This is a genomic window from Chryseobacterium soldanellicola (assembly GCF_900100115.1).
Classification (GTDB): domain Bacteria; phylum Bacteroidota; class Bacteroidia; order Flavobacteriales; family Weeksellaceae; genus Chryseobacterium; species Chryseobacterium soldanellicola.
On sequence record NZ_FNKL01000004.1, the window covers coordinates 57,672 to 115,342 of the forward strand.

The window sequence follows — 57,671 nt, forward strand, 5'->3', positions numbered from 1 at the left end:
TAATGAGGAATCTGCTCTGTGATCGGATTTACCAAATTATGGATGTTTTTCGTATCGCCAACCGGAACTTCGAACTGATTTTGCTCTAAAGCCAAAAACAACTCATCTGCAACTTCAGAAGCAGGAATTCCATTAGCACCACCAATTTCTGCTGAAAATTCTGTATTGACCAATGGCGGATAAACTTCATAAACATTCAATTTGTCATTGTCTGCAAAAGTATCCCGCAATCCTTGGGTGTAACTGTGGAGCGCGGCTTTGCTGGCAGAGTAGGTGGGCAAAAATTTGTTTGATCTGAACACCGCAATCGAAGAAATGTTGACGATTGCCGAATCTTCTTGTTCTAATAATTGTGGCAAAACCAACGAAGTGAAATGAATCACGCTGATGTAATTGGTGTTGATTTCCTCATATGCTTTTTCAGCAGCGTTGTTTTCGCTGTTGCTGAGGTCATTCATAAATGCAGAACCGGCATTGTTGATGATGATATTCAGATTCGGATGATTTGTCTTGAGTTCCTCTGCGATTCGGATTCGGTCTGCTTCCAAAGATAGATCACCTGCGATAGCAACGGCATTATCCAATTCTTTTAAGGCATTTTGAAGACGCGCTTCATTTCTTCCATTAATGATGATTTGATTGCCTGTATCACTTAGTTTTTTGGCAATTGCCAATCCAATTCCGGCACTTCCGCCACTGATGAATATGGTATTTCCTGTCGTTTTCATTTTAATATTTAAAAATTTGGTTGAAAATTATTCTGATAAAAATGAATAATCTGTGTAGCCTTTTTCGCCAGGTGTGTAAAATGTGCTTTGGTCGGGAGCGTTGAGAGGAGCATTAGTTTTGAATCGCTCTACCAGATCCGGATTTGCCAGGAAAGGAACACCGAAAGATACAAGGTCGGCATCGCCGTCATTCAGTACTTTGGTAGCTGTTTCTTTGTTGAATCCTCTGTTGATGATGATGGTACCGTTGTAGATTTTGCGGAAATGTTTTGCAACTTCCTGTATCGCGTTTGGATTATTTGAAACATCCGTAAATGGCTCAATGAGGTGGATGTAGGCTAAACCATATTCGTTTAATTTAGTAACTACATAATTATAAAATTCAATGGTTTCGTCATCTACGGAGATTCCCATAATGCCATTTAAAGAAGGATTCAGGCGGATTCCTACACGGCTAAGATTTACTACATTTTTCAATTCATCCAAAATCTCGAATAGGATTCTTGCACGATTTTCTATCGAACCACCATATTCATCCTCACGCAGATTGCTGTTTTTGCTGAAGAATTGCTGTAGCAGATAGCCATTCGCACCGTGTAATTCCACACCATCAAAACCAGCTTCGAAAGCATTGATTGCACCTTGTTTGAAATCTGACACCGTTTGTTTGATGTCATCAATGCTCATCGCTCTTGAACTTTCACTTTTTTTGAATCCGGTAGGAGTGAAGACTTCCACATTCGGGTTGTACGCAGATGGTGCTAAAGGAGCGTTGCCATTGTGATGGTTGGGATGTGAATTGGCGCCCGTATGCCAAAGTTGAGCAAAGATTTTACCTCCTTTCTCGTGAACTGCTGAGGTGGTGAGTTTCCATCCTTCAATTTGTGCCTGGCTGTAAATGCCCGGAACGTTGATAACACCAACTGCTTCTTCACTGATGACAGTTCCTTCTGAAATAATAAGACCTGCTGATGCACGTTGGCTGTAATATTTTGCATTCAATTCTGTGGCGGTGTGTTCTGGATTGTCGGAACGGCTACGGGTCAGCGGCGCCATTACCATTCTGTTTTTTAGTTCTAAATCGTTGAGTTGAAAAGGCTCAAATAATGATGTTGTATGACTCATAATTTTGTTGTTTTTAAATTTTATTTATGATTAATTGTGATTAAAATATACTTTTTAGTTTATTTTTAATTAAAAAAAATTAAATCGCGTATTGTTCTAATTCTGCTTTTAGATTTTTGATGAGTGATTGCATCGGTTTCATCGTGTCCATCGTTCGGCACATTACAATACCGCCTTCTACAGATGCCACAAGTTTGAATGCAAAAACAACAGGGTCGAGTTTGGTAGAATATTCGCCGTTCGCAATGCCTTCTCGCAAAATAGAGCTAAGTCCTTCTTGCCCGACTCTGAACAATGTTGCAACCTTTTGCTTGATGACCGGGAAATTGTCATCTACTTCCACGGCTGTGTTGAAAATTGGACAACCTCCTGAAATGTAAGTGTTTATTGGGTCTTTGTAGAAATCCAAGAAGGCTGATATTTTCGCTTTGGTTGTTTTAGCATTTGAAACTGCCAAATGCATTTTGTCAGACACTTTCTTTAGCATCAATTCAATCACTTGCTCGGTAAGGTCATCTTTATTTTCGAAGTGACCGTAGAGACAACCTTTGGTCAGTTTTGTTTCATCCAACACATTGTCAATGTTCACGCCAGAGATACCCTTCTTGTTATACAGAGGCACAGCGGTTTCCAGAATAAATTGCTTTGTTTTTTCTGCTTTGGTCAACATTGGTTTTGAATTATAATGCAAATATACTAAAAAGTATATTATGCAGTCATTTTTTATTTTTCATTGTTGTATTTTTAATTGAATTTTTTGATAACCATAAAACTGAAATTAAAACCATTGACTTTGTTATCTATATAAAATAAAAATCTGTGGATTAAAATTGTAATAATGAGAAACTCAAACTAGTCTATGAACCATGCAAAGGTGCTTGAACTCATAAAATGCTAACTGCAATTAATAAATTTATAATATAAACATCTGCACCAGATCAAATCTGCAATGATCACTCAAAAAGTTTCAAAAGCCACTATTTTGATCTGTGAGCTAATCAGTATCTCAAAATTAATTAGTTCGTTGAAGCGGATTTTTTCACTCCGCATGAAATATTAGCATACCCATCATTCTATGACTTACTATAATTTGCCAAAACTACCAATGCAGATCAATATCAATATTTTCTATAGCTTTTACTAAAGCATGTCTTTTCGAAGTATGCTTTCAATATACTTGGAATATTCCAGTCGTTCATAGGCGCTTCATTATTCATTATATGGCAAAATATCTCATTAATCTCGTAAAATGGCACTCAGATATCAAATAATGCCGAAAAACGATAGTTTACTCGGCATTATTTTTTTAGATAGCAACAGATGTTCAGAATAACGACCTCTAAGTTTTATCATCGTATCAGTTCCAGGTGATCATTGCCTTGCTTTGAGGAAGTAGTTTATATAATATTAAATATATTCCTAACCTCAGTCACATCAGAATATGATGCGGTTGTCTGATAAAAGGATAGTCTGTACCTTCAAAGGCAACCAAATGGCCGTTGTCATAGAACCTCAGTTTGTAATTTTCAATAGGCTCCATTTTTAATCTTTTAGCACACAAAATAGTTGTGTAGGTGTCCCATTGCTTGTGTGTTCCTTGACGCTCCAAAAATAAAGCCTTTGCATAATCTTCTCTTTTTGTAAGCGAAAATTTTTACTTGTCTTTAAAATTATTGTAATTATCGGTCCTCTGCATCCTGCGCCTTCGTGGGATGGAAATAATTACTTATCGTTATTTAACACATACTGTGCGAACAGAATGCATATCGAATATCTTTTCATTTGAATAAACTGCTGGTTTACTAAAATAAATCCATCACTTCCATTCTTCGGTCTCGAAAATTTTCAAACTCAACTTACAAATTTAATTTTCCACTCATCAATTAACAGTTTCAGCTATTCTGCTTCAGAGTTTAAAGTTTAAGGGGTGATGTCATTATAATCTGGAAGAAGCTCACTGTCAATCTCTTCTTCAATGCCGCCAAATACTTAATCACAGTTTTAAAGTGTATGTTTTTATTCTCGGAAACACTGTAAACTGAAGTTTATACTCTATTAAATATTTAGATTCAATTTTCTGTCTATCATTTCATTAATACTGTTAATATGATTATGTTATTGTTTAATTTATTGATTTTATCGGTACTTTAGTAGTATATAAAGATAATTTGTGGAAGAAGATGACATAAGAATGCGGAAAATAGTTGAAATAATCCTCCTTCTGATGTGAGATGAAATCCCTCCGGCCGTAATGTACTGTACGGTCCGAGATGCCAATTATATCCAGATCTTATTTGATTGGACGGTTAATATAGTACCCAAAGAATTTACAAATAGAATAATAATTAGATTTTGAAAATTATAATTATTCTGGAACGGTCTTTGTAAAATAATTGGAATCAATCAATAAATAACAAATTATGAGCCACAATGCATGTATCGAGGCTATGAATGACCTCATTAAGATCAACAACGACAGAATCGAAGGCTATGAAAAAGCCATTGAAGAATTGCAAGACGGCGAAAATAGCGATCTGAAATCACTGTTCTCCGAAATGATAAGTGAGAGCAGGACATACAAATCTGAGCTTGAAAGGAAAATAATATCCTATGGAGGATCTACTGACGGTGGAACAACTACTTCGGGGAAATTGTACCGTGCGTGGATGGATGTAAGAGCTGCTTTTTCCGGCGGCAATCGGATTTCTGTTCTCAGTAATTGCGAGGCAGGGGAAGATGCTGCTCAAAAAGCTTACAAGTCTGCCATTGAAGATGCAGATGTGATGGAAGAAACTAAAGTGCTTCTCCGAGACCAACAGCAGTCACTTCGTTCCTCCCATGATAAGATCAAAGCCCTTCGTGATAATGCGAAACAGCAATAAAAATTATAAAAGGCCGTCCATATCAATGTGAGACGGCTTTTTTGTCTTTCAGATCCCATGCATTGGCAATCTGTGTTTTTGCTAAAACACAGATTGGTTATAGAAAATTTCGCAAATGGAGTCTTAGACTACATTTACTATACGGCTCTTCGTCTGCTCCTGTGGAGAACAAGGGAAGGGAGATTTTAAAGCACTTTCAGCAGGTCAAATCCACTCACCACTCAATGAAAAGACTATTTCATTAGGTTATAGAGCAAATGACGTTTTGGCTACGACGGTTTGATTTAGGTGCGATTCAGACTTTTCAAAAGAAAGCCAAAACAATCGCCTTGGAATTTATTTCAATTGAGGTAGAAGCCGAAAAAAGAACTAAGGCGACACGGCCATCCTCTGGTCCAAAATAACCATTTTTCTTCGATCATCTTTAGCGTTGTAGCCAGAGATCAAACGCAGCTGTTTCCCCTCGTACCTTTCATATACCGACTGGGAATTGATAAAAGAAATTCTTTCTATTGAATAAATTTCCTTTGGAATATTGCCTCCAAACCACACTTCATCAGGTTTCTGCTTCCAGGTTACTTCGTTTAAGATAGCATTTTCAGGATAATGAGAATCCGAATGATGTTGGGCATAATCAAAAGCAATATCATTGCCGTAAAGCGTTGACATAGTGCTATCTTTAGGTTGTATGGAAGTTGTGATAGGCTTCATCAGAAGAGGATTTTCCTTTAATTCGTCGTTTTCCTGAATTGATGCCGAAAAGTTCAGTGTATTTTTATGATGTTCTTCGCATGAAACTATCATTAAAAAACAAAACAAGGCTTTACTGATATTTTTCATTTCTGGATCTTTTTAAGTTGGGAAATTAAATAAATAGGCGAGGTGAATACGTGGTCCTGCTGCTCCATGGGTTTGTGACATTCTATGCATTCTTTATCAAAATCCGGAGAATTTCCATAGGGCTTCAAATCATTTCCTTTCCATCGTCCCCAGCCCCATCCTTTAGAGCTGGCGTATTTTTTTATATCTTTTACCATAAATTCTACCTGAATGAATTCTCCTGTCCTGATGTTGCCATCTTTCTGTATCTGCTGTTTCCACGCTGTTTTTGCAAAAACAGTTCCGTCGGGCCAGGGGTTTGTTTGTTTTTCCCGAATGGCTTTCACGGCCATCTCGTTACCGAATATGATACGCATGGTGCCATTGTCAAAGCGGTCGGTCGTACTAATTGCTTTCCAGTTTCTGTAATCCGGAATATACTGCAATCCGTTGGGTGACGGCTTTACTGACGAATGTTTTAGTTGTCCGTTCATCCATTCATTATATTGTCTCTCAGCTGAACTGATCTGTGAACTGTCAGTAATTTTTCTTTGGGACAGTGTTAGAGCATAATTCGTTAAAATATTAATCTCGCTTTGATTCAGCTTTGCATAAGAATGAACTGCAGCATAACTAGGAATCGGCATTTCGTCAGATAAAATCTTATTAATGGAATAGAAGATCGTAGCACTTTGTTGAGCTTTTGGCAAGGAAGCCCATTTTGAGAAATCCAAAGCTTTCCGTCCTTCTTTTATGTGAGAGGCAACCAGAAAATTGGCCGGCGTCAGTTGATCATACCATCGTAGATTAACTTCTGACGAATGGCAGTCGAAGCAGGATGATCTTAAAATAGAAGTGACCTGCTTGGGAACATTCACAAGATCCGGACTTTTTGTTCCGTGATCGATTCCTTTCGGGCGGAAAAATTGCAGTCCGATAAAGATCGCTAACAGAATCAGCAATAGTTTATTTTTGTTTTTCATCAGAAAAAGATTATATATTAAATATAAACCAAAGTTATGTGTAATCAGAACATTACATCCGGAATATATGGGTGAAAGGGAATAAAATCACTACGAAAAGGAATATCAGCCTGTAAATAAATCATTACTTTTGAAATATATAAGAGTTTAATGATCATACGATGAAGAAATTCAAACTTTACACTATTACTTTTTTGGCGGTCGGCTTTGTTATTTTGCTTATTAGTTTTCTTTCTTTTCAATATCTATACAAGTCTTCCAGGCAGGAACTTTTCAACGGTAAATTGGAAGCAGGAAAAAGAGAATCGAGGGAGATTGGGAAATTGTTGGAACTGCAGCTCAAAAGTGGTCTTTCGAAACAAAAGGTCATTCAGAACCTTCAGAACAGCATTGTTAATACAGATACCGAGAGTGGTTTTATCTGTATGTATGATCAGACAGGTATTGAGCTCTGCCATCCAGATCCTGCGCTGGTAGGACAGGTTATTAATAAAAGTAATTCAGATTTTATTTCCGGTGAGACCACTTCAGATTTTATTGATGTTCTGAATTCGGGAAAAGAAAATACAGGTATCCGTAATTTCAGTAAGACTTCCAATCGTTCTTCCGAGATTGTAAGCGTCTCTCCGGTAGCGGGAAGTGACTGGATGCTTGCTTCCCATATCAATACCAGAGTGATTGGGCAGGAGATATCCGATCTATATCTTCGATTTCTGCTTATTTTTTTATTGGCGACATTAATTATATTAGGAAGTAGCTTCTTCTTGATCCGGATGATCTATAAAAAATATGAAAGCTATAAAGAGCGCCAAGTTAATGATCTTAATAATGAAGTTAATGCGCTTACAGCGATGAATAACCAACTGAATCGAATCCATAGCAACTCGAATGCTGACAAAGATACTGCTGACGAAGCTGCAGAAAATCTTAAGAAAAGGCTCATCACCTATCATAAAGATGAACTGATCTCTCTTGAGGCCACCGAAATCGCATATTTCTTTCTTGAAAATAATATCGTTTATATTAAAACACATTCAGGAAACCAATTTTCTATCAATTCAAGCCTGGACGAATTGGCAAGAATGTTAGATCAATTTAAATTTTACAGAGCAAACCGCCAATACATTGTTAACATCAGTGCTATAAGCAAAATCCTTATTTATGGGAAAAACCAACTTAAAATTATTGTTACTCCAAAAAGTGAAGACGATATTCTGATCAGCAAAAATAGAGTGGCAGAATTCAAAAAATGGCTGGATCAGTGATAGACCTGGAATTTTAGCTCCTCATTTGCGCCTTGTGAGCAATATGTGTAAGCAGAGGTCCGTCGATTTTCTGAATCCAAACATTTCTGAATTGTGAAGATATATTAAGACTGCCAGAACCTTTAATGTACCAGATGTTCCCTCCTGGCTTGCTAAACCAATCGTTGTGGGAGTCCTTTTAAAAAATAGTGCCTTTCAAAGCTCTTGTTACAAGGGTTTACTATCTTTTAATTATCTGATTTCGCAATCTTCCGAAGCCTGAATAATGTTTTTTGAAGGTATTTGAGTAAGGAAACTCTTATAGTTAGCCTAAAAATCATTTTTCTTTGCAAATTTATAAGTTATATTATCCGTCATCTTTGACATAATAACGCATCATTTCTTTTTCCAAAAATCTGACGTGTTTGGAATCTGGCCTCAGTCAGAATAAATCATCTTTTGATGATTGTGGCGTAAAGCGTTTTGATATGGTCGCAGTTTCGCTCGAATCGCGATCGATAACAGGTTGTATAAATAGAATTAATGCCTCTATCGTTAATTTATAGCTGTAAATTAATCGTTTTTAAATAAATATTCCAATATTTTAGAGTTTTTTTGTATTTGTATAACTTCTTCATAATCAGATCTTATCTTATCATGTTTCTCTTCTTAACAGGTATGTTTGCTTCCGTTGAAGCAGATATGATAATAGTTTTGGCTATTATTTCATAATACTAGGGAATCTTGGCACTATATATTTCCTTAATTCTTCAATAACTTCACTTGCTGCTCGCTGACTGTATTTTAAACTAAGAATCACATGGTTTACACCAATGCTTTCTAACAATTCAAGCAATTTTAAAAGCTCATTTCTTCCCATCTTATAACCAAGATGAATAGGTTGTACCGGAGCATCTGGCTGAGTCGATAAGTCAATATATAATGATTGTGAAAATGGTTTGAATTGAGTTCCACAATTTCTTTGAACAGCAGAGCGATATTCTTGTATTATATTTTTCTGTTGTTCTGGGGATCTTGGATAGCTGACCCAACCATGTCCGTTTGTTGCAATCCAATCTAATAATTGTTGACTATGACCGGTAATTAGCAGTGGGACTTCCTGTGTAACTGGTTTTGGAACCATATCTGCTCTGGAGAGTAATCCACCGCTCCACTCAATAGTTTCAAAACTGGTTTTTTGAAATTTCCGGAGCACTTCAAAATACTCACGGAAAATTTCACCCCTCTCATTCATATCGACTCCAAAGGCTGGAAACTCGACTGGTCTGTCTCCTGAAGCCAATCCAAGCAATAGCCTGCCTCCACTTAATTGGTCAATGCTGGTAGCAGCTTTCGCAAGGTGTAATGGATTTCGAATAGGTAAAACAATCGCTCCAGTTGCAAGTGCAATATTTTTTGTTTTGGCAGCAAGAAACCCCAAATAAACAAACGGATCATAAATTTGTCCCAGATCACCAAAATTGGGATCCCTAAGTGGCACATCTCTTATCCACAATGCAGCAAAACCAGCATCTTCAGCTTGTTGTGCTATTTCAATATGGTTTTCCATTGTTGGGGCTTCTCCCTGATAAGCCTCAATAGGGTAAAATAATCCCAGAGTTAATTTATTGGGTTGATAGGTCCTTTTAAATCCAGGTTGTTCAGTAAAAGGCTGTTTTGATAATGACAACATCTATAAGTTGGTTTATTAATTGTTAATTAAAAATTGAGGTGATTGCCCCAATGTGGATGTGCATTTATGCGACGGTCGATATCTTTTAACATTTTAAGCGAACGTTCCAATTTATTGTATACATCACCACCTTCATCCCAACCCGTATAGCCTATATATCCAGTATAACCCATCCGTTTCAATAGCGCGACTACTGCAAAATTATCTAACTCTCCCATGTCTAATGGTTCAATTGTAGCTACTTTAAAAAAACCAAGAGGACTACGTCTTGCTCCTGCTAGGTTGACTTGTTTGATATAAGGCATCCCTTTTTTTAGCAATTGTGATAAATTGTTTCCTTCTCCCATATACCAATTACCACTACTGAAAATCATTCCTAAATTCGGATGATTCATTTTCTCACAAACACGAAGTGCATCACTGTGTTTATCAATCCAATGTTGAATATGAGTGTACAACAAAATTCTAATTCCACGGCGTTCCGCAATCAGAAGTGCCTTTTTTAGCCAAGCCATTACAGGAACATCTCCAGTTTCCTCAGAAGGTCTAATTCCTCGACCCGCTGACTGTATTGCCAACTCAACAGTAGAACCTTCTGGCATAATTTCTAACATCTTCAAAATACCGCTATTTCGAATGTCATGCTCTCCGAGGGACAAGTCTAGAACAATATAAACCCCAGCGACTTCAAGGTCAAATTTTTCTTTTACCGTACCTAAACGCAAAGCTTCCTCCCAATTTCTACCGTCCCAAGCCACCCAATGCATAGCATCATAGCCAACTTCTTTAATAATTTCACAACGGTCTTGAAAGCTATATAGTCCCATGCTGTTATAAAAAGCAAAATCCATTGCATAAAATTTTTGCGGGATGATTGTCATTTTTGTATCCATATTATTAATTATTTTATTTGTGTTACTAAATATTCTGAGATTAATGGTCGTTCGCTGACTGTGTTCCAGACCAATTGCCAACTTTCTTTCAGGAAAATATCGATATTATTATCTTTAGTTTGAGCAACATATCTTACGTTGAAAGTGATTTCAAAAAAGTTCTTTGAAGTTTCTATAATTTCAATATTAGAAAGATGGTGAGCCGTCAATCCGATAAAATTGGTCTTAGCTTCATTATACCATTTATTAAATCCATCGTGTCCGATAAATTCATTATGGTCAGGAATTTGCATTTTCAAATCGCTCGATAAGTATTGTAAGAAAAAACCATTTTCATCTAATTGATCAAAATGCTCAAACCATTTTTTCATAAAGGTTTCTATTTTGTGAGTATTCCCTTTTCGTAATGTTTCAATAAAATCAGATATTTGATTTGCATGATTTTTTGCATTTACTCTAATCTCACTTTTAGAATTTAGCATCCCTTCTACATATACATTTCGGTTAGTATGAATGGATCCGTGATAAATCATTTCCGTCATATAGGCGGTTTGCTGAATTGGCTTTATAAATTCATCAAGAGTAAATTTATTATATCCTAAAGGGGTATACGATTCTGTTGGGCCCCCTAAAGTAACTGACAGAAGGAAGTTTTTTCCTTTCAGTTTGTTGCCACCAACTCCATAAGCAAAACCAAAAGTCAAGACTTTGTCAATCCATTGTTTTAGGGCTGCGGGGGAACTATACCAATAAAAGGGATATTGAAAAATAATAATATCTGCAGACAACAATGCATTCTGCTCTGCTTGTACGTCAATATTAAAGTCTGGATATAATTTTTCTAAATGCCTTATTTCAATATTTTTAACATCTTCCTGAAGATGTCTTATAATATTTTTATTCGCTACAGATTGCTCTAAATCAGGATGTGATAATACGATAAGTGTTTTCATTTTTTTAATTTGATTTAATTAATTGCTTGTACATACATATATCATGGTTTAAAAAAATACTAGAATTTTTTATTCGCTAAATTTATTTTTAATTTAAGGTCATTTACAGAAGCTTCTCCTAAAACAATAGTGTAATCAACACCAAGTTGTTCCCAACATGCATAAACTTTAGGAATAAAAGCCGTTAATTCATTTGTAGTGGTTAAATATATATTTCTACCTTCTTGCCTTCTATTAATAAGTTTTCGGCTTATTAATTTATCTGCTAAACGGGTTATTGTTGATGCATTTAGACCAATTATTTTAGCGGCATCTCCTGTTGCAACTTCCTTTTTATCATGAATAATCATCAACAAAAATGCATAAGATGGTGTCAGACCTAAAGGCGCAAAATTGATTTCTGCAAGCGTATTGATTTCCCTAAACAATTGCCCTGAAGAGAAATATAAACAGTTTTCTAAAAGTTCCTTAATGTCTTTCATGATGCAAAGATATTAAAAATGCGTGTACATACAAGTTATTTTATCGTTTTGTTTTATTCTTTATAATATATTAACTATATATTTCAACTTTGTGAAATAAATGATCACTTGTAGGCTTCAAATTTTTAGGGCAAAGTCTTTTCTTTGATGAGCATTTCTTTTTCATGTAATCCATCTCCTGAAATCAGATGTTCTTTTACGGCTAATTCTTTATTACGATTCATATGAGCATCTGCAGTTTCCTGCATTTCTTTGGGTGATAATTGACTCATTTTTTGCATTTCTTTGTGAAGTAGTAGTAACATTGTTTCGTTATAAATTTGTTTTAAAGCTTTGTTAAAGACATTTGAATAGTACAATTTTGGACATTTTTTGATTTTTTTAAGAACTTTTTTCAAAGCCTGTATTAAACAAATTAATATATTCATGCATAAAGCATTAGAATAAGAGCATTTTCAGTACTTTTATTACTTATTTTGAATAGTATTCTTTGTTAGGACACAGTCCATTAATAGATCTGATTCTTCTAAATAGAAGCATTTCAAAATATTTCTTAATTTTACAAGCAGCAAGCAGATCATATTTTAAAAACGATGAGTCCATATGACGCTGCCTGATTTTCTATAACAAATATATTCGGTGGTCACTGCTGAAAAAAATCTTTTTAGGTATCCGGGATCAGATTCTTTTTTCATAATTAGCTAAAGATATAGCTTTGATAGTCATTTATTATAAAAATAGTTAATGTTTTGATTTCAGTTTTGATTATTTATTTCGCATTTTTATTTTTGGGACCTACTTTTAAGGTCTGTTGGTAATTTTTTAATATAAAGCGGTGAATGACCATCTTGTCGAGAAATTTGAGAAAGTTTTGGAATTTTATTTTAACGATGATGAGGAATTGCAGAAGGGTTTGCCCACCGTACAGAACCTGGCCGATCAGTTACATATCTCGGCAAGCTACCTGAGTGATATGCTTCGTTCGTTAACAGGGCTTAACACACAACAGCATATTCATAACAGGTTTATTGAGACCGCAAAGGGAATTTTGTCCACCACTGATCTGTCGGTCTCTGAGATCGCCTATCACATGGGGTTTGATTATCCGCAGTCTTTTACCCGTTTATTCAAGAGCAAAACCAATCAGACTCCCCTGGAATTCAGACATTCATTCAATTAGATCATTTATAAAAAGTAATAATGAACCAATTTATCCTGGGTCTTCAGGCACGAAATCTAACGGTTGAGATCCATCACCACTCTGCATACCAGATCGTGCTGTCCAATGATTCTCGTTTTAATTCGACGATCAACGGCGTTTTGTATGAAGGGATTCACGGGTTTCTGATCAAACCGCATGTCAAACATTTTTGTGCGGCAGATAATGGGACCTTGAACGTTTTGAATATTGAGCCTTACTCTACAGTCGGTCTTGAATTATCAGGCAGTTTTAAAGGCAATGAAGACTACATCGTTTTCCATACGCCCGCTGAGACCAATCTGTTATTTAATATTCCTGAAAACAATCTTGATGTCAACATCATCATTGACGCACTGGTCTCTAAATTACCGGCTACCGGCTTTGATGAAAGGGTCACCAAGATTGTGGAGTATATCAAAAACCATTATTTCAGATCGGATATCACGCCACAGACCTTTGCGGATATCGTTTTTCTGTCTCCGTCACGTCTGGCCTCTCTTTTTAAGCAGCAGACCGGCAGCAGCCTTTCAAAATACCTTTTATGGACGAGACTGCGACAGGCAATCTACCTCACGCTAACCGATAAAGAGAGAAGTCTCACCGATATTGCTTATGATACCGGTTTCTATGACCTTCCCCAACTCAACAAATACATGTATGAGATGTTCGGAATGCCGCCCAAAGCTTTGAAATACAGCAGCGATCTCATACAGATTTACTGAAATTATAAATACATCCTCGTATAAGGGTATTGACAATAGTGTTGATACCCTTTTTTATTGCTGGAATTTATACGGCTCATTTGTTAAAACAGTGATTTGATACAAGTTTATGCATCTCATTCTCTGCAAATTTGTCTTATCAAAATGAACAAATAAAAATTGAAATCATGAAAGCAATAGCCTATCAACAATTCGGGACCACAGAAGTATTACAAATGCTGGAACAACCAAAACCTGCCATAACATCTGATCAGGTACTGGTTAAAATAAAAGCATTCTCCATCAACCCCATGGACTGGAAGATCAGAAAAGGGGAGATGAAGCTGATGTCAGGTTCCAGATTCCCCAAGAATACGGGAGCTGATTTTGCAGGGATCATTGAAAAGACAGGATCGTCTGCTACTGGTCATAGCGTCGGAGACAAAGTATTTGGTGTGGTGAAAAACCTCATGAAAGAAGGAGCATCAGCAGAATATGTTGCCGTTCCGGCATCTTTGATCTGGAAAAAGCCTGAAGCATTGAGCTTTGCACAGGCAGCTTCTCTTCCTGTTGTCGGGACGGCCGCCGTAACCGCTGTTGAAAAAATGGGAAAAGTAAATCCTGAGAGCAGGATTCTTATTAATGGTGCTACTGGTGGATTCGGAATGATCCTGCTTCAGTTGCTTAAGCAACGAGGAGCTCATATCACTGCGGTAACCAGTACTAAAGGAGCAGAATATGCGAAAAAATGGGAAGCCGCTGAAGTGATCGATTATACCAAAGGCCATATGCTTTCACAAAAAAATACCTACGATATTGTCGTTGACCTGTCTGGCAAAATGGGATATACCACTGCGAAAAAAATGATGAAGCCCAAATCCATATTTATTAACCCTACGCCGCAACCTGTGGAAATTCCTCTGGCGCTTTTAGCAAATCTTTTTACCTCAAAAAAGCATATAGTGCTTCTTTCAAATTCGGAATCCCGGTACACGGAAGTTTTGCTGGATGCAGTAAGCAAAGGCCTTGATATCGTGATCAATACAGTATTTCCTTTTACGCAGTTTCGTGAAGCCTATCAATATGCAGAACAAGGCGGATATGTGGGGAAAGTCGTTATGGAGATTAGCGATAATGCATAATCGACGTAATTAAATACACCAAAACAGTGATCTGATACAAGTTGTAAGATACTGATTATCGCAACTTTGTCATATCAATAATCAATTAAATTTTAAAACAATGAAAAAAAGAATCGTAATTCTGGGCGCAACAGGAACAGTTGGAAGTAAAGTAGCAGAGATCCTTCTAAACCAAGGTCATCAAGTAATCGTTTTTGCAAGAAGTATAGAAAAGCTTGGACAATTGCGCAGTTTGGGAGCAGAGATCGTTAAAGGCGATGTGAATGATGTTGATATGCTCACCGCTGCGTTCAAAAATGCAGACACAGCCTTCCTGATCTTACCTGATAATGTGAAAGCTGAAAATACAAGAGCATATCAAAGAAAGGTAACAGGGAATTTCATAGAGGCCATTAAAAGGTCAGGAATCAAATATATTGTCAATATGAGCAGCCTGGGTTCTCATATGCATGAAGGAAACGGGATGATGGGCGGCACCGGAGAGCAGGAGGTCAGACTGAATCAATTGGAAGATGTCAATGTGCTGCATATCCGCTCCGCTTATTTTATGGAAAACTTTTTGAGAACTATACAGCTTGTCAAAACTAAAGGGATCAACGGGACCGCTGCGGATGGGGATCATTCTATTCCGATGTTCGCTACAAAAGATGTAGCAAAGATTGCAGCACACCATCTCGCCAACCTTGACTTTACAGGCAAGAGCATCCACCCGGTAATGGGGCCCCGGAATTATACCATGAGAGAATTTACCTCGATCATCGGGAATGCCGTCGGAAATCCGGAGCTGCCATATGCTCAGATTCCTTTGGAGCAGGCAAAAGAGATATTTTTGGGCAACGGCTTTACAGAGGATTTTGTAGACAATTTGCTGGAAATGGCAACAGGCATCAAGGAAGGGATCTTCAACTATCAGAAAAGGGATAAAAATTCAACGACTTCCACCACCGCTGAAGAATTTGCCAAAGAAGTATATACTGAGGCTTATCATCAATAATCAACAACCATTAAATAACATAACAATGAAACTATTAGAAAATACCCAATTAAGAAATCTGACGTTAAAAAACAGAATGGCCATGTCTGCCATGACGAGAAGCCGTGCTGATCAAGACGGTATAGTAGGACAATCTACCGTTACATACTATACCCAGAGAGCCACTGCAGGTCTTATTTTCTCTGAAGCCATCCGGATCAGTGAAGATGCAACAGGAAGTCCCTTTACACCAGGAATTTTTAACGATGAGCAGATCAATGCATGGAGAAAGGTAACAAGTTCAGTCCACGATAATGGCGGAATTATCATTGCCCAGTTGTGGCATACCGGCCGTGCAGGACATTCTGTTGACAGGCATGGGAAAATACCGCTGGCTCCGTCTCCACTTCCTATTAAAGGGATGCAGCATTTTACCAGCGATGGAATGAAAGAATATGAAGTTCCTCAGGAAATGACGACAGAGGAGATCCGGCAGACCATAAAAGATTATGGACAGGCCTCTAAAAATGCCATTGAAGCTGGTTTCGATGGAGTAGAGCTGCATGCCGCAAACGGCTACCTTCCCAATCAGTTCCTGGCTGAAAGTGCCAACAAGAGAACAGATGACTATGGGGGAAGCCATGCCGGCAAAGCCCGGTTTATAGTAGAGGTGATGGAGGAGCTGATCAACGCTGTCGGCGGTGATCGGGTCGGTATTAAAATTTCCCCTTTTCATCCGTACGGAGATATGATTTTAGATAACCCCGTTCAAACTTATACTTATCTGATTGAACAGCTAAAGAGGTTGGATATCGCCTATGTCGAGCTTATGAGGAAGAGTCCTGATTTTCCTTCACCCGCACATTATCCTGAAATCAATGATATGGAATTTTTCAGCGCGATGATCAAACATCCGGTGATTGCCAATACAGGCTACGATAGGAAATCTGCAGAAGCTGAACTGATAAAAGGCAATGCAGAGATGATATCTTTTGGAACTTTATTTTTGGCCAATCCGGACCTTCCAAAAAGATTCGAAAAAAACACCTCGCTTAATGAGCCGGATCGTGCAACCATGTTCGGAGGAGATGATCGTGGCTATATCGATTATCCCTTTTTGGAAAAGCAGATCAAATCCAGAGATGATCAATAATACGGACCATCCAAAAAGCAGTCCTGAGAAATAAAATGGTTCTCAGGACTGTTAATTGATAGCATTTGTGATCTGCCTTAAAAATGTGGTGTATCCAGAATGGCAACCTTCATTTCAATTAATGTTACTTTATCTGACCGGATGAATTCGGCTTCTTCTGTAATAGAAATAATCTAATGAGAGCAAAACACCCCGGTATCATTGGCAAAACAGCTGTCCACATACCGGGAAAGTAGTATTTTCCAGTCGTTTTATAGTAGTAATTAGGCATATTTTCTATGACAGAACCTGCAATCGAGTCGGTGATGGGATGAGGATCATTCGCTAAAAGATCAGGTTTGAGCAAAGGAAAAATAAAGTGCGAAAATTCAGCGACACCAGGGCCGATGAAAATAAACCAGGCTACAAATCCGGCAATCGGAATTCTGTAATATAAACCCAAGGAGGTCAGCGTATAAACAGTAGGTCCTACCAGCGCAAATACCATCAGGAAACTTTTTTCACTCCATGGAATTCCGAATAGGCGGCTCATTGCGAGAGCGAAGCCCATCTGGTACTCCTCAATAATATGTATCTGCAATGCGGCTACCGTAAGAACAAAAAGCGGTAATATCACTGATGAACTGACAGGATTCTTTAAATAAGTCTTATACCAGCAAATGAATGCGATACATGCAGAGCCACCGACGATAATGACGGGTGGAAGCCCGATAGAAAAATACCCGGCTATTGGGGCAACAATGGTAATAACGAGTACTACAGCAACGCTGAGTTTTTGATTAAAGAACAATGGATGGATCATAGCGGTATGAATTTTTGGCCAAATTACATATCCGCTTAGAGCCTGCATTTATCAAATGATAAAATCTCTATTTCACCCTTCGAATCCTGCTCAAGGACACTTGGGTAATTCCCAGATAGGAAGCGAGGTCGGCCAGACTTATTCGCTGTAGGAGATGCCCCTGATCTTTTAAAAATCTGTTATATGCAACAACTCCCGTTTCCTCCAGCGAATGGCTCACCCGGCTCATCATTTCAATAACTGCCATAGAAAGGAGCTTGCGGTAAAATGTTTCGATCTGATGATACTCCTGACATAATGTTTGAAGATCATCATAGAGAATATAGCTTACCATAGAATCTTCGAGTGCTACAATATCATAAATGGAAGGTTTTTGTTGAATAAAACTATCCAACACTGAAAACACATTGCCTTCCGAAAAGAAGCGCATCGTAAATTCCCGGCTGTCAGTAGTCAATAGGGTTTTTACAAGCCCGGTATTTAAAAAGTATATTTTATTGCAGATCTTCCCTTCCTCTACAAGAATGTCCCCTTTTTTATACGCTTGTTCCCTTATTTTAGAATGTAATGAACTTCCGGATTTTTCATCCAAGCGGCAATGATGTTCTATGAATTGAAAAAAATCTGATGGTTTTGGATCGGTTGGACTTATCATTTTGACAGTTACTTTATATTTAAAAATAGCTAATTTAATTATACTGTTTAAAACGCTCTTACAATTTAGGAAATTGAATTGCCAAACAATATTACAGAATAGGTGTGACAATAATTTTGAACCCGGTCTTAATGGATAGTATTAATTGAAGCATATTATTTTGATTACGAATGCTGACGCACCAGACATCAGGTATCGGTATGGATTTTGGTTTGTGCTAGCAAAGCAGATCAGTTCCTTAATATTTGTGAACTCAGGATTTGATCACCACTAAACCAAAATATCATTATTATGAAAAAAGCATCATTGAAAACCATTGCAGAAAGAATGAAGAACCTTGATTTCTGTATGATGGTCACGCAGGACGAAAAACAGGTCTCCCATTCAAGGCCTATGAGCAACAACGGTAAAGTTGAGTATGACGGCGACTCCTGGTTCTTTTCCTATGAGGACAGCCATAAGGTCGACCAGATCATGAAAAATCATCATGTCAATCTTATATACCAGACTGATGATATGTTATTTATCGAATGTACCGGTACAGGTGAAATTATTAAGGATAAGGACACACTTAAAGAAAAATGGGTTGAAGACCTTGACCAATGGTTTCCGGAAGGCGTCGATACTCCAGGCATCTGCCTGATCAAAGTGCATGCAAGCAGGGTGCGATTCTGGCATAAAGAGGAAGAAGGTGAATACACCGCATAGTCTTATGTTATTATTCATGAACTAAAATGGAATAGAGAATCAACCTATTGAATAACACAAATCCCGACGAATGTCGGGATTTGTCATGAAATTAAAATTTTAGTATGCTTTATCTAATCACCTTTTTTATGGTGATGAGGTTTCAAAGCGGTTTTGTTTTTTGGAGTCTCCTTATTATCTCTCTGGCGTTGGTCTAATTTACCTGTTGACTCCGCCACTTTTTTTGGACCTGGCTTAATTCCCATTGTAAATAAATTTAAAGGTTAATATTGTAAATCATCCATATTTAATGCCAATCCTGTTTAGATTCCATATATTACTTCGATTACAGTATTAGAATATTACACTTCCATCGCCTGTGCTTTTTACTTTGATGTTCTAAAATTCAGCAAAATTACCGACAGTAGTAAAAGACCAATTCCGATTCCGATGAACGAACCTTGGGCTAAGTCTGGTAATTTTACAAAATGGGTGATGATTTGTGAAGTTGCGACTGTAAACGTTCCAACTATCATTAAAATGAGGCCATTTCTCTTTGGTGTTCTTTTCATTTTTTCATTTTTTAAACTTTGGATATAAGTCGTGAGTTATACTTTCCTGTTACAATTCTTAAATCGTTTTTTCTTTGCACCTATATGCATTTGTCTTCAATTCTATGGTTAAAATTCTTAATTAATTAAAAGAGTTTAGATCATATTTTATGTACTTGAATTTAAAATAAATACATTTCAACGTTCGACAATCCCTTTTTGGCTTCCTGATTTCCTAATATCATCCTTTGTCCCCTTGATGGAAATTCCGCAGTGGATTACAGTAAAGTAGTGCGAAACTTTGACAAAGAAAGATGTTGAGTCTTCTAATTTCACAGACTTTTGGTCTGTTGAACACAAACTTTCTGTTTCATTCTGACAAAAGGTAAGGAGCTTTTGGAGATTATTTGGAAATCTTTAATAAACCTGGACATTTATGGCATAAGATTTTTATAATCAGCGGAAGGTTTACAGAATCGAATTATTTTACTTCGTCTAGTAAAAGTTATAATTATAAATTTGATATTTCTTAGTTATTGTGGGGTGAAATGCAATAATACACAACAGAATATTTGCATCAAAATTAAGCAACTGAATACAAATAGTGCTAGTTATTAAAGAAAAATTTTATCTCCGCAGTTTATTGTTTCACGTTTGTGGAAGTATGCATAAAACAGAACATAAAGAAGGTATTAGGATTTCTTTACTGTGCAAATCAGCAATAAAATGTTCGGAATGTGTACAATTTATAAAACCTTCCTATTTTTTATTATACTTTCATATATACAATATCTTTCATATTTTACACTGATTTAAACCCTAACTAATTATTTTCAGAAAAATCTTACATGGAAAACAATGAAAATTTATCAATAGCAAAATCTAATGGCGATAAACTTATCAAGTTTATTGTTGCAAAGAAGTTTATTTTTTACAGACATCTTATTTGCGTAGTTGCAGTACTGACTTTTTTTGCGATTGGAAAGATTCCAGGAGAGTACGAAGGAATTTATGATCACCTCGAATGGTTAATGACAGCAGTATTAATTTTATTAATGCTTTATATCAATATGTATTTTTTAGTGCCTAAGATAATGTATAAAAAAAAGCTAACAAATTATCTTTTAGCATTACTAGGGTGTGTCTTTGTCTTCAGTTGGCTATTTTATATTGTACATTTATTTGTTTTTGAAAATCATAGGAACAAGACTTTGGAAAATAAAGATTTGGTTTTTATAAAAGCCCTTTTATTTTTCTACATTCTTCTTCCTGTTATAATGAGCACAACTGCAATAAAATTTTTGCAGCAATGGATGGGTGATTCGATAAAGATTTTTGAACTTGAAAAAAAATCAATGACGAATGAGCTCGCAGCGCTCAGAAATCAGATCCGTCCACATTTTGTATTTAATATGCTCAATACCATTAAGGTTATGACTAATCATAATCCAAAGGAAGCTTCTTTGGTCATTGACAAATTATCCGATTTTCTAAGATATCTTCTGTATGAAGATAATAGGATAGTAACCTATTTATCAAGGGAGATAAAATTTCTACAGGACTATTTGTCTCTGGAAAATTTAAGGAGAGATGATTTTGATTACAGTTTTAAATATTGTGAGGAAGATATAAAAGGAATTAAATTGCCAGTAAATATTTTATTGATATTAGTGGAAAATGCTGTTAAGCATAGTGCCAATGCTTTAGGGGATTCCTATATACATATTAACATTGAAAACCAAGATAATTATTTTCATTTTCAAATCACCAACTCTTTATCATCTCAAAATTTATCTAACGATATAGCGGGTGGTATCGGACTTGCCAACCTTCATAGAACACTTGAACTTTTATATGGAGATAAATTCTTTTTTGAGGCAAATAACGAAGAAAATGAATATCGAGTGTCATTAAAACTTCATTTATAATTGTTACAGTTTTTGGGGCAGATTACACAGCCATACTTTAAAATTTCATCACGTTATATAAACCATTACGTCCTGATCATTCTAAAAATTATAAGTACTAAACTGTATGTATTCCAGATATACTTTGTTAAACAAATCCATTATTTTCCAATATAAAAAAATCGTTATAAATTACTAGAGTATTTATTATTTAATCAGGTGAATAAAATTTGATATTTTGTTTCTTGCAGTTGAAATTATAATTCAATAGATAGTTGTCTTTCAATACTGTTCCTTTAGGAATAATGTATAGTAAAATCCAAATTACGTATAGTTTTTAATTGTTAATATGTTAATATATAGTGTGTTACCATTACCCTGTCTTTCAGTTTATTTATTTGTGTTTTTTAGAAGAGAAAATCTTAGTATTTTTTAAAAAAAAATATGAGATCTTATAAGGAATTTTATGAAGCATTTGATATTACAGAAATCAAAAAGACCTTCAACGGTGATTTTGATAATTTTATTAATGCCGGTATCGAATGCTGTGACCGTCACTGCAATGATCAAAAGATTGCCATTTATCATTATTCTGCAGCTGGATCAAAGTCTGTTATAACGTATAAAAAACTGATGGAAGAATCATCCAAAGTAGCTAATTTTCTATTGTCTCAGGGTATTGGAGCTGGGGATGTGATAGCATGTATGTTGCCTAGGATTCCCGAACTCGTTTTTATCATGGTTGGAGCATGGAAGGTGGGAGCCGTCTATCAGGCATTATTCGCTGCTTTCGGTCCGAAGGCAATACAGCATCGGATCGAAAGTAGTGACGCTAAAATGCTATTTACTGACAGTAACAATAGCACAAAATTAACAGATTTAGCATTGAAGACTAAAATCTGCGTAGTTACAAATGGAGATAATGACCAAATATTCTCTGGTTACCTAAATTACCGAGATGAGATCTCAAAAATGGAAGGTTTTTTTAAGCCTGTTGAGAGAAGGGGTAGCGATGCTTTCTTGATGCTTTCAACCTCAGGCACGACCGGACTTCCTAAAGCTATAGATATTCCTTTAAGTGCTATGGCATCTATCAAAGTTTATATGGAATTTGGCATCGATTTGAGAAAGAATGATATTTTTTGGAACCTGGCAGATCCAGGCTGGGCTTATGGCCTATACTATTCTGTAACTGGACCATTACTGCTTGGCAACTCTTTCATACTTTCCGAGGCTAGTTTTAGTGCGGAGGAGACATTCAGAATTATTAGTGAGTGCAAAGTATCCAATCTTGCAGGATCTCCGACTGCATTTAGGTTACTTATGAATGCGGTCAAGGAAAAGTATGTGAATATAAGTAATAACAGCCTGCGCATCATAAGTAGTGCAGGGGAGGCTCTGACTAAAGATGTTATTATGTGGTACAATAACACTATGGATGTGAACATTTTTGATCATTATGGACAGTCTGAAACTGGAATGATAATTAATAATCACCATGCTTTGGATCATAAGAAAATTGATGGAAGTATGGGCGTTGAAATGCCCGGTTATAAGGTAGTGATTTTGGATGATAACTATCAACCTGTGTCACCGAACGTTCCTGGAAATTTGGCTGTTGACATTTCTAAGTCACCCCTTTTCTGGTTCAAAGGTTATTCAAGATCTGAAACGGAATCATTGAAGGGTATATATTATCTCACGGGAGATTCTGCTGAACAGGACGAGGATGGGCTATTGACCTACATTGGTAGGATAGACGACGTTATCACGTCATCAGGATATCGTATTGGTCCTTTTGACGTTGAGAGCGTTATTCTTGAGCATTCATCCGTAGCAGAAGCTGCGGTAATTGGGAAACCTGACAACGAACGTACAGAAATTGTAAAGGCATTCATAGTACTTAAGCATGATTTTAAAAGTTCAGAAGAATTAAAGATCGAGATAAGTACCTTTGTTAAAAAGCGACTTGCAGCACATGCATATCCTAGAGAGATCGAATTTGTTCCCAAACTACCTAAAACCCCGAGTGGGAAAATTCAAAGATTCATTCTTAGGCAGCAGATGTGATATAGCAATAGATGATAAAGACTGATCCATTGGAAATGATCTCTCCGTTATCTAAAACTTTGTTAGTTAGAACCGATTCTCCTTTACATGGAGTAGAATCGGTTGAACTTTCACTTTGCATTTTTATATCTTTTGAAATCTTTATAAGAAGCAAACATAAAAATTATGATCACACATTGCTTTCGATTAAGACGATTAAAAATTGCTTTTTAATAAGATAACAGCTGGAATAATTTTTTAGATAATCAATAGCAAGATCTTATTTATGAGAGCTTTTCAGCATTGAAAACGGATTGAATGAAATGCCAATATTGAAATAAAACGTTGGATCTGGCTTGAATTCATAAATATAGTCTTTAAAGACATCTTGTTTTTTTAATATTCTGCCAGATGCAATCATCTTTAGACCAGTTTTTGCTGTTAAAACAAAATACTTTCCGATTCCTTGCTCATATACCAATCCAGAATTTATGTCCAGCTGCCGGTACTCGTAAGTTTGTTTACTGCCATCCAATTTATAGAGGTAGAACTGTGTTCCATCGAGATTTGAACCCAAAGACAGTCTAGCATTGTCAGTAATATAGGTCCTGACAAATACACTTTGTGGAAAGACAAAATCTAGAAAGAAATCTCGGGTCAGCTTGTGCTCATATGTAAATAGTGGCATAAAAGGAAATATTGGATTTCCGGGATCTAACCCCAATGCCGCTCCAACCGTCATCTTGGTCCTATCATCAGATCTCAATACCATTGAGGCCATCACAAATCCCTTGATCCTTTCAGGTCTCCTGTCACTACCGTCCAATACAACACTTGCGGTATAGATAATTTTTTTATTGAAAAGGGTAGAAAAATAATTTACATTAGCGGACGAACTGAAATAATGAAAACTGCGGTCAAGCGAGAACGTATCCTTTTCCGTCTTTTCAAGATCAAAATCCAAATTTGTTTGTCTATAACCAAGAGTGCCGTTAAATAGCCATTTCTTACCAGCGAGAATCGGAACATTGGCATTGAAATTTAATTGTCTGAATTTGTTTGCACGATCAAGTGACTTTATTCCTTCGTTTGACGTGTTTCTAAATGAAAAAGGAGGAAGGTAGGTATAGGACAGATCTATAAGCCTTGCTTGGGCAAACTTATCTGCGACAAATATCACAGCACTTTTTCTCAGATCTGTGCTATCGATTGGGTTATTCCTTTGCGCAACTAAAGTACTTAGGGGAGCCAATATTAAAAAAAAGTTTGTCGTCTTGATCCATTCTCTCATTTTCATTCTATATCTTATTGTTTTGCGAATTAACAAAACTTAGTTCAGCAAAAAATAGATACTATACGAACCCACCTATATTTTATACAAAATATTTAAAATGATTTTCAGCGACTAAATTTCAAGTATAAAACAGATATCGAACAAATATACATTCCGATCACTATAATATTTATTAGCAGCAGAGTTGATATAGAAATTTATTGGTTTGGTATAGTAAAAAAAAATTTGAAGTTATACCAACATATATTTGTGCAAATAGTTTGAACATGAGGAGATTTTTTTTAGGCGCATCAATAATATTTGGTTTGTCGTCGACATCAGCACAATTACATCTTGGTGCAAAAACTGGGGCTAACCTTGCAAAGATCGATAGTGAATCTTTTGATGACCGTTTTAAATTAGGCTATCAGTTGGGTGGATTTGCCTATTATGATTTTTCAAATAGTCTAGGTCTGCAAGTTGAGGTCCAATTCAATCAGTCAAACACAAAAGTGGAGGAGCGTTATTCCTCGGTACTAACAAACACTTTCGACAGAGGAAAAAGACTCAATTATGTTTCCGTACCTGTCCTTCTGCGCATCAATAGTTCTGGCTTGATAACCTTTGTCGGAGGACCACAATTTAGTTTTCTTGCTAATGGTGAGGAGGGGATACTTGATAATTCCAAAAGGCTTTTTAAAAAGACGGATTTTGGAATGGTCGCCGGTGCTGAGATCAATTTTAGGCCACTATTTATCTATGCGAGATACATATGGGGGTTTTCGAGTATTAGTGATATTGGAGATAAAGCTCATAGTCGACAGATACAGTTAGGTCTAGGAGTAAAAATCTTCTAGATTTCAGTATAGTTTAGTTAATAGAGATCCGTCCCCTTAATATATGGACGGATCTTGTTTTGCGTACTGCAAAACAAGATATTTTCTATCGGATGTGAATGTTTTTGTTGTGCAATTGATAAAACAGCTGGCTTTTAATGGAACTTTTTATTTGTTCAACATTGCCACTATCTTTAAGCCAGAAATGAATCCTTATTTTATAAGTATTATTTGAAATCTCATCGAACAGGACAGATGGTTTGGGAAAGGGCAGAACAGAATCCTCTCTTTCAAAAATTTGAACGATCGATTGCTCAAGCTGAAGAGGATCGATTTCTGTCTCGATATTATAAGGAAGTTCTATTCTCCTCCTGTTGTTTGTGTACGACCAATTGGTAATGTCCTCTGACAGGATAGTTCCATTGGGGATGATGATCTCAGCACCTTCATCAGTTTGTAAGGTACTAGTTCTAACACCCATTTCCTTAACCCTTCCAGATCTACCATTGACCTGAACATTATCACCGATTTTCAAAGGTCTCTCAAATAATAAAATAATACCGGAAATAAAATTGTTCACAATATTTTGGAAGCCCATACCAACTCCCACACTTAGAGCACCCAGCACTATAGTGATCTTATCAACTGGAAGTCCAGAAGCTGCTACAGCGATCACATAGCCCAAACAAATAATTAGCAAACGTGTAATGACCAAACTGGATTGTTCAAATTTATCATCCTCCTCCTCAATTCCGGTTTTACCGAATACATATCCAATGTGATTTTTTAAGAAGTGTGCCAAAAGAACAATGAAAACAAAATAAATAATGCTGCCAGCTGTAATATGAATGCTTCCGATATTTATAGGCATAGACATGAGCACATCAATAATGGACTCAACTGCCACCAGAAGATTAAGATTATTAATAAAACCTGCGGTACAAAAGAAATAGATTACAAGATTTAGAGGCGTTGTTAGATTTTTCTCCATCCGAGAGGTATCGACGTGGTTCTCGTAATGTAGTTTGACTCTTCTATGGATCATTTGTAGTTTTAAGAGGTTTAAAAAAGTACCCTTAACGATGAAAAGAGTGACCAATTGTAAAATACAAACAATAGTAGCATAGGTGATGTTATATGCGATCAGCATTCTACCAACTAAAATGCATGCTAAAGAAAAGACCATTAGAATAATGGATAAAAATGCTATAATGCGGTATCTCCTTCTGAAATTTTGCAATAACTCTTCTTTTAAGATTACATAGCTTACCAATATTGAAACAGCAACGTTGATAAAAGACAATAATACTTTATAGAGTAAAGTGCTGGGGTTATTATTACAAATCATAATAGCTAAATAGATCAAAAGAGAACCGATGCAATACCATATAAAGCAACGCCTTTGCTTTCGATGCAGCAAATAGAAAAACATCGTTACTGATAATAATACTATAAAAAAGTGGTAAAACGATGGAGTGTTAATATCCAATAGAGGTATTAAATTGATAGCCAGGAAAAAAATGTTGGCGAAAGGATGTGTGAGGATGTTATGGAGAAGGTACGATTGAAAAGGACTTTGGTAAAGATTGTCTTTTACAGATTGTATTTTTCGACGAGTCCACCAATAGACAGTGAAGATGGTTATAATCGGAAATACTGTAAATAGAAATAAATTCTCTTTGATATATAAGCCTACAATTTTCGTACTGATCTTAGATTGGCTCAATGAAATTTTCTGATCCTCCTTATTATCGTCGTGCAGATCCGTTTTTTTGAACGATGTTATATTGCTTTCAAATAAACGCTCTGTTGATTGTCTCTGAAGATCTTTGATCTTTATATTAATTACAGATAGTTGCATACTTTGCTCATCGATTAATTTTATTTTTTCAGCGATGATACTGTCAGTATTTTGCCATTTTCTACGTAGCGGTTGAAGTTTATCTATATTTTTAGATCCTAATTCATCTGCCATCTCCTTGAGGATCGTATCGTCAGCAATTTCGTAGAGCGATTTACGTGCAGACCTAAACAGAGTATCTGATCTGCTATTGACACGTTTTATCCTATCTCTTTGCTCATCGGCATTTTTCAGTATTTTCAGATAAAGTTGAAGGTCTTTCGGATTAATTGGCGTCTTAAGCTTAAATGAGGAATCAATTGTTTTCAATGTCTCGATCATCGAGACCATATTTTCGGTTTTTTGGAAATTCTCGGGAATAGAGATTTCCGCTTGTATTTCACTGATCTTTAAGAATGCATTTTCAATATGACTAATATAAGTTTTCATCTTAATGTCACTTATCTCTCTGATGGAAAAAAGACCGGATGATCGTAGATATTTATTGTCATTTTTGTTTTGCGCCTGTGATTGATTATTTGCGGCCTGAAAAAGTATTATGATGAATAGTAAATATTTTGCATTTAGTACTCCAAGTACATAATTTTTATATTTCATATAATAGGTTTTTAAAACATTGATGCGGAATAACCACTGGATTATCCCGCATCAAGTTCTTGGGTTTTTTGTTATTTGAAATTTTTAATAATTTCAGTAATGGTTCATTTAAAAGGATATATTTTTACTTTTACGTTTTCTTTAACAGAAGGATTGTCAATGGTCTGTGCTTCGAAAAACTCAGGGGCAGAATCTTTTTCAGTCCATTTTACTAGAGCTTTAAAGAACTCATTTTGGTTTGTTGAAGCACCTAGTCCAAAAAAAGAATGGTCCAGTCCGGGATATAAAAATAATCTGGAAAATTCTGCCGTTTTCTTGTATGATCCCATTGTTGCAACTAAGGTATTATAATACTGTATGGAGCCCTGTGGTGGAATCATATTATCTGCAAGGCCATGTGTAATAATTAATTTGCCGCCGTTATTTTTAAAAGTGCTAAGATCAGTATTAGAGGTCTGATAGAGATAGGAGTACTGCTCAACAGATTGAATAAATAGTTTCTCAAATTCATTAATGTCCACAGTACCAAGATCGAATTTAGGATCTCCGATCAAAAAATACTTTACCCAATCATCAATTAGTCCGTTAGGTATCGCTTTTAGAGGAATTCCTGAAGTAAAAGCATAATCTGAAAGATTACTTCCCTTGGTCAACCCATACCACAAAAATTCGCCCCTTTTGGTTTTTGGTCCCTCCCAGATCTGTCGTACTACGTCAGCATCGGCAATAGTAAATAGATCGTTGCCAACCTTTGTTCCCACAAACTCCTGAGGATCCCATTTACATTTCAAAGGATCTTCGATCACACCGTCTATTACACCATCCTTGTCATCCCAAGCTTTAATTACAGCCTGGGTAACTGCTGCAAGCTTTTCTCTGGATACATAATGCTTTGCATCGTTCATGACGGCAGTAGGCCATAAAAATCCAAGTAAGAAGTGATTCCAATAAATAGCGGGGCAAGCAGCAATGACCCCGTTGTAATCCAGAGGATATCTCTGTACTGATTCCATGGCCTGTCGCCCCCCATTGGAACCTCCCACAAAATAGGAATATTTCGGAGTGTTTCCATAGTACTTCTCGGTAATAATCTTGCCTAAGGTCGTCATATCATGAATAGCGACATGTGAAAAATTACGAATGGCCTGCCAATCAAAACGGTTATTTTTTTCGTCAAATGCGAACGTTCCCCTCGCATCAGGATGACCTCCATCTGTACTTCCTGTCGAGAATCCTTGTGTCACGGGTTGATTTAATGATTCTGAAGTACCTCCTTGGAAACCTCCTCCGCCAGTACCTTGGAAACGTCCATTCCATTTATCTTGGGGTAAAGCTAGAAAAACAGTCACACTATCATTGAAAGGTGGATGGTTGACTATGGCTGTAACACGACAAGAATTATCGCTTGACTCTCGCTTTGCAAAAATAATCTTGGTATTAGGCACCTTGAATTGTATCAGGTCCTCACATTGGCAGGTGGGCATGATGTTCTTGTAGATCGGTTCAAATTGGTTTGTCGTAATTTTTTCCGACTGGCCAGCAGGTCTTTCAAATATTTTCGAATTAATTGACTGATTAATCTCTATTTTTGTGATCTCGCTCGATAGAAATAATCCTGCTACATTGTTGTTTGATAATAACCTGTAAGGATATTTGATGTTCTGTATTTGACGATAATCATCGTATTGGCTGATCATCTCTTTTTTAAGACCAAATGAATTTAAAATTGTTATTGATTTTATCAATAGATAGGTTTTCCTGTTGAAATAATACAAGGATTCTACACCTGCAGGGCTGGTCAATCTGATTTTCACCAATTCAGCTCCATCTGATCTTTCGCTGCCTAAGGTCTCAGCTGTATACCCAAGATTCTTATACTTCAAAAGTAAACCCATAGTAGAGAAAATTTTATCTTTTCCGGCAGCATACTTTGCATCTGGCATGTTCTGTGTGGATTTGTTACCACTTATAAGGTTTGAAATAAATGCCTCTTTTGGATTATAAGTTTCTGTTGTTTGATATATATTACCCAAATTTATCTCACTCCTGTAGCCAGTACCGATCAGTATTGTTTCATTGGACGTGACCTTCATCCCATTGATCTCGGATTGTCTTTCAATTGACATTGATTTTATCTTGGAAAGGTTTGACCTACCTCCTACGGCGTCAATATACTGGTTGATGACCTGGTCGGTTGACTGGGCATATGACCGCTGCGATACTGCAAGTAGTACGATACTACAAAATAAATAAAATGTTGATTTCATATTTTTTTAAATTTAATCTTGATGTTTGCAATAGTAATTCCTTTACTGCGCATTTTAAAGATTACTATACAAAGCGTAGTTTTTCTTATACGTAATCGTTAAAACTAGCAAATACGAGAAAGATGGACCATTAAATCTCACCAGATTGATAATTCTGCGTCTTACATATTCCTTGTAAGACGGCGGATTTTTTGCAATGTTTTCAGCAATGTTAAATAGTTTAAAAAGACGATTATTTTCCAAGATTTTTATGATTGCTCACTTAAATTTTAAGAATGAATTCTCAAGTTTTTATAATATGTTCTTTCAATTTGGACATTCTTACTTCTTGAAAAAATGCATGCCTTTAAAATCTAATGCTGGATTCTAAATTTTAAGTACTGAGAAAATTGTTTTCGTATAGTATATTATATGGTTCATATAATTTATTTTGTAGTATGTGTCAATAGATTTAAATTTGTAGTTGTTTTATTCAAAGGTTAATAAGTCTTGAAAAATAGCATGTTAGATAGATTTGAAATGGTGAGAAGACCTTTATTTATTGAACTACATTCATGGATGAAAAAGTAATGGCCAACCGTTCCATTGGGGAAATAGCTATATTTTATAAGATAGGAAAATTCATAACTAGCCCTAAATATTCTCTGATGAGAAATGGCGTGGCTGTTGCTCTGCTGGGAATATTTATGTGGGTCGCAAGACAACCTAATACATTCCGAGGAGTATATGATCATTATCAATGGATATTTACCTATGTGATTCTTTTATCGTTGTTCTATAGTAATCTCTATTGGTTAGTACCCGAGTTTCTTTTTAAGAAAAAAATAGTGATATATGGGATAGGTCTTCTCCTGTTGAATTTAGCAGGTAGTATGGTGATCTATCTGTTTCATGTATTTGTTTTAGAGCCACACAGGGTTGTCAAAGTTCAGGAAAAACCCTTTGTTATTCTGCAGACCATTGTACTCGCCATATTTCTTTTGTTAATAATTTTATCTTCCACGTCTGTTAAATTCTTCAAAAAATGGATCAGTGACATTGAAAAGATCAATGAGCTGGAAAGGCGTGCGTTGGAAAGCGAACTTAACGCACTGCGACATCAAATTCAACCTCACTTTTTATTTAATATGCTTAACAATATCAATGTTCTCACTAGAAAAGACCCTGCAAAGGCCTCCAATATTATAGTGAGATTTTCAGAGTTTCTTAGACATTTGTTATATGAGAATAACCATACAGAAACTGCCCTTTCGGGCGAGATCAAATTTTTAACTGACTACCTGAATTTGGAGGCGATGCGAAGGGATGATTTCGACTATTCTATCAATTATGAGGAAGAAAATATTAAAAATGTAATTTTGCCTCCAAATATTTTACTGGTCTTTGTGGAAAACGCTATCAAACATAGCGCTGATCCCTCCGAAGGTTCTTACATAGATCTTCGATTCTCCATTGAAAATAATGAGTTCTGTTTCTGGTGTACTAATTCGATTCCTATATTTACGAATCGGAACTCGAAGAGTTCTGGTATTGGTCTGTTAAATCTAGAAAGAAGATTACAACTGCTATACAACGACAATTTTTATTTAAATTCCTCTTGTAACGAAAACGAATACATTGCAAGTCTAAAACTACCACTATGAATTGTATTGTAATTGATGACGAACCATTTGCACGTCTTGGCATGGAAGATCTGATCTTATCGACCAAAGATCTGAAACTATTGGGGACCTTTAAGAGTGCCGCTGCTGTCTCTGAATATCTGAAGTTGAATAAGGTCGACCTTATATTTCTTGATATTGAGATGCCAGGTATGAGCGGAATTGAATTTGCGCAATCAATACCGACACATACACTTGTTATCTTTACTACAGCATATTCCCAGTATGCATTTGAGAGCTATGAAGTTGATGCTGTTGACTATTTATTGAAACCGATATTAGAAGACCGCTTTCATAAAGCTGTCACTAAGGCATTTAATTATCATCATATGCTAATGAATAATAAGGCAAGTGTTGAAGAGACGGAGGAAAATTATATAATGGTACGTGCAGATCGGAAAAACTACAAGATTTTACACGAGAACATCTTATATATTGAGGCACTTAAGGATTATGTGATCATTTACACAAAGACCAACAGATGTATTACTTGGATGAATCTCAAGACCATTTATTCGAAATTACCACAGAAAGTGTTTTCCCGAATCAGTAAAAGCTATGTCGTCAATCATCTTGCAATAGATTCATATGATAATAATGCAGTATACATCGGAGAACATGAAATAAATATAGGAAGCAGATATCTGAATGATTTTATCAACAATTATAATTCATGATGAATCTGTGGTGCAAAAAAGCTCCCGATTATTTAAACAGGAGATTTTATTAGATAGTTGACACAACTAAATTTTGTTGAGGATTTTTTTAAGTTGACATTCGCCTTCGTTAGTCTGAGCACTTTTTTCCGTAGAAGTAATCATCCTGGCAGCAGCTGCAGGTTTTGCTAATACTTTGCACAGCATTGCACTTTCTGTAATAATTCCATTTGTGTTTTGAAAAGTTGCATTCACTGCATTTTTTGCTGCATCGATAACACCAGAAAGCAGTGCTGCCATTCGGTTTGCAAGAGTTGATACAAATGAATCGATTTCTTCTTCCGGAATTGCCCTATTGATTATACCATATTTTTGGGCCATTGCCGAATCAAGCAATTCTGCTCCTAAAATTATCTCAAGCGCCCTTGATCTTCCGGTCAGTTTACTCAAATATTACGTTCCCCCTCCTCCGGGAATTATTCCCATCAATACTTCGGACTGCGCAAGCCAGGTTTTATCAGATACTGCAAAACGCATATCAAGCGCCATAGCCAATTAATTACCACCACCTCTTGCACATCCCGACAGTTTGGCAATAGTTATCTGGGGAAGGTTGCGAAGGCGCTCATGAAGTTTCTGCATTGGGTTAAACAAAGGATCCCCCTTCACTGTCTGCCAGATTCATAAAGGAAGCCGGATCAGTTACAAAATTCATATCTCCGTGGGCAATAAAGAACTCTGGGTTACTACTTTGAAAGACGATCACCTTTACGAATTTGTCTAAAGCCACTTTTTCTGCAAATTCTTTAAGTTCTGAAATTAGAACGGCATTTAGAACATTAATAGGCGGATTATTAAGTGTAAGATATGCTACACCATTGGTAAATTCTACGTTTATCAATTTATAGTTTTGTTATTGTGCGAGATTTTTGCCCGTTTCTTTTTGTGTATTCATTTTGGATGATTTAATTGTTTAAAAACTTATACAAATTTGATTATTCCAGAGGACTTAGAAGAAGACATTTGTCTTCATTATTTATGGACTTGGCAGAGATATGGTTATCATTCTGGCAAAAAAAGGTAACAATATTATTTTTACCTATCATAGTAATAAGAGCGAAGCAGATAAGGTTGTATCTGAGGTTTTATCGCTTGGTCAAAAAGCTATCGCTTACCAATTGGACCTTGGTAGCACAAAAGCCTTTGACAGTTTCGTTGCTCAGATAAGTGAGCATTTATTGGAACACGAGGGCTCACCAAACTTCGATTATCTGATTAACAATGCAGGTGTAGGCCTTTATGGTTCCGTAAGGGACACAACTGAGGAGGTGTTTGACACACTAATGAATATTCATTTTAATGGTGTCTATTCTTGACACAGAAATTGCTTCCACTAATTAATGATGGAGGTAGAATTATAAATGTTTCGTCCGGGTTGACCAGGGTTTCTTTCCTGACGTATCTGCTTATGCAAGCATGAAAGGAGCAATCGAAACCTACACAAGTTGTCTGGCTAAGGAGTTAGGACGCAGGCAAATTACGGTCAACAGTATTGCTCCCAGAGCTATTGCGACTGAATTTGGAGGAGGTTCCACAAAAACTGATGGAAACAAAAGAAATGCAGTAGCTGTAGTCACAGCATTGGGACGTGTTGTTGAACCTGAGGATGGAGGTGTGGTTAGCTTTTCTTTGTACTCCTGAAGCTCGGTGGGTTAACGCACAAAGAATTGAGATCTCCGGAGGAATGATGATCTGATAATTGTAAATTTGTAATATGAGACACCATCAGGTACATAGGGTAAAATCAATTCTGAATTTCATAAGATGAATAGAATGCCTTCGCCTCAGCATCTTCTTATAAGTGTATTTAATTATGAAACTTTTTAATGCTCCCAGGATATAAACCACAAAAATTTTGTATTTGACTTCTATCATATTTCCATAAAACGCAGCATTGATGCTAAATTTATGTATGGGCAAAGTCATTACGATTTCGATGATGGAGTAATGTTTTTTATTGCTCAGAATCAGGTTTTTGGAATTGAAAAGATTGAAGAAATTGCCAGCAATAAAAGCGGATGGGTGCTTATGATACATCCTGACTTTTTATGGAATACTTCACTTGGAAAAAATATTAGTCATTATGAATTCTTTGATTATGCTGTAAATGAAGGATTGTTTCTGTCTGAAAGGGAAGATGCAACGCTAAATACCATCGTGAAAAATCTTGAACAAGAATACAATGCCAACATAGATAAATTTAGCCAAAGCATAATTGTTTCCCAGTTGGAAACAATGCTGAACTATTCGAAGCGTTTTTACCAGAGGCAATTTCTGACATGCGCTTTAAACACTCATAGTATTTTAGCTACTGTCGAAAAAACAATTGAAGATTTTTTAATGATGAGAATACATCCGGGTGCCTTCGGTTCAAGGTGTGGCTCAATCTCTGAATATATCTCCTATGTATTTGAGCAGTTTATTAAAATCACTTACAGGTGTGACTGTGCAACAGCATATTCACGAGAAGCTGATCCACAAAGCCAAAGAAAAATTATCAACTACTGAACTGACTGTTTCTGAAATAGCTTTTCAACTGGGATTTGAGCACAGTCAGAGCTTCTCTAAATTATTTAAGAATAAAACAAATTTATCGCCTATAGATTTCAGAAGCTCGTTTAATTGATGAGAGAGAAACTTATCTGGATAAGCTATCATATGTACTGAGACATTAGATATGCTGACAAAAATTGGAGAAAAATTCAAGCTACATGTTAAAATTGGCGAGATTATTCTTCAATTTTTTTATTTTTCAAAATCAAATATCTTCTTTTTATACTTTACCAAATTTAGAATTAGTCAGATCTGATATCCTGCAACTTTTCATCAATGGAAGAAGTGTTATATGTAAAAGTGATAAAAGATTTGGATGCAAGTCGGCATACCATTCATATAAACGCTTAAAGGGTTTGCCCTTATTCAGCTATTCATAAATGTCGTAAGATAATTTGGCCACTCTTCGGCATTGTCAGCAAAAATAATGCTTTTACAAGAACCAATAACCTGTTTGATGATCTACTGGTTACCGATTCAATTTTAGGAACATGTGTCTTTCCCATCAAAGGTTAGAGTCATGAAATAAGATATTTTAGATAATTTTATATTTTTAATGGTCAGGCAACAGCCTATTATGGTACCAAAAATGGGTCTTGGTCATTGATAAACTTGGGAATAGGGGGGTGGCAGAAAATAAATTTGACAGGATCTTCAGATACGAAATTTGGTGATCCAACAGCGTTCATTAATGGTGCCTATACCATACAGAGATCTGGACTTTATGCTGTAAATTATGAGATACAATTTGAATCTGGGATCAACTTAGAGGCTCTGGGCGGGCGAAGTCTGGGATTACGAAAAAACACCACCATTTGGGAGCAAAAAAGATTTGATGGTGTTAGAGTATCATTATTAGATATTACTTTAGCAGCTCTCCCTGTGACTTCTACCACTATAAATACAATTGTTCCATTATCTACAAGTGATTCCGTACCTTTGCAGTAAATTCGGATGGGTTATTGAATTTGGGATTATTGACAAATTCTAAGCTCATACTACAGATCTATAGAATTTCCAATCTGTAAATTTGTTGATGAGCGAGAATATTATATGTAGATATTCCTTGGTAATTATCAAAGTTGCTATATATTCATCAAAATCAATCAATGAGGAATTTAAGGAGATGATTAATAAAAGCAAGATTAAAAAATTTTAGATTATGAAATCGATTTTATTGGTAGATCAATTTATTAAGAGGATATCATACCTCGTGTTGCTATGCTTATTTTTTGGACATCTTCACTCTCAACAATATGCCTACGAGGATAAAATGGTAGGATTCGAATATAGAGCAGATGATCTTTTAAAAAGACTGACACTTGAAGAAAAAATAAGTCTGATGCAGGATTCTTCAAGCCCTATTCAAAGGCTTGGTATAAAAAAGTATAACTGGTGGAATGAATCGTTACATGGAGTAGCAAGAGCAGGGTTGGCGACGGTATTTCCACAACCTATTGGTATGGCCGCGACTTTTGATGAAAATCTTGTCTATCGGGTGTTCAGTGCGGTTTCAGACGAAGCCAGAGCTAAGAATACCATTTTCGCAAAACAAGGAAATTACGAACGCTATCAGGGCTTGACCATGTGGACTCCGACAGTCAATATTTTAAGGGATCCACGATGGGGACGGGGCATAGAAACGTATGGTGAAGATCCTTATCTGACAGGATTGCTGGGTGTGGCGGCAGTTAAAGGACTACAGGGGCCACGGTTTACCGATCAATATGATAAGGTCCACGCGTGCGCCAAACACTTTGCCGTACATTCAGGTCCTGAATGGAACCGACATTCATTCGATGCTAAAAATATTAAACCTCGTGATCTTTATGAAACTTATCTTCATGCGTTTGAAGAACTGGTTAAATCTGGTGACGTACAGGAGGTTATGTGTGCGTATAACCGTTTTGAAGGCGAACCCTGCTGTGGCAGCAACCAGCTGTTAATGCAGATATTACGAAAAGAGTGGGGGTTTAAAGGAATTGTGGTTTCTGACTGTGGAGCTATTGCCGACTTCTATAAAGAAAATGCCCACAAAACCCATAATGATGCAATTAAAGCTTCAGCTGCTGCGGTATTGAGTGGAACTGATCTGGAGTGCGGTTCCAGCTATAAAAAGCTGAAGGAGGCAGTAATGAACGGCGATATCAAAGAAAGTGAGATTGACGTATCGGTACGAAGATTATTGCTCGCAAGATTCAGACTTGGTGAGATGGATGATCTGGAAGATGTTAGTTGGTCAAAAATTAATCCTTCTGTTATCGCATCTCCGGAGCATGCAAAACTTGCTTTAGAAGCTGCCAGAAAATCAATCGTGTTATTAGAGAACAAAAATAATACACTCCCACTTAAGAAAGACGGAATTAAAATCGCCGTGATGGGTCCGAATGCCAATGATCCTGTGATGCAATGGGGAAATTACAATGGTACCCCAAAAAGAACCGTGACCATTCTGGATGGAATAAGGTCAACTTCAAAAAATTCGTCGAATGTAATTTTTGAACAGGGTACAGGACTGGTCGAGAATACTGTTTTTGAAAGTGCTTATGCTGAATGTTCCTTTAAAGATCAAAAGGGAGTTAATGCAAAATATTGGAATAACACGGAAACTAAAGGTTCACCAAAGGTTATGCAGAATCTCGGGCATCCTTTTAACCTCTGTACATCTGGCAATACTGTTTTTGCACCAAGTGTTGAGCTGACCGGTTTTTCAGCTGAATATGAAACGGTATTTAAACCCACAAAATCGGGAGAGGTGACCCTTCAACTGTACGTGAATGGAAAGGTGCAAGTTATGGTGAATGATAAGTTAGTGAAAGAAGCAAAAACAGGACACGGAGCCAGAAAATTAAACCACAGTTTTCAAGTAGAAAGTGGAAAATCCTATGCTATAAAAATCATCTTTGCACACGGTAGCGGGGATGCCCAACTTAATTTTGATATTGGGTACGATGAGGCTGTTGATTATCAAAAATCTTTAAATAAAATAAAAGATTCGGATATCATTGTTTTTGCAGGCGGCATTTCTCCATTGCTGGAAGGAGAAGAGATGGGTGTTGATCTCCCCGGATTTAAAAGAGGTGACCGTACAGACATTAATCTTCCAGAGGTACAGTTGAATCTTCTTAAAGAACTTCATAAGACAGGAAAACCGATTGTGTTTATCAACTGTTCAGGGTCATCGATCGCTTTGGGAAAAGTAGCGAAGCACAGTTCGGCAATTATACAGGCGTGGTATCCGGGGCAGGAAGGTGGAAAGGCAGTGGCGGATGTTCTTTTCGGAGACTACAACCCTTCGGCACGTCTTCCTATCACTTTTTATAAAAATATTGATCAGCTTCCCGATTTTGAAAACTATGATATGGAAGGTCGCACCTATAGGTATTTTCGTAGTGAGCCACTTTATCCGTTCGGGTATGGTCTGAGCTACAGCAATTTTAAGTATGGAAAAATTAAAGCAGAGAAAAGAAAAATAAGTAAAGGTGATTCGGTCGAGATTACAATTCCGGTTACCAATGTCAGCAATGTCAATGGCTTTGAAACAGTACAATTGTACGTAAAAAAAATGGATGATTCAAAAGGTCCAATCCGAAATTTAAGAGCTGTAAAAAAAGTTTTCATTAAAGGTGGTGAAACCGTTTCAGTAAAATTTACGGTTGGAGAGAAGGAATTAAAATGGTGGAGTGAGGATGTAAGCGACATGGTAGTGCAAAGTGGAGATTACAGAATAGAAGTTGGCAAAAGTTCAATCAAAAAGGACTTAAAACAAATAAGGTTAAAAGTTAGGTAATTTCTAATAAATGCCTTGAGGAATGGATATTGAACGTCGATTTCAAAGTTCCTAGATAGATCAAGATCATCGTTCCTCTTAGTGGCTACCTTGTTAAAAGTGGTTGATAAAGTTGCTAACACAGCCTCCATTTACTGCAGTTATTTGAAGACTATAAGAAAACTGCCACTATAAACTACAGTTATTCCTATTTTAAAAGCATTTCCTATTGATCGTACTATCAGCAAAAAATCCGAACCATTGCGGTCCGGACTTTCCTTATCTTAAATTTTTAATGTTGACATCTTGCCAAAGATCATTATTCGTAATCTCAGGATTAATTCCTGTAAAAACCTTGGCGGCTGTTTGGTCTCCAAGCAAAGTGTACAAGAACCATGCTGTCATATATCCGTCCGCTTTGAAAAGCATGTCTCCGTGGTCAACATCTTTTCGTCGTGCTATGACGGCGACCGCACTTGAACGCAAATGGTAAAAGTTTTCTCTCATAGACCATAAAGGAGCAATACCACTGTTGGCATCCTTTTCTTTTCCCGCGTCAAAACCACCAGTTCCTGCAACTGCAAAGTATGGAATATTAATTTTATCAATATCGTAAGACCATTTCAATCCAACAGCCAGCGCATGCTTTGGTGTACTTGCTGCAAAAATAGAGCTGTAGTATTGTCCGTTTTTCTGGTTCGTAACAGCATTGATTGCTGCAACACCTCCTTGTGAATGCCCTGAGATTCCAATCTGCTTGGCGTTAACTTTCTGATAAAAAATACTATTCTTATTACTGTTCTCTGATAATATTAAATCTAAGGACTCAGCTGAAGATTCACCACTCCAAGAAGATTTATCATCATTTCCGATCACAATAAAGCCCCATGAAGCCAGATGTTTAAATACTTCCTCATAAGAACTATTTATTACGTCGGTACCATTGGCAAATATTACAACAGGATATGATTTGTTACCATCTTGAAGATCCTGAGGGTACCAAACTTTAATATTCGTATACTTGGCTTTGTTGACAGGATAATAGCTAAACCTTACCTGGTCAGGACCAAATGCTGTATATTTCCTTTCAATCTGAGCTCTGGTCTCTATCTTATTCTGGTCTCCTACGGAAACTGAAGGACCAGCCCAAGAATTAACAATTAATAGCTGTGTTAAAACTGTTGCAATCAACAGTATTTTAGTTATAATATTCATGCATAAAAATTTTAATAAAATTACAGTTGCTACTATATCTATCTATGAGATCAGGGGCCGACCGTTTAGATTAATGTTAGAAGTAAGTAAAGGAAAATGATAAATAAAATACAAGTCGTAATATAATTGCAAATGTAGTAATCAGTTTGTTTTCTAAAGAAATTACTACACAAAGAGTAAAAAATTCTATACCAAATGAGATGATTTAGAGAGACTGTATTAGACTTTGATGTACAACTATAGCGAAGCGGTATCATTTGATGTACCATACATAATTTATCGATCAAAAAGGTGAAATGATTGGTCGACCGCAGATTTTGTAAGACGAGTTTTTTATCATCTGTACCAGATCATAATTTGACAATTTTTGCTGCTCAAATCAGAAATATACCTTTGAAGTTTTGGTTATCTCAATTTTTCTTGTAAAATTCCGCTTAGTCATACGTATCAATAAATTTAAGTTTTATACTTTAATTCATTTTTTTTCTCGGCAATCCGACCTCAAATTCCTGTGGATATGGTTCTCTTGAAGTCATACTCAAGTCTTCCCTAAGGCTCCTTTCCATTTCCAGTGATTTTTCTTTATCCATTGAATATCTTGGGTCAGCCATCAGTGGCATCTTTGCCATTTTTGTGATGGTGATCGTGGGGAAATGGAAATCAACTTCGACCGTTCCCAACAAGAGATAACAGCCGCCGCCCTGAAAAGGATATTCTTCCAGGCAGTTGGGGAAATGTGCCGTATCGAAGTATTCACCTTCAACATCTATCCAGGTTCCGAAAAACATAGCTCCTCTTTTAGTAGGAACATGCTTTCTGGAAATCAGATAGGCCAACATCTTCACCTGCCTTTTGTGGAATTTCGTGAGGTCTTTGGCCATAACGGTTCCCCTATATCTGGTCTGTAATAGATCAAACGGGCTGAAAGATACGGGAAAGCCAAGGATCTCGATCTCGTCAAAGGCATCTTCAAACGGATCCCTTTGTATGTTAGGCAGCTGATATTCTTTTTTGGGCTCATCAAGTAAAGTCAGCTGCCTATTGTCAGGTCTATTTCCTGCCATCAGAAACCTGGCCTCTATGAGCAATTCATGTTTTTGTTTTCCGGTAAAACGGAAAGCTCCGATGAATATCAATATCTGCAATGTTTCAATGCCGATCGGAATCCTTTTGACAAAATCTTCAAGACAAATATAATCACCATTATTTTTCCTTTCTTCAGGGATCATCTGTGCGATCCTTCCTTCAAGTTTTTCAATATGCATCAATCCCAGATAAACTTCGGTCCCGTAGACTGTTGTCTGTAATTCACTCAGGTTGACGCACGGATTACAGATCGTAGCCCCTGACATCTTTGCTTCGTGGACATAAACTTCCGTCCTATAAAATCCACCGCCGTTATTGATGGCACAGACCATAAATTCGATGGGATAGTACACTTTTAGGTAAAGACTCTGATAACTTTCTACTGCGTACGAGGCCGAGTGCGCCTTGCAGAATGAATAACCGGCAAACGATTCGATCTGTCTGTAAACTTCTTTTGATAGTTGTTCCGGATGCCCCAATTCTTTACAGGATTCAAAGAAATGGTCCTTCACTTTTTGAAGGGCCGAGAGAGAGCGACCTTTGCCGCTCATCGCTCTCCTAAGAACATCTCCGTCAGGAGCGGACAGGCCGCCAAAGTGCAATGCGATCTTGATCACATCTTCCTGATAGACCATAATACCATAAGTTTCGCCCAGTTCCTTTTCAAAGACCACATGGAAATATTCGAACTTGTCAGGATTATTATGCCTGAAGATATATTCCCGCATCATGCCACTCTGTGCCACACCCGGACGGATAATAGAGGAGGCTGCGACAAGAACCTTATAGTTCTCACATTTCAGTCTTCTCAATAATCCGCGCATGGCCGGGCTCTCGATGTAAAAGCATCCTATCGTTTTGCCGATGCTCAGGAATTCATTGCACCTGGCCTCATTTTTCGACAGGGTAGTGTCCTTGATATCTACTGTGATTCCTCTTTTTTCCTTAATGAGGTCGACCGTGTCTTTGATCGTTCCCAGACCTCTCTGGGATAAGATGTCAAATTTTTCCAAACCAATAGCCTCCGCCGTATGCATATCAAACTGCACGATAGGAAAGCCTTTGGGCGGCATCTCCAATGCAGAATAATGGGTGATAGGTTCCTCTGAGATCAGGATCCCGCAGGAATGCATGCTTCTCTGATTAGGATATTTCTCCAGCATTTTCCCGTAATGATGCACCAATCTGAATACAGAGTTATCATCACGTTGATCCATTGGTCTTCCTGCCAGAATATCCAATTCCTCCTTTGGTAGTCCGAATGCCTTTCCGACCTCCCGGAAGATCGACCTGTATTTGAATTCGACATTCGTTCCGCAAAAGGCAACGTGGTCTTTGCCATATCTTTGGAAGATATACTCAAGGATGGTATCGCGGGTCTGCCAGCTCCAGTCTATGTCAAAGTCGGGTGGAGTTTTCCGGTTGAGATTTAAAAAACGTTCAAAATAAAGGTCAAGTTCCAAAGGGCATATATCCGTAATTCCAATACAGTAACTGACAATGGAATTGGCACCACTTCCACGCCCGACGTGCATGAATCCCATCCGGTTGCTGTATTGGATGATGTCCCAGGTAATCAGAAAATACCCGCAGAAATTCAATTGATCAATAACGCCCAATTCTTTTTCAACCCTTGCCTTGGCATCAGCATCACCGTCAGGATATCTTCTTTCAAGACCTTCATAAGCTAATTCTTTCAACAGCTTAAAATCATTTTCCCTGCTGTCTGTAAAATGCTTCTTATTCTTAGGCGTGGAAAAGTCAAAATCAAAACTGCAGCTGTTGACCAGATATTTTGTGTTCTCAATGATCTGGGGATAAAGTTTATAAGCACTTAAAAGCTTTTTCTTATCAACAAATATCTCGGTACTTTGACAATGGTCATTTTCTGTGAGCTTGCTGATCAAAGTGTTTCCATCGATCGCCCTTAAGATCTTGTGCAGCTCATATTCCTCAGTCCCATTAAAGGTTATCGGATAGAGAATGACCATCTTGTCAATCAATTTTTTCAGCTCAGGCCTTACCAAGAGGTTCAATTCATTCTCTCTTATACCGATGAACTCATATTCCAGCAGCTTCTCAGGAATGTTCTCCAAAGGATAGATGACAAAAGTATTTTCTAGGGAAGGATTCGTTTTAGGGATCTCAATTCCTTCACAGTTATGATCTGTCAAAAGCCGGTTCGTTTCCGCAATACCTTTAGCATTTTTAGCGAGACAAATGTAATATTGTTCATTTTCAACGCGGACATCAACGCCGACAATCGGTTTGATACAATTCTTCTCACAGAGCTTATAAAAATCATAGATCCCGGTCACCGTATTGATGTCTGTCAGGGCCAGTGTTCTAATATTCAGATCCACAGCCTTCCGTACCAGATCCTCAATGGAAATGGTGCCGTACCGAAGGCTGTGATAAGAATGGCAATTGAGAAACATAATGCTATATTTATTTATTTAAAAACCCGGACGCCCTGCTGATGCTGGAAGTCCCGAATCTGTTCTTGATCCTGTCCATGGTCTGATAAAGGGAGATCAATTCTTCGGTATCCTCGAAAAGGTCCATCTGATGACTCCCGTGCACAAGACCGGTGAAGCGGATGCCTATCAGACGGATCCGCATTCTTCGGGTATATACTTTATTGAACAATTCAAGCACTGCCCTGAGCAGAGTATGGTCGGCAGAAGTGTACGGAACCTTGCACTGTTTTGTCTCTGTGTCAAAGTTGGAATACCTGATCTTGACGGTGACGGTAGAGGTCAACCATTTTTCCTGCCTTAGCTGATAGGCCAGCTTTTCGACCATTCCCGACAAAATGCTTCTGATCTGATGAACATCGATCGTATCCTCAGAAAATGTATCTTCGGTGGATATTGATTTCCTGTCAGAATAGGGCACTACGGGTGTATCATCGATGCCATGGGCTTTTTTCCAAAGTACCGTCCCATTTTTTCCGATCAGTTGATGTAGGACCTCGACAGGCATCTCACTAAGGGTTTGTATTGTTTTAACGCCCAATCTGGAGAACAGATTAAAAGTTTCGGTGCCGACCATCGGGATCTTTTTGATGGATAGGGGATTTAAAAAATTCTGGATATGGGGAGCCCTGACCTCCAGTCTGCCTGTCGGTTTTGATTCACCGGTCCCGATCTTGGATACCGTCTTATTGGTGGAAAGGGCAAAGCTGATCGGCAGACCTGTATTTTTCTGAACAGCATCTGCGATCTCATTGGTCCATTGAAAGCATCCGAAGAATTGGTCCATTCCTGAAAGGTCAAGATAAAATTCATCAATACTGGCTTTCTCCAGCACCGGTACTTTTTCCTGAATGACCTCGGTCACCAGATGCGACATATTGGAATAATATTCCATATCTCCTTTGATGACCTTTGCCTCAGGGCATAGCCTCAATGCCATTTTTATCGGCATCGCTGAACGCACCCCAAATTTCCGAACCTCATAGGAGCATGATGCCACCACACCACGGTCCCCACCTCCAATGATCACAGGCTGTTTCTCCAAGACGGAGTTTTTCAGCCGCTCACAGGAGACAAAGAATGTGTCCAGGTCCATATGTGCAATTGCTCTTTCCATTCTGCAAACTTAGTCACGTTTTTAAACAAAATTTGTATATTTGTTGTCATAAATTATGACAATGTCAATTTTTGCAGATAACATCGTGTTTTTGAGAGGTCAAAAAAATCTAACCCAACATAAGCTGGCGGACGAACTCATTCTTACAAGATCAAGATACGTTTCATACGAATATGGAAATGCAGAACCACCGATTGAGGTATTGGTCCGGATCTCCAAGTATTACAATATTAGTATCGACCTTTTGGTAACGGTCGATATCAGGAAATATCCTTTGGATAGGATGGTCAATCTGCCAGGGAATAAGATATTACTTCCGGTAGCAGTAGATTCGGAAGGGAATAATTTCATTGAGATCGTACCTCAAAAAGCTTCTATGGGTTACTTGAAAGGATTCAGCGACCCTGAGTTCATTGAAGGTCTTCAGAAAATGCAGCTGCCTTTCTTAAAAAACGGAAAATACCGTGCATTTTTAGCGGATGGTGATTCCATGCCGCCCTTTGCAGACCAATCGATCATCATCGGAGAGTATGTAGAAAAACTGGAAGACCTGAAGTCAAATAAGGAATTTATTTTTGTCACCACTGAAGGCATTACCTACAAGACCTTTTTGAAAAGGAACAAAAAGATCATTACCGTATCAGCCGATAACTCATTTTACGAACCGTACGACATTGCATTGGAGGATATCGCAGAAGTATGGCGTTATGTAAGAGGGATACTTCCCCAGAATTACAAACCGTATACTCTCCCTGATGAGGCCAATCTCAAAAATCTCGTGGCAGAAGCCAAGCGAAGCATAAGCAATCTGGAGAATGGAATTCTCAAACTCAATCCGTAAGAATAAAAACTTCCCCGGAGGGAAGCTAAAAACACAAATGATGAAAAAAAAATTATCCCATTAAATTGGGATTTGATAAAGATAAATATTTTACACAAAAAATCAAAATGGGTCAGCTGAGTTTATTTGATGCCGAAGAATTTTATGAGTTTCCAAAAGACCTTTTGGAATACAGGGAGAATTTCCTAAGTGAGGAAGAGGCAGATCGGTTAAAAGACCATCTGCTTAAAACTGCTCCCTGGGAACAGCGCACTCAGAAAATGTATGATAAGATGGTGATAACGCCACGCTTGACCGCTTGGTATGGCGATTCAAAATACAATGAATCCGCTGATAATAATGCATCAGCTACCAACCCTTGGACTCCGGAGTTATTATCCCTGAAAGAGCGAATAGAAAAAGAATTCGGTTATAAGTTCAATGGGGTTCTATTAAACCTCTATCGTGACAACAATGATTCAGTTGCCTGGCACAGGGATAAAGAAAGCCGATACGGAAAGAGGCCTGTCATAGCATCCATAAGTCTTGGACAGACCAGGAACTTTGATTTCAGAAAAAAAGACCATCATCAGAGCAAATACAGCCTGCCGCTTCCTAATGGCTCACTCCTTATTATGAAAGGTGATCTTCAGGAGAATTGGGAACATCGGATCGCCAAATCTACAATACCTATGAAGGAACGTATTAATTTGACCTTCCGAAGGATCAGTGAACTATAATATCATAAAAAATAAAATTAAATAATAGTTATATGTCTATTTCGTACTACGATTTTAAAAATCTACCCACGCAATCTCAATACGAATTGGCCTTGGCCGAAGGAAAGGTCATCAGTGAAACCTCTAAGGATGGACTAAAGTTTGTATTGTATGAGCTGTCAAGTTTTTCAGTTGAGATTGTATATAAGACCATCAATAACAAGATAGAAGGTCTTAGCGTATTTCAGAATAAAGGAACTCTGTGACAACTAAAATAATTCTCATTTGTCTTTGTCCTAAAAAAGTGTGATTTGAATCACACCAAAATAGTGACTTGGGTCATGCTTTTAAAAGACAGATACTTCCAACTTTGTATTAATTAAATAAATATAAAAATGAGCAAAAAAGTTTTATTCGTGCTTACGAGTCACGATGAATTAGGAAATACAGGACAGAAGACCGGATTCTGGACAGAAGAATTAGCGGCTCCTTATTATGCATTGTCTGATAAAGGTGTTGAAGTTACATTGGCATCTCCAAAGGGTGGCCAACCACCAATTGATCCTAAAAGTGAAGATGCATCATCTCAGACTGATGCTACGCGCAGAATGGACAGTGATGAGGTTTTAAAGGAAAAATTAAAAAACACTCACAAATTATCCGAAGTCAAAAGTGAAGACTTTGATGCAGTATTTTATCCTGGTGGTCACGGTCCTTTATGGGATCTGGCTGAAGATAAGGTTTCTCAGGACTTAATTGTTGATTTTTACAGCAATGATAAGCCTGTAGCATTCGTTTGCCATGCACCCGGAGTTTTGAAGGATGTAAAAATAGACGGTGAATATTTGGTAAAAGGTAAAAACGTCACTGGATTTACCAACACTGAAGAAGAGGCTGTACAGTTAACTGATGTAGTTCCGTTTCTGGTTGAAGATATGTTGAAAAATAATGGCGGATCATATAGTAAAGTTGAAGATTGGGCTCCTTACGAAGTGGTTGACGGAAGATTGATTACAGGACAAAATCCTGCTTCTTCTGCGAAGGTGGCTGAAGAGTTATTGAAACTTATTTAGTTTTTTCATTTCAGAGAATCAGACCTTGGTGTTCGGCTGTAAAATAATTCCATTTTTTTAGGAAAAATTAGGATAATCAGGTCTTTTTTTAAATACAATTAACACCATTGATGATCTTTAAATGTATTGAGTTTCCGTAATTTTGTAGAGGAAATACTTTTATAAAGATTTTCATGGTTATTAGTTTTTATCCCCATATTATTTGGGGATTTTTTGTTTCTACAGCAATAAATAAAAATGTTTTGATGTTTAAGCCAAAAATTAGAAAGCGGCAGGCGTTCCATATTCTTTTTAAGGTATAGGAATAGTTGCATTCAGTTTTAAAACTTACCTTTTCAAGATATGTAAACACGGCTATTTTATTTAAGTGCAATTAGCAATACCTTTGCTTATCAAGCTTTTTTAAAACGACAGTCAAATCATATGGACGATCAAGAAGTCACATATCCGATCTATTCACCAGCTTCAGTTATTGGGATCTTCAGCAATGCCCTGAAGCTCAATGCTACAGTCAATCTGATCTATCTGAAAGGCAGGTATGCTTTTGGTGGTGGTAAATCCTACGGGAACTACTATTATGACCTTCTGTTCTCAGAAGGTGATCACACATCGATAGGGATTCGTATTTCTTCATTGCTCAGGAGCAAGATCACCAATAATGAGGTTTACACACTCAGAGGCTTTATTGAGAAGAGCATTAAGAATTCTTCAATAGAGCTTCGTTTTGTTGTGGATGAGATTGTTCAGCAGGAAGAGAGATCCATCTCCGAAGAAGAACTGGAAAGGTATGGGCTGATCCAGAAAAAACTGGAGACAGGATCAAAAGACCTTGAGACACTGATCAGGGATAAGATACTCAAAGATGAAAAGGTCAGGGTCGCTAACATTTATGGAAATAATGCGATTGTGCAGAAGGATTTTTTCGAAGGATTGGATGTTTCAAGAAAATATTTTGATATTTCAGATCACAGTTGCAATATCACTTCCTCCACGGCGATCATATCCAAACTGAAGGAAATTTCAGCTTTGGATTATGACATTGTTGCCTTGGTCAGGGGAGGAGGTGACCGGCAGAGTATGGAAACCTTCAATGACCTGAGCTTATCCGAATTATTCATAACAATGAAACCGGTAACTGTTACGGCTATCGGCCATACGGTTGATGAGACCTTATTGGATAAGCTGGCCGACAAGCGTTTTCATTTACCCCACGATTATGGTGCAGGATTGCACGCCATTGCTGAAAAGCTTTCTCTCGAAAGATCGAACTCAAGGGCTCTGCTCATTGATGAAGTGAAAAAAGATATAACGAAGCAGTTTTCAGAACAGGTCGAAACTTTGGAAAAACAGCTAAAAAAGAAGAATGAAGAATTCACTGAAGCCCAGAAAACTTATAGAGAGCAGGTGGAGAATCATAACAAAAGCTTTACAGAACAGCTGAAAATTCGAAACGAAGAATTTCAGAAGCTTCAGTTGACATCTGGCAAGCAGCTTGATGATCTTCAGAAGAATTTCCAGGAGCAGCAGAAACAACGCCAGGCAGAAATGGAAAGCTATAAAAAGGAGATAGCTGTTCTGCATGAGAAGAATGTACAGTCTGCCATCAATGAAAAGACAGCTTCTTTAAAGGTTAATCTGGAAACTCTGAAACAGGAAAATGTCAGACTGAATCAGGAGGTACAAGACAGCAAAACCAATTATGTGAAGATCATTATCGCATTTTTAGTGGCGTTGGTTATAGGATTTATTCTTGCAAAATTTTATATACCATAAAAGATCAGGTTTTAGCCTGCTCTAAGGATTAGTATGTAAACCTCTATTTAATACGTCTCATTGGAAAGTGACGCCGTTCTTCCTTTCCATTCCTAAGTCCTGAAATCTCAGCTTTCAAAGAGTCTTCACTAATCTTTTTGTAAGAGATGACCTGTGGGAAATCGTGCATTTTATTTTCAAAGACCAATTGAGTTTCAGAAATTTTCTTTCCCTCAAAACAGATCGGAGCGCCTCCATTTTGATCTTTAACGACAGGAACATAGAACAAGTTTCCTTTATGCTGAACCAATCGTATGATCTCAAATACTATAGTATCCTCATTCTTGATCATATAACTTCTACCTCTCAACTCATTCCTCTCAGCTTTTTGCCAGGTCTCATAGACACTTCCTTTCGAAGTTGTATGCTCCCAGGTTCCGACCAGCCACTCCATTTTTCTGATATGAGCGGCATTTTTTACGGTACAGCTGCAAATCATTAACAAGGCAGCAACCAGAGCGAAATTTGTTTTTGTCATCATCATTTTAATTTTATCGATGACGCTTTATACAATTCTTTATTGTCCGGTCATCAGGTCACAATGCGAAGTTGCGATATCTCCAGCAAATAAAATTGTAAAAATGCGACAGGATCAATCTCCGATAAAAAAAGAACTCATTTTCAAATTCTTTCTGTAGAATTCTTTTGGAGTGATGCCAACGAGTTCTCTGAAATCTTTTATGAAGTGAGACTGATCATAATAATCGTTCTCATGCGCCAAAGAAGTAATGTTAGCGGTTTCCTTAGTCAACAGCATCTTGAGCGCAGCCTGAAGGCGGATGATCTTTGATAATTGTTTGGGACGTAAGCCAATCGCAAGATAAAACTTACGTTCCATTTGCCTGCGGTTGATATCGATCTTACTGGAAAGTTCATCAATGGAAAGCTGACCGTTACCTATTAAGATGGTCTCTACGGTCGATCTCACAATATGATCGATCGTTTCTAAACTTGCTAGCCTGTCCAGTAAGAATATTTCGACCAAATTGATCCTTTCCTGCACCGAATGCGCATTGAATATTTTCTCTTCAATATCTTTCCCATCCCGTCCGAACAGTTTTTCCAATGGAATGGCCGTATTTTCCATTTCCTTTATCGGAATGGAAGCGAAAGGCAAAAAGCCATGGGGATGGAAACGGACGGAGAAGATACTTGTCTTTCCTGTGGGCTCTATTTCAAGCGGCCGTGTCAGCTGCCCAATGACAAAACATCTTGGTTGGATTATACCTTTTCCATCACCGGTGTATTGCTTATAAAGATCTCCATGATGGAAGATCATTTCCATACATCCATCTGGAATGATCGATTGCTTTTCAAGTCGGTCACCTGCCGAATCTTCCATTGTCCAATAGCATTTGACAACCATCTTCAATTCTTGGTGCGGTTCAAATGTCTGGTAATTCATCGGGTTTTAATTTTCACTAAAAATAAAAAAAATAGGCTCAACTTGATCTGAGAATATAGATAATTCTTTGCAATACTATATTTGACCTCCAATTTAATTTTATAAGCTATAGTCGTTATCTGAAGTGACTTTAGCGATTTGAAAACCTATACCTGTATTGGCATCTGAAACTAGTGCTATTTTTTGTCCATTTGTCTGCATAATTTGATTGATTCAAATTGAAATACAGTAAAGGTGGATATAAAAAAGACAGCCTTTTCAGTCAAATCGGCACTACTTGAAGCGAAATAAAGGATCGATTTTCTATGATCTTAAATAACCATTCAAAGCTATACATAGAAAATACCTTTCCTGTTTATCACGAATTCAATTATTTATTCTCACAGATAGTCAGCCCCTGCGTGATAAAATCTCCATAGGATATCTTCAGACCTGCCCATTTCGGGTCATCCAGCCAGATCTCCCCAACCTTGCTGATGGATGGGTCGTTATGTGAAGCTCCTTTCGCTGATCCGTTAAGAGCATAGATTTTACCATCGTTTGTTCTTCCGTAAATTTCTTTATATCCGGAACAATAAACCTCGATTTCATTGACAGAGAACGGCCATTCACCGATATATTCCTGTTTGGTGAACTTGAGTGTATTTTTTGTAGCAGGTGCACTGCAGGATAAAATTAAAAGTAAGACTGAGAGAAGGGTGATTTTTTTCATGGTTAAAAATGTATATCAGCAAAAGTAACAAATCTGACAACTTATTTTTTACGGGTTTCCGTAAAGTTAAAAATTCCAAAGTTTGATGTTATAAATTATTCCGGCTGAATAATAACAAAATGAACCAATGGAAATTCTCTTTTTATATTTTCACAAATACGATGTATGGCCTCTGTGATCTCTTCGGTATCAAGATGGTCTTCAAAATCCATAATGAGCATCAGTACAACTTCCTCCGGTGACTGGTAGGTAGATAGGATACTTTTTGTTTTAACCACAGCGGTATCTTTCTCAGCTAATTTCGCGATCTTTTCTTTCGTTTTTGGGGCAATTCCTTCACCCATCAATAAGCTTCTGCTCTCCCTTGCCAGAATAAAAGAAACAAACACCAGTATCAATCCTACAATGATCGAGGCTAGCCCGTCCAATTTCGGAATCTGGAAAGTGTGGCTGATTCCCATCAATATCATCACCACAATCAAACCTGCCACTGCCGCGCCGTCTTCGAAAACAACGAGAAAGCTAGCTGGGTCTTTACTTTTTATGATCGCATCCCACCATTTCAAACCGTTACGGGTCTTGTTAAACTCTTTGACAGCGATAAACAGTGAGGTTCCTTCAAAAATAAGGGAGAGCACTAAAACGATATAGTTCCAGAATGGGTCTTTCATCACTTCAGGTTCTATGATGTGAGAAATTCCCTGATAGATTGAAAGAGCCCCACCCAGACCAAATATTAAGATTGAAACGACAAAAGACCAGAAATAGAGTTCCTTGCCATAGCCGAAAGGATGATATTGATCTGCTGGTTTCCTGCTCCTTTTCAGTCCATACAGTAATAGCAGCTGATTGGTCGTATCAACAGTAGAGTGGATTCCCTCAGAGATCATAGAAGAGCTGTTGGTGAATGTCCCTGCAATAAACTTGGTCAATGCGATCAGCAGGTTGGCGACTAGTGCACTGTAAATTGATTTACGATTGTTGGCCATTTATAGAATTGAGTTATTAGATAAAATCATTTAAAGTTTCAAAGTATATCGATTTACAATTTGCTCTCCATTTTTCTCTTCATTCCCGAAATAATAGGTTTTCGATGGATAAAGCCCCAGTCTGCTATTGTATTCGTGAGCTGTTGAAGTGATTTGCCATAGTCTGTGATCTGATATTCTACAGCGACCGGCGCTGTGTTAAGAACATTACGATCGATCAATTCATTTATTTCAAGATCCTTTAATTCACGGCTGAGCATCTTTCCGGAAATACCTTTCACCTCTTTCAGCAATTCTGAATATCGCATCGGCTTATAGCATAAGCACGCAATAATGGACATTTTCCACTTTCCGTTTAAAATTTCCATCGTATCACTGATTGCCAGTATTTTCTGGCTGCAATCCTTTATTAAATCAAATTCTTGTTCCATATCATTCACTTGGTTACCCGTTTGTCACTATAACATTTTGTCACTTAGTTACAAAGATACACATTGAACATATAACTTTGCCCATTCAATTTATAAATAACAAAATGGAATTGATCAAAAACTTGAAATGGCGTTATGCTGTCAAAAAATACTCAGATGAACAGGTCAGCGAAGACAAGGTCGATCAAATTGTTGAAGCCATCAATCTTACCGCCTCGTCCTGCGGAATACAGCCGTACCGAATGTTTGTCATTACCAACCCTGAGGTAAGACAAAGATTAGGCGAAGGTTCATTCAATGCACAGATCCATGCTTCTTCCCATTTACTGGTATTTGCAGGATTCAATGAAATCACCAGTGATTATATCAGCGACTATGTTTTGATGATGGAGCAGCAGCGAAATTTGGAAAACGGAGCATTGAACGTCCTGAAGGATACGCTAATCGACTATTTCTCTCCTCAAACGACAGAACAAAATACGATCTGGTCGGATAAACAAGCCTATATCGGTTTGGGAACCGCTTTGATTGCTGCGGCAGAACTCAAAGTGGATGCTACTCCAATGGAGGGTTTGATCCGAAACTGTTTGATGAAGTTTTAGGTCTATCCGAAAAGGGGCTTCACGCTTCAGTTATCTTATCATTGGGCTACAGGGATGAAGTTAATGATTTTCTGGCTTCCATGCCGAAAGCCAGATTACCGATCAATGAATTTTCTGTCAGAATAAATTAGTGAGCTAATCGCCGGAAATTATTTTAACCTTCTAAATTTTTAAGTAAACAAAAGCCCTGACGTTTGTCGGGGCTTTTGCTTACTTAAATGATTTGTAGCAATGTAAATAAGTGCAATGTGAATTATTATAACGTTTGGATGGTGTAAAAGTTAATTTGATCTGAATAAAATGTCAACTTTCTTTTGGATCTCCTCATCGTGACTTACCTTGCAAAACTCTTTAAGCAAATCCAAAGTGGTAGGTTTCTTAGGATATTGATTGTGTAAAATAAAATTGTGAAGAGCTGTATTTACTTTGTCTTCTCCGATCAATTCACTTAACTTCACCATCACTATGGCACCTTTTGAATAAGAAATATGCGTGTTTTCTCCTGTAACTTTATATAACGGCTGATTTTCGGATAGACCTTTTTCATTGTCATAGATTTGCTGGTGGACATTTACCCTTTCCATCATTTTTTCTTTACCGTGCATCTTTTTGTAGAGCATCATTTCGGTGTACATTGCTAAAGTTTCTGTCAGCATCACTGCGCCTTCTCTGTCATCCGGATCGATCTGGCTGTTTCCCCACCAGAGATGTGAAAGTTCGTGTCCTGCTAGTTCATTGATGACATCCTGATTTTGATCTGAATGAATGTTGGCGTGAAATAACATATCTTCTGTCATAAAAATAGATGAAGGATAAGCGGTTGCTGCAAAACCTTTCGTGAAGGATGAAACTTCTACAAAGTTGACGGTTTTGAAGGGATACTTACCAAAATTTTGGGTACAGTAATCTAAAGTAAGTTTTGCATTTTCAATCAAATGGCTCACATTTTCAGGATGTTTGTGATTATAAAAAATGTTGATTGCTATTCCTTTATAAACTGTGGTTTTTATCTGATATTTTGCGGAAGAAACAGCGAAACGGAACGGAATATTTTCAGCTTTATATCGAAAATAGGTTCTGTTATTTTTAATATAATGTTCAGTTAAATCTCCTGTTCCTACCGCAGTCTGATCTTTTTCTGTAGAAACTATCATACTCAGATTAATGAAATCCTTTTTGAATACTTCAGGAGCCTCTAATTTTTTTAATTCTGATTGTTTTCCCAATTTAAATTCAGCCCGTTTTCCTTCATCTTCAATTTCGTTATTTACTTGGTATCCGAACGTCGGAAAATATCTGCTTATCCTCATAAAAGAACCGTTTTCTATGATTGAATTGAATGAATCGTGACCATTTACGGCAGACCAATGATAGGAGATTTTAAAATCAAGACTGGCTCTTTCTCTTGGGTACAAAGGCTTATGTAAATAAATTTCAGTGACTTCCTGATTGATCTTTTTTGATTCAGCAGCTGTATTGAAAACGGCTGATTCTATTTTCAGATCCGGATGGAAATTAATTAAAATCTTATGAATTGGTTTGTCAGTTTGATTGACCAGCTGATATTTACCATCAATCTTATAAGAATTTTCAGACGGATAAAGTTTAATCTCTGTGTTTATATCTGTGATTGTTGGCTGTGCAAGATTTTCATATTGTTTGAAGTTCTTTTCATATTGGGCTGACTGTATCAACTTTTTATCTTCATTTTGTGGAATATAACCTTTCATAAAGATACTTCCCGTAAAAACTCCAATTGATAATAAAATGACGGTGAAAATGATTTGTCTGACATTCCACTTTTTTGTTTGATTAATCAGCCATAAAATAGCAATCAATGCTAACCCGAATAAAAGTCTTTCAGCAAAAGCCGAGGCATAAATTCCATATCCGTTAAAATCACTGTAAGCGCCTTTATAATCTGAGAAAATTCTTAATAATGGATAGGAAATGATCTTCTTTGAAACTGGTCCTGCCAAACTAAAACCTGCAAGAACGGAAACGCCCAGAGCAACAAATCTGTTTTTGATATTGTCATTAATCAACAAAATAAAAGCTGAGAAAAGAATCAGAGGAAATGTATTGAAAAGAACTATTACGAAATAGGCATTCCAATCGATATGAAAATAGTTGTAAAAAACCTGAAATACCAATCCTTCCAAAATTAGTATCGTTGTAAGAAAAAATAATAAAATGATTATGGAGATAAAATGACCGCTCAGTTTGCTTTTAGAAAAATAGGTGCTTTTTTCAATCAGTGAAAATCCTGATGAATGGCTTCTCCAATACAAATCGTTGATGAAATAGATGACGATCAGCATTCCAAACAAATGAAAATTCTCCGAAATAGTGGTCGACATCAATCCTGAGCTTGCATATTTCTGAGGAAGACGAATTCCTTTTTCGATCTCAGCATACATTTCCATTCCGACAAAAAACAAAAGCAGTATTGAAACAGCGACAATAGTGATGCTTTTAAAAAGGTAAATGAGGTCGATTTTCGCAAATGACAAAATAGATTTTATCCCGGCAGAAATTCCAAAAACTGATTTTGTGGTGGTAAATTGCCCTAAATTATGAATAAAAGAAACACTCGTTATCTGGTTTTTGTTCCTGTTTTTATTTTTGTTTTGACCAATTGTTGAGAATGAAAATAACCTGTAAGTCAATAATAATAACAACACCGAAATAATCAGAAAAACGATCCTGTTGATTAATAAATATCCCGAAAGCGGAACAATCAGTTCATTCTTCTGCTGAGCGGATAACGTTCTTGCTTCAAAAAAGTAGGATGACATTCCAAAAGGATCAATTACTGCCGAAAATTGCTGTGTTTCCAATGATTGCGGTAAGCTTCCTGCCATAAACGGTGAATTGGAAAACACCAGAATAATCATATAAAGAACGTAAAGAAACAGCCCGCCGACAACGACCAGAAGCTTTTTCTTCGTAGTGAACGAGATGAAAAATAAAAAGCTGCAGACTATAAAACAATTGATTCCTCCAAAGATCAAAAGAGGGTAGGAGTAATACCAAAAATTAAAATACGGTTGGATTTCACTTCCTGTCCGCAAATTTTGTCCGATCACAAAGCCTATCATTAAAAATGTAAAACTTAAAAAAGTCTGTAGAAAAAATGTGAGAAATTTTCCCTGTAAATATGTTCGTTTCGAAAAAGGATAGGAAAAAATAAGGACGTCGAACTTTGAATCCCAATCTTTAAAAAGAATCTGAGTGGCAAAAATGATCGCAAAAAAGATAATGACAAGACTCAACAATCCGGTCATAAAACCAATGGTGTAAGGTGAATTTAAATAAATCCCTTCGCCAACCGTAAGATTGAACTGGTTTCCGCAGAAAATCCCGATCAATGCTAAAATTAAGGCAACAAGGTGTGCAGGCCAACGTTTTACAAGACGTTTGACCTCAAATAAAAATAAGACATTCATAACTATGGTTTTTGAGTGAGCGTGTTAAAATAAACCTGCTCCAATGAAGGATGTACCGAAGAAAAATCTGGAAGCGGCTGTTCCGAAAATGCAGTGATGTATAATTCTCTTTCAATCAATTGCTGACTGATGATCCTGTAATTGGATCGGTAATCTTCCAATTGAGTTTTATCAATAGGTTTTGACCAGATCTTGTTTTCCAATTCGGTAATCAGTTCGTTTGGCTTTCCCTGTCTGAGAAGTACTCCCTTGTTAATAATCGCAACTTTGGAGCAAAGATTTCTGACATCTTCAACCAAATGAGTAGAAAGAATGACGATCACATCATTACTAATCTCGTTGAGCAATGAATTGAAACGGTTTCGTTCTTCGGGATCTAAACCGGCAGTCGGTTCATCCACAATTATGATTTTTGGATTACCCAGCAAAGCCTGAGCAACTCCGAAACGCTGTCTCATTCCTCCGGAAAAGGTATGAACTTCCTTATTTTTAAAATCAGAAAGATTGACTTTTTCTAATAATTTTAAAATCTGGTCTTTCCGTTCGGAACTGTCTGTAATTCCTTTCAAAATGGCGATATGCTGCAAAAGATCGTAAGCCGATACCTT

At 37.1% G+C, this 57,671-nt stretch carries 53 protein-coding genes (2 of these 53 cut by a window edge); 25 read left to right on the plus strand and 28 right to left on the minus strand.

What is annotated here, in order from left to right; genetic code table 11:
* The 3 genes from BLT04_RS14345 to BLT04_RS14355 all read right to left on the minus strand — a co-directional run.
* Positions 1-728, minus strand: partial view of an SDR family oxidoreductase gene (locus BLT04_RS14345; protein ID WP_089756489.1) — the 5' portion only. 1 nt of this gene lie to the left of the window's left edge; 728 of the gene's 729 nt are visible here — the first part of the coding sequence; its start codon is at positions 726-728; its stop codon straddles the left edge of the window (only 2 of its three bases are visible, at positions 1-2).
* 27 nt (positions 729-755) lie between these two features.
* On the minus strand, positions 756-1,853 hold the full coding sequence (locus BLT04_RS14350; protein ID WP_089756490.1) for an alkene reductase: 1,098 nt from the start codon (positions 1,851-1,853) through the stop codon (positions 756-758).
* A gap of 79 nt (positions 1,854-1,932) precedes the next feature.
* Positions 1,933-2,523 carry a TetR/AcrR family transcriptional regulator gene (locus BLT04_RS14355; protein ID WP_089756491.1) on the minus strand — a complete coding sequence of 197 codons (591 nt, stop codon included), beginning with the start codon at positions 2,521-2,523 and terminating at the stop codon, positions 1,933-1,935.
* A 1,750-nt stretch (positions 2,524-4,273) separates the two neighbouring features.
* Here BLT04_RS14355 and BLT04_RS14360 point away from each other — a divergent pair.
* Positions 4,274-4,735 carry a PA2169 family four-helix-bundle protein gene (locus BLT04_RS14360; protein WP_089756492.1) on the plus strand — a complete coding sequence of 154 codons (462 nt, stop codon included), beginning with the start codon at positions 4,274-4,276 and terminating at the stop codon, positions 4,733-4,735.
* Positions 4,736-5,104: 369 nt separating this feature from the next.
* Here the strand turns inward: BLT04_RS14360 and BLT04_RS14365 are convergent, their stop codons facing one another.
* On the minus strand, positions 5,105-5,575 hold the full coding sequence (locus BLT04_RS14365) for a hypothetical protein (RefSeq protein ID WP_089756493.1): 471 nt from the start codon (positions 5,573-5,575) through the stop codon (positions 5,105-5,107).
* Complete coding sequence (locus BLT04_RS14370; protein ID WP_089756494.1) at positions 5,572-6,537, minus strand: cytochrome P460 family protein; 966 nt, start codon at positions 6,535-6,537, stop codon at positions 5,572-5,574. The genes BLT04_RS14365 and BLT04_RS14370 overlap by 4 nt, the downstream gene beginning before the upstream one ends.
* Before the next feature lie 161 nt (positions 6,538-6,698).
* Between BLT04_RS14370 and BLT04_RS14375 the strand changes: the two genes are divergently transcribed.
* The gene (locus tag BLT04_RS14375) at positions 6,699-7,802 is read left to right on the plus strand and encodes a LytR/AlgR family response regulator transcription factor (RefSeq protein ID WP_089756495.1); all 1,104 of its coding nucleotides are present in this window, start codon (positions 6,699-6,701) and stop codon (positions 7,800-7,802) included.
* A gap of 700 nt (positions 7,803-8,502) precedes the next feature.
* Here BLT04_RS14375 and BLT04_RS14380 read toward each other — a convergent pair.
* The 5 genes from BLT04_RS14380 to BLT04_RS18950 form a co-directional block, all read right to left on the minus strand.
* Complete coding sequence (locus BLT04_RS14380; protein WP_089756496.1) at positions 8,503-9,474, minus strand: LLM class oxidoreductase; 972 nt, start codon at positions 9,472-9,474, stop codon at positions 8,503-8,505.
* A gap of 26 nt (positions 9,475-9,500) precedes the next feature.
* The gene (locus BLT04_RS14385) at positions 9,501-10,367 is read right to left on the minus strand and encodes a sugar phosphate isomerase/epimerase family protein (RefSeq protein WP_228421971.1); all 867 of its coding nucleotides are present in this window, start codon (positions 10,365-10,367) and stop codon (positions 9,501-9,503) included.
* Between the two features lie 8 nt (positions 10,368-10,375).
* Positions 10,376-11,320, minus strand: a complete 945-nt coding sequence (locus BLT04_RS14390) for an NAD(P)H-dependent oxidoreductase (RefSeq protein WP_089756497.1) — start codon at positions 11,318-11,320, stop codon at positions 10,376-10,378.
* 59 nt (positions 11,321-11,379) lie between these two features.
* A complete protein-coding gene (locus BLT04_RS14395) occupies positions 11,380-11,802 on the minus strand; it encodes a MarR family winged helix-turn-helix transcriptional regulator (protein WP_089756498.1) in 423 nt (140 codons plus the stop codon).
* A 125-nt stretch (positions 11,803-11,927) separates the two neighbouring features.
* Positions 11,928-12,074 carry a hypothetical protein gene (locus tag BLT04_RS18950; RefSeq protein ID WP_170828487.1) on the minus strand — a complete coding sequence of 49 codons (147 nt, stop codon included), beginning with the start codon at positions 12,072-12,074 and terminating at the stop codon, positions 11,928-11,930.
* Positions 12,075-12,715: 641 nt separating this feature from the next.
* Between BLT04_RS18950 and BLT04_RS14405 the strand changes: the two genes are divergently transcribed.
* From BLT04_RS14405 to BLT04_RS14425, 5 genes are all read left to right on the plus strand, one after another.
* Positions 12,716-12,982 (plus strand): helix-turn-helix transcriptional regulator, encoded by a 267-nt coding sequence (locus tag BLT04_RS14405; RefSeq protein ID WP_317040699.1) that lies wholly within the window; start codon positions 12,716-12,718, stop codon positions 12,980-12,982.
* Between the two features lie 20 nt (positions 12,983-13,002).
* Positions 13,003-13,725: a helix-turn-helix domain-containing protein gene (locus BLT04_RS14410; protein WP_089756501.1), complete on the plus strand. Its 723-nt coding sequence runs from the start codon at positions 13,003-13,005 to the stop codon at positions 13,723-13,725.
* A 167-nt stretch (positions 13,726-13,892) separates the two neighbouring features.
* On the plus strand, positions 13,893-14,846 hold the full coding sequence (locus tag BLT04_RS14415; protein WP_089756502.1) for an NADP-dependent oxidoreductase: 954 nt from the start codon (positions 13,893-13,895) through the stop codon (positions 14,844-14,846).
* A gap of 100 nt (positions 14,847-14,946) precedes the next feature.
* On the plus strand, positions 14,947-15,840 hold the full coding sequence (locus BLT04_RS14420; RefSeq protein WP_089756503.1) for an NmrA family NAD(P)-binding protein: 894 nt from the start codon (positions 14,947-14,949) through the stop codon (positions 15,838-15,840).
* A 25-nt stretch (positions 15,841-15,865) separates the two neighbouring features.
* Positions 15,866-16,972, plus strand: coding sequence for an alkene reductase (locus BLT04_RS14425; RefSeq protein ID WP_089756504.1), 1,107 nt, complete (start codon positions 15,866-15,868; stop codon positions 16,970-16,972).
* 124 nt (positions 16,973-17,096) lie between these two features.
* Here BLT04_RS14425 and BLT04_RS19000 read toward each other — a convergent pair whose 3' ends face one another.
* Both BLT04_RS19000 and BLT04_RS14435 read right to left on the minus strand, forming a co-directional pair.
* Positions 17,097-17,774: a hypothetical protein gene (locus tag BLT04_RS19000; protein WP_185114307.1), complete on the minus strand. Its 678-nt coding sequence runs from the start codon at positions 17,772-17,774 to the stop codon at positions 17,097-17,099.
* A gap of 67 nt (positions 17,775-17,841) precedes the next feature.
* The gene (locus BLT04_RS14435; protein ID WP_089756505.1) at positions 17,842-18,429 is read right to left on the minus strand and encodes a Crp/Fnr family transcriptional regulator; all 588 of its coding nucleotides are present in this window, start codon (positions 18,427-18,429) and stop codon (positions 17,842-17,844) included.
* Between the two features lie 291 nt (positions 18,430-18,720).
* Here BLT04_RS14435 and BLT04_RS14440 point away from each other — a divergent pair, with 291 nt between their 5' ends.
* Complete coding sequence (locus BLT04_RS14440) at positions 18,721-19,137, plus strand: pyridoxamine 5'-phosphate oxidase family protein (protein ID WP_089756506.1); 417 nt, start codon at positions 18,721-18,723, stop codon at positions 19,135-19,137.
* A gap of 113 nt (positions 19,138-19,250) precedes the next feature.
* Here the strand turns inward: BLT04_RS14440 and BLT04_RS19080 are convergent, their stop codons facing one another.
* Entirely contained in the window at positions 19,251-19,382 is a 132-nt protein-coding gene (locus BLT04_RS19080) for a hypothetical protein (RefSeq protein WP_262484152.1), read from the minus strand.
* Positions 19,383-20,515: 1,133 nt separating this feature from the next.
* Here BLT04_RS19080 and BLT04_RS14445 point away from each other — a divergent pair.
* Together BLT04_RS14445 and BLT04_RS14450 are read left to right on the plus strand one after the other, a co-directional pair.
* The gene (locus tag BLT04_RS14445; protein ID WP_089756507.1) at positions 20,516-21,595 is read left to right on the plus strand and encodes a sensor histidine kinase; all 1,080 of its coding nucleotides are present in this window, start codon (positions 20,516-20,518) and stop codon (positions 21,593-21,595) included.
* 423 nt (positions 21,596-22,018) lie between these two features.
* Positions 22,019-23,644, plus strand: a complete 1,626-nt coding sequence (locus BLT04_RS14450; RefSeq protein WP_089756508.1) for an AMP-binding protein — start codon at positions 22,019-22,021, stop codon at positions 23,642-23,644.
* Between the two features lie 259 nt (positions 23,645-23,903).
* On the opposite strand, the gene BLT04_RS14455 is transcribed toward BLT04_RS14450, so the two are convergent.
* Positions 23,904-24,920 (minus strand): DUF6268 family outer membrane beta-barrel protein, encoded by a 1,017-nt coding sequence (locus BLT04_RS14455; protein ID WP_089756509.1) that lies wholly within the window; start codon positions 24,918-24,920, stop codon positions 23,904-23,906.
* 263 nt (positions 24,921-25,183) lie between these two features.
* Here BLT04_RS14455 and BLT04_RS14460 point away from each other — a divergent pair, with 263 nt between their 5' ends.
* Positions 25,184-25,753 (plus strand): porin family protein, encoded by a 570-nt coding sequence (locus BLT04_RS14460; RefSeq protein ID WP_089756510.1) that lies wholly within the window; start codon positions 25,184-25,186, stop codon positions 25,751-25,753.
* Positions 25,754-25,838: 85 nt separating this feature from the next.
* Here the strand turns inward: BLT04_RS14460 and BLT04_RS14465 are convergent, their stop codons facing one another.
* Together BLT04_RS14465 and BLT04_RS14470 are read right to left on the minus strand one after the other, a co-directional pair.
* Positions 25,839-28,190 (minus strand): mechanosensitive ion channel family protein, encoded by a 2,352-nt coding sequence (locus BLT04_RS14465; protein WP_089756511.1) that lies wholly within the window; start codon positions 28,188-28,190, stop codon positions 25,839-25,841.
* Between the two features lie 104 nt (positions 28,191-28,294).
* Entirely contained in the window at positions 28,295-30,457 is a 2,163-nt protein-coding gene (locus BLT04_RS14470; protein ID WP_089756512.1) for a tannase/feruloyl esterase family alpha/beta hydrolase, read from the minus strand.
* Between the two features lie 554 nt (positions 30,458-31,011).
* On the opposite strand from BLT04_RS14470, the gene BLT04_RS14475 reads away from it, so the two are divergent.
* Both BLT04_RS14475 and BLT04_RS14480 read left to right on the plus strand, forming a co-directional pair.
* Complete coding sequence (locus BLT04_RS14475) at positions 31,012-32,100, plus strand: sensor histidine kinase (protein WP_089756513.1); 1,089 nt, start codon at positions 31,012-31,014, stop codon at positions 32,098-32,100.
* Positions 32,097-32,795, plus strand: a complete 699-nt coding sequence (locus BLT04_RS14480; RefSeq protein ID WP_089756514.1) for a LytR/AlgR family response regulator transcription factor — start codon at positions 32,097-32,099, stop codon at positions 32,793-32,795. Before BLT04_RS14475 ends, BLT04_RS14480 begins: the two co-directional genes overlap by 4 nt.
* Before the next feature lie 66 nt (positions 32,796-32,861).
* On the opposite strand, the gene BLT04_RS19060 is transcribed toward BLT04_RS14480, so the two are convergent.
* On the minus strand, positions 32,862-33,224 hold the full coding sequence (locus BLT04_RS19060) for an enoyl-CoA hydratase-related protein (RefSeq protein ID WP_228421972.1): 363 nt from the start codon (positions 33,222-33,224) through the stop codon (positions 32,862-32,864).
* A gap of 196 nt (positions 33,225-33,420) precedes the next feature.
* On the minus strand, positions 33,421-33,675 hold the full coding sequence (locus BLT04_RS19065) for an enoyl-CoA hydratase-related protein (protein ID WP_228421973.1): 255 nt from the start codon (positions 33,673-33,675) through the stop codon (positions 33,421-33,423).
* A 154-nt stretch (positions 33,676-33,829) separates the two neighbouring features.
* Between BLT04_RS19065 and BLT04_RS19120 the strand changes: the two genes are divergently transcribed.
* From BLT04_RS19120 to xyl3A, 6 genes are all read left to right on the plus strand, one after another.
* Positions 33,830-34,150, plus strand: a complete 321-nt coding sequence (locus tag BLT04_RS19120) for an SDR family NAD(P)-dependent oxidoreductase (protein WP_317040700.1) — start codon at positions 33,830-33,832, stop codon at positions 34,148-34,150.
* Positions 34,151-34,250: 100 nt separating this feature from the next.
* Positions 34,251-34,475 carry an SDR family oxidoreductase gene (locus tag BLT04_RS19125; RefSeq protein ID WP_317040701.1) on the plus strand — a complete coding sequence of 75 codons (225 nt, stop codon included), beginning with the start codon at positions 34,251-34,253 and terminating at the stop codon, positions 34,473-34,475.
* A 267-nt stretch (positions 34,476-34,742) separates the two neighbouring features.
* Positions 34,743-35,342: a hypothetical protein gene (locus tag BLT04_RS14495; protein ID WP_317040708.1), complete on the plus strand. Its 600-nt coding sequence runs from the start codon at positions 34,743-34,745 to the stop codon at positions 35,340-35,342.
* On the plus strand, positions 35,239-35,460 hold the full coding sequence (locus tag BLT04_RS19130; RefSeq protein ID WP_317040702.1) for a helix-turn-helix domain-containing protein: 222 nt from the start codon (positions 35,239-35,241) through the stop codon (positions 35,458-35,460). Before BLT04_RS14495 ends, BLT04_RS19130 begins: the two co-directional genes overlap by 104 nt.
* Before the next feature lie 569 nt (positions 35,461-36,029).
* A complete protein-coding gene (locus tag BLT04_RS18955; protein WP_170828488.1) occupies positions 36,030-36,335 on the plus strand; it encodes a hypothetical protein in 306 nt (101 codons plus the stop codon).
* A gap of 214 nt (positions 36,336-36,549) precedes the next feature.
* The gene (gene xyl3A, locus BLT04_RS14505; RefSeq protein WP_228421974.1) at positions 36,550-39,177 is read left to right on the plus strand and encodes a xylan 1,4-beta-xylosidase; all 2,628 of its coding nucleotides are present in this window, start codon (positions 36,550-36,552) and stop codon (positions 39,175-39,177) included.
* A 258-nt stretch (positions 39,178-39,435) separates the two neighbouring features.
* On the opposite strand, the gene BLT04_RS14510 is transcribed toward xyl3A, so the two are convergent.
* The 3 genes from BLT04_RS14510 to dinB all read right to left on the minus strand — a co-directional run bounded on the left by BLT04_RS14510 (position 39,436) and on the right by dinB (position 45,051).
* On the minus strand, positions 39,436-40,371 hold the full coding sequence (locus BLT04_RS14510; RefSeq protein ID WP_089756517.1) for a poly(ethylene terephthalate) hydrolase family protein: 936 nt from the start codon (positions 40,369-40,371) through the stop codon (positions 39,436-39,438).
* Between the two features lie 470 nt (positions 40,372-40,841).
* Complete coding sequence (locus BLT04_RS14515) at positions 40,842-43,895, minus strand: DNA polymerase III subunit alpha (RefSeq protein WP_089756518.1); 3,054 nt, start codon at positions 43,893-43,895, stop codon at positions 40,842-40,844.
* Positions 43,896-43,905: 10 nt separating this feature from the next.
* A complete protein-coding gene (gene dinB / locus BLT04_RS14520) occupies positions 43,906-45,051 on the minus strand; it encodes a DNA polymerase IV (RefSeq protein WP_089756519.1) in 1,146 nt (381 codons plus the stop codon).
* A 61-nt stretch (positions 45,052-45,112) separates the two neighbouring features.
* On the opposite strand from dinB, the gene BLT04_RS14525 reads away from it, so the two are divergent.
* From BLT04_RS14525 to BLT04_RS14545, 5 genes are all read left to right on the plus strand, one after another.
* Positions 45,113-45,892: an XRE family transcriptional regulator gene (locus BLT04_RS14525; protein ID WP_089756520.1), complete on the plus strand. Its 780-nt coding sequence runs from the start codon at positions 45,113-45,115 to the stop codon at positions 45,890-45,892.
* A gap of 65 nt (positions 45,893-45,957) precedes the next feature.
* Positions 45,958-46,611 carry an alpha-ketoglutarate-dependent dioxygenase AlkB family protein gene (locus BLT04_RS14530; RefSeq protein ID WP_228421975.1) on the plus strand — a complete coding sequence of 218 codons (654 nt, stop codon included), beginning with the start codon at positions 45,958-45,960 and terminating at the stop codon, positions 46,609-46,611.
* Between the two features lie 32 nt (positions 46,612-46,643).
* Positions 46,644-46,856 carry a hypothetical protein gene (locus BLT04_RS14535; protein WP_089756522.1) on the plus strand — a complete coding sequence of 71 codons (213 nt, stop codon included), beginning with the start codon at positions 46,644-46,646 and terminating at the stop codon, positions 46,854-46,856.
* 129 nt (positions 46,857-46,985) lie between these two features.
* The gene (locus tag BLT04_RS14540; RefSeq protein ID WP_089756523.1) at positions 46,986-47,663 is read left to right on the plus strand and encodes a type 1 glutamine amidotransferase domain-containing protein; all 678 of its coding nucleotides are present in this window, start codon (positions 46,986-46,988) and stop codon (positions 47,661-47,663) included.
* Positions 47,664-48,086: 423 nt separating this feature from the next.
* Positions 48,087-49,436: an exodeoxyribonuclease VII large subunit gene (locus BLT04_RS14545; protein WP_089756524.1), complete on the plus strand. Its 1,350-nt coding sequence runs from the start codon at positions 48,087-48,089 to the stop codon at positions 49,434-49,436.
* Between the two features lie 43 nt (positions 49,437-49,479).
* On the opposite strand, the gene BLT04_RS14550 is transcribed toward BLT04_RS14545, so the two are convergent.
* The 5 genes from BLT04_RS14550 to BLT04_RS14570 form a co-directional block, all read right to left on the minus strand.
* Positions 49,480-49,956, minus strand: coding sequence for a DUF6265 family protein (locus tag BLT04_RS14550; RefSeq protein WP_139166253.1), 477 nt, complete (start codon positions 49,954-49,956; stop codon positions 49,480-49,482).
* Positions 49,957-50,067: 111 nt separating this feature from the next.
* On the minus strand, positions 50,068-50,880 hold the full coding sequence (locus tag BLT04_RS14555; RefSeq protein ID WP_089756526.1) for a helix-turn-helix domain-containing protein: 813 nt from the start codon (positions 50,878-50,880) through the stop codon (positions 50,068-50,070).
* Positions 50,881-51,250: 370 nt separating this feature from the next.
* On the minus strand, positions 51,251-51,592 hold the full coding sequence (locus tag BLT04_RS14560; protein ID WP_089756527.1) for a DUF2511 domain-containing protein: 342 nt from the start codon (positions 51,590-51,592) through the stop codon (positions 51,251-51,253).
* 95 nt (positions 51,593-51,687) lie between these two features.
* Positions 51,688-52,581 (minus strand): cation diffusion facilitator family transporter, encoded by an 894-nt coding sequence (locus tag BLT04_RS14565; protein ID WP_089756528.1) that lies wholly within the window; start codon positions 52,579-52,581, stop codon positions 51,688-51,690.
* A 53-nt stretch (positions 52,582-52,634) separates the two neighbouring features.
* Positions 52,635-53,012 (minus strand): winged helix-turn-helix transcriptional regulator, encoded by a 378-nt coding sequence (locus BLT04_RS14570; RefSeq protein ID WP_089756529.1) that lies wholly within the window; start codon positions 53,010-53,012, stop codon positions 52,635-52,637.
* Positions 53,013-53,116: 104 nt separating this feature from the next.
* On the opposite strand from BLT04_RS14570, the gene BLT04_RS14575 reads away from it, so the two are divergent.
* Positions 53,117-53,614 (plus strand): nitroreductase family protein, encoded by a 498-nt coding sequence (locus BLT04_RS14575; RefSeq protein ID WP_228421976.1) that lies wholly within the window; start codon positions 53,117-53,119, stop codon positions 53,612-53,614.
* 281 nt (positions 53,615-53,895) lie between these two features.
* Here BLT04_RS14575 and BLT04_RS14580 read toward each other — a convergent pair whose 3' ends face one another.
* Together BLT04_RS14580 and BLT04_RS14585 are read right to left on the minus strand one after the other, a co-directional pair.
* Positions 53,896-57,063 carry an ABC transporter permease/M1 family aminopeptidase gene (locus BLT04_RS14580; RefSeq protein WP_089756530.1) on the minus strand — a complete coding sequence of 1,056 codons (3,168 nt, stop codon included), beginning with the start codon at positions 57,061-57,063 and terminating at the stop codon, positions 53,896-53,898.
* 2 nt (positions 57,064-57,065) lie between these two features.
* On the minus strand, positions 57,066-57,671 hold the 3' portion of the coding sequence (locus tag BLT04_RS14585) for an ABC transporter ATP-binding protein (protein WP_089757292.1). The gene runs 267 nt beyond the window's last position; 606 of the gene's 873 nt are visible here — the last part of the coding sequence; its start codon lies off the right edge, out of view — the gene reads right to left on this strand; it ends in the stop codon at positions 57,066-57,068.

Bases quoted from the DNA above. Each gene is read 5' to 3' on its own strand.
- BLT04_RS14350 (WP_089756490.1), bottom strand. From the start codon at position 1,853: ATGAGTCATACAACATCATTATTTGAGCCTTTTCAACTCAACGATTTA.
- BLT04_RS14355 (WP_089756491.1), bottom strand. From the start codon at position 2,523: ATGTTGACCAAAGCAGAAAAAACAAAGCAATTTATTCTGGAAACCGCT.
- BLT04_RS14360 (WP_089756492.1), top strand. From the start codon at position 4,274: ATGAGCCACAATGCATGTATCGAGGCTATGAATGACCTCATTAAGATC.
- BLT04_RS14365 (WP_089756493.1), bottom strand. From the start codon at position 5,575: ATGAAAAATATCAGTAAAGCCTTGTTTTGTTTTTTAATGATAGTTTCA.
- BLT04_RS14370 (WP_089756494.1), bottom strand. From the start codon at position 6,537: ATGAAAAACAAAAATAAACTATTGCTGATTCTGTTAGCGATCTTTATC.
- BLT04_RS14375 (WP_089756495.1), top strand. From the start codon at position 6,699: ATGAAGAAATTCAAACTTTACACTATTACTTTTTTGGCGGTCGGCTTT.
- BLT04_RS14380 (WP_089756496.1), bottom strand. From the start codon at position 9,474: ATGTTGTCATTATCAAAACAGCCTTTTACTGAACAACCTGGATTTAAA.
- BLT04_RS14385 (WP_228421971.1), bottom strand. From the start codon at position 10,367: ATGGATACAAAAATGACAATCATCCCGCAAAAATTTTATGCAATGGAT.
- BLT04_RS14390 (WP_089756497.1), bottom strand. From the start codon at position 11,320: ATGAAAACACTTATCGTATTATCACATCCTGATTTAGAGCAATCTGTA.
- BLT04_RS14395 (WP_089756498.1), bottom strand. From the start codon at position 11,802: ATGAAAGACATTAAGGAACTTTTAGAAAACTGTTTATATTTCTCTTCA.
- BLT04_RS18950 (WP_170828487.1), bottom strand. From the start codon at position 12,074: ATGAGTCAATTATCACCCAAAGAAATGCAGGAAACTGCAGATGCTCAT.
- BLT04_RS14410 (WP_089756501.1), top strand. From the start codon at position 13,003: ATGAACCAATTTATCCTGGGTCTTCAGGCACGAAATCTAACGGTTGAG.
- BLT04_RS14415 (WP_089756502.1), top strand. From the start codon at position 13,893: ATGAAAGCAATAGCCTATCAACAATTCGGGACCACAGAAGTATTACAA.
- BLT04_RS14420 (WP_089756503.1), top strand. From the start codon at position 14,947: ATGAAAAAAAGAATCGTAATTCTGGGCGCAACAGGAACAGTTGGAAGT.
- BLT04_RS14425 (WP_089756504.1), top strand. From the start codon at position 15,866: ATGAAACTATTAGAAAATACCCAATTAAGAAATCTGACGTTAAAAAAC.
- BLT04_RS19000 (WP_185114307.1), bottom strand. From the start codon at position 17,774: ATGATCCATCCATTGTTCTTTAATCAAAAACTCAGCGTTGCTGTAGTA.
- BLT04_RS14435 (WP_089756505.1), bottom strand. From the start codon at position 18,429: ATGATAAGTCCAACCGATCCAAAACCATCAGATTTTTTTCAATTCATA.
- BLT04_RS14440 (WP_089756506.1), top strand. From the start codon at position 18,721: ATGAAAAAAGCATCATTGAAAACCATTGCAGAAAGAATGAAGAACCTT.
- BLT04_RS19080 (WP_262484152.1), bottom strand. From the start codon at position 19,382: ATGGGAATTAAGCCAGGTCCAAAAAAAGTGGCGGAGTCAACAGGTAAA.
- BLT04_RS14445 (WP_089756507.1), top strand. From the start codon at position 20,516: ATGGAAAACAATGAAAATTTATCAATAGCAAAATCTAATGGCGATAAA.
- BLT04_RS14450 (WP_089756508.1), top strand. From the start codon at position 22,019: ATGAGATCTTATAAGGAATTTTATGAAGCATTTGATATTACAGAAATC.
- BLT04_RS14455 (WP_089756509.1), bottom strand. From the start codon at position 24,920: ATGAAAATGAGAGAATGGATCAAGACGACAAACTTTTTTTTAATATTG.
- BLT04_RS14460 (WP_089756510.1), top strand. From the start codon at position 25,184: ATGAGGAGATTTTTTTTAGGCGCATCAATAATATTTGGTTTGTCGTCG.
- BLT04_RS14465 (WP_089756511.1), bottom strand. From the start codon at position 28,190: ATGAAATATAAAAATTATGTACTTGGAGTACTAAATGCAAAATATTTA.
- BLT04_RS14470 (WP_089756512.1), bottom strand. From the start codon at position 30,457: ATGAAATCAACATTTTATTTATTTTGTAGTATCGTACTACTTGCAGTA.
- BLT04_RS14475 (WP_089756513.1), top strand. From the start codon at position 31,012: ATGGATGAAAAAGTAATGGCCAACCGTTCCATTGGGGAAATAGCTATA.
- BLT04_RS14480 (WP_089756514.1), top strand. From the start codon at position 32,097: ATGAATTGTATTGTAATTGATGACGAACCATTTGCACGTCTTGGCATG.
- BLT04_RS19120 (WP_317040700.1), top strand. From the start codon at position 33,830: ATGGTTATCATTCTGGCAAAAAAAGGTAACAATATTATTTTTACCTAT.
- BLT04_RS19125 (WP_317040701.1), top strand. From the start codon at position 34,251: ATGAAAGGAGCAATCGAAACCTACACAAGTTGTCTGGCTAAGGAGTTA.
- BLT04_RS14495 (WP_317040708.1), top strand. From the start codon at position 34,743: ATGTATGGGCAAAGTCATTACGATTTCGATGATGGAGTAATGTTTTTT.
- BLT04_RS19130 (WP_317040702.1), top strand. From the start codon at position 35,239: ATGTATTTGAGCAGTTTATTAAAATCACTTACAGGTGTGACTGTGCAA.
- xyl3A (WP_228421974.1), top strand. From the start codon at position 36,550: ATGAAATCGATTTTATTGGTAGATCAATTTATTAAGAGGATATCATAC.
- BLT04_RS14510 (WP_089756517.1), bottom strand. From the start codon at position 40,371: ATGAATATTATAACTAAAATACTGTTGATTGCAACAGTTTTAACACAG.
- BLT04_RS14515 (WP_089756518.1), bottom strand. From the start codon at position 43,895: ATGTTTCTCAATTGCCATTCTTATCACAGCCTTCGGTACGGCACCATT.
- dinB (WP_089756519.1), bottom strand. From the start codon at position 45,051: ATGGAAAGAGCAATTGCACATATGGACCTGGACACATTCTTTGTCTCC.
- BLT04_RS14525 (WP_089756520.1), top strand. From the start codon at position 45,113: ATGTCAATTTTTGCAGATAACATCGTGTTTTTGAGAGGTCAAAAAAAT.
- BLT04_RS14535 (WP_089756522.1), top strand. From the start codon at position 46,644: ATGTCTATTTCGTACTACGATTTTAAAAATCTACCCACGCAATCTCAA.
- BLT04_RS14540 (WP_089756523.1), top strand. From the start codon at position 46,986: ATGAGCAAAAAAGTTTTATTCGTGCTTACGAGTCACGATGAATTAGGA.
- BLT04_RS14545 (WP_089756524.1), top strand. From the start codon at position 48,087: ATGGACGATCAAGAAGTCACATATCCGATCTATTCACCAGCTTCAGTT.
- BLT04_RS14550 (WP_139166253.1), bottom strand. From the start codon at position 49,956: ATGATGACAAAAACAAATTTCGCTCTGGTTGCTGCCTTGTTAATGATT.
- BLT04_RS14555 (WP_089756526.1), bottom strand. From the start codon at position 50,880: ATGAATTACCAGACATTTGAACCGCACCAAGAATTGAAGATGGTTGTC.
- BLT04_RS14560 (WP_089756527.1), bottom strand. From the start codon at position 51,592: ATGAAAAAAATCACCCTTCTCTCAGTCTTACTTTTAATTTTATCCTGC.
- BLT04_RS14565 (WP_089756528.1), bottom strand. From the start codon at position 52,581: ATGGCCAACAATCGTAAATCAATTTACAGTGCACTAGTCGCCAACCTG.
- BLT04_RS14570 (WP_089756529.1), bottom strand. From the start codon at position 53,012: ATGGAACAAGAATTTGATTTAATAAAGGATTGCAGCCAGAAAATACTG.
- BLT04_RS14575 (WP_228421976.1), top strand. From the start codon at position 53,117: ATGGAATTGATCAAAAACTTGAAATGGCGTTATGCTGTCAAAAAATAC.
- BLT04_RS14580 (WP_089756530.1), bottom strand. From the start codon at position 57,063: ATGAATGTCTTATTTTTATTTGAGGTCAAACGTCTTGTAAAACGTTGG.